Source organism: Rhizobium sp. S152 (assembly GCF_030380735.1).
Classification (GTDB): Bacteria; Pseudomonadota; Alphaproteobacteria; order Rhizobiales; family Rhizobiaceae; genus Rhizobium.
On sequence record NZ_JAUDRZ010000002.1, the window covers coordinates 517,477 to 573,542 of the forward strand.

The 56,066-nt window shown below is 59.7% G+C and carries 59 protein-coding genes (1 of these 59 running past the window's edge); 45 read left to right on the plus strand and 14 right to left on the minus strand.

The genetic code is table 11. From position 1 onward, the window contains the following. Positions 1-554: 554 nt before the first annotated feature. The 3 genes from QTL95_RS03630 to QTL95_RS03640 all read left to right on the plus strand — a co-directional run bounded on the left by QTL95_RS03630 (position 555) and on the right by QTL95_RS03640 (position 3,219). Positions 555-857, plus strand: coding sequence for a DUF6634 family protein (locus QTL95_RS03630; RefSeq protein ID WP_289718594.1), 303 nt, complete (start codon positions 555-557; stop codon positions 855-857). Position 858: 1 nt separating this feature from the next. Next, a complete protein-coding gene (locus QTL95_RS03635) occupies positions 859-2,730 on the plus strand; it encodes an AAA family ATPase (protein ID WP_289718595.1) in 1,872 nt (623 codons plus the stop codon). Between the two features lie 102 nt (positions 2,731-2,832). Beyond that, positions 2,833-3,219 carry a hypothetical protein gene (locus tag QTL95_RS03640; protein ID WP_289718596.1) on the plus strand — a complete coding sequence of 129 codons (387 nt, stop codon included), beginning with the start codon at positions 2,833-2,835 and terminating at the stop codon, positions 3,217-3,219. A gap of 978 nt (positions 3,220-4,197) precedes the next feature. Here the strand turns inward: QTL95_RS03640 and chrA are convergent. Further along, positions 4,198-5,607 carry a chromate efflux transporter gene (gene chrA / locus QTL95_RS03645; RefSeq protein ID WP_289718597.1) on the minus strand — a complete coding sequence of 470 codons (1,410 nt, stop codon included), beginning with the start codon at positions 5,605-5,607 and terminating at the stop codon, positions 4,198-4,200. 1 nt (position 5,608) lies between these two features. After that, a complete protein-coding gene (locus QTL95_RS03650) occupies positions 5,609-6,424 on the minus strand; it encodes a sulfurtransferase/chromate resistance protein (RefSeq protein WP_289718598.1) in 816 nt (271 codons plus the stop codon). A gap of 232 nt (positions 6,425-6,656) precedes the next feature. On the opposite strand from QTL95_RS03650, the gene QTL95_RS03655 reads away from it, so the two are divergent. From QTL95_RS03655 to QTL95_RS03665, 3 genes are read left to right on the plus strand one after another with little or no spacing between them, the layout of a single operon-like run. After that, positions 6,657-7,427, plus strand: coding sequence for a 2-keto-4-pentenoate hydratase (locus tag QTL95_RS03655; RefSeq protein ID WP_289718599.1), 771 nt, complete (start codon positions 6,657-6,659; stop codon positions 7,425-7,427). 21 nt (positions 7,428-7,448) lie between these two features. After that, the gene (locus QTL95_RS03660) at positions 7,449-7,580 is read left to right on the plus strand and encodes a hypothetical protein (RefSeq protein WP_289718600.1); all 132 of its coding nucleotides are present in this window, start codon (positions 7,449-7,451) and stop codon (positions 7,578-7,580) included. Further along, positions 7,580-7,816: a hypothetical protein gene (locus tag QTL95_RS03665; protein ID WP_289718601.1), complete on the plus strand. Its 237-nt coding sequence runs from the start codon at positions 7,580-7,582 to the stop codon at positions 7,814-7,816. Before QTL95_RS03660 ends, QTL95_RS03665 begins: the two co-directional genes overlap by 1 nt. Before the next feature lie 10 nt (positions 7,817-7,826). On the opposite strand, the gene QTL95_RS03670 is transcribed toward QTL95_RS03665, so the two are convergent. The 4 genes from QTL95_RS03670 to QTL95_RS03685 form a co-directional block, all read right to left on the minus strand. Next, positions 7,827-8,267, minus strand: a complete 441-nt coding sequence (locus QTL95_RS03670) for a hypothetical protein (protein ID WP_289718602.1) — start codon at positions 8,265-8,267, stop codon at positions 7,827-7,829. Between the two features lie 119 nt (positions 8,268-8,386). Then, positions 8,387-9,118 (minus strand): HoxN/HupN/NixA family nickel/cobalt transporter, encoded by a 732-nt coding sequence (locus QTL95_RS03675; protein WP_289718603.1) that lies wholly within the window; start codon positions 9,116-9,118, stop codon positions 8,387-8,389. A gap of 60 nt (positions 9,119-9,178) precedes the next feature. Next, complete coding sequence (locus QTL95_RS03680; RefSeq protein ID WP_289718801.1) at positions 9,179-9,457, minus strand: metal-sensing transcriptional repressor; 279 nt, start codon at positions 9,455-9,457, stop codon at positions 9,179-9,181. 72 nt (positions 9,458-9,529) lie between these two features. Next, a complete protein-coding gene (locus QTL95_RS03685) occupies positions 9,530-10,879 on the minus strand; it encodes a cation diffusion facilitator family transporter (protein ID WP_289718604.1) in 1,350 nt (449 codons plus the stop codon). A 99-nt stretch (positions 10,880-10,978) separates the two neighbouring features. Here QTL95_RS03685 and QTL95_RS03690 point away from each other — a divergent pair, with 99 nt between their 5' ends. The 5 genes from QTL95_RS03690 to QTL95_RS03710 all read left to right on the plus strand — a co-directional run bounded on the left by QTL95_RS03690 (position 10,979) and on the right by QTL95_RS03710 (position 14,094). Next, positions 10,979-11,353 carry a hypothetical protein gene (locus QTL95_RS03690; protein WP_289718605.1) on the plus strand — a complete coding sequence of 125 codons (375 nt, stop codon included), beginning with the start codon at positions 10,979-10,981 and terminating at the stop codon, positions 11,351-11,353. Between the two features lie 49 nt (positions 11,354-11,402). After that, positions 11,403-12,134 carry a HupE/UreJ family protein gene (locus tag QTL95_RS03695; RefSeq protein ID WP_289718606.1) on the plus strand — a complete coding sequence of 244 codons (732 nt, stop codon included), beginning with the start codon at positions 11,403-11,405 and terminating at the stop codon, positions 12,132-12,134. Between the two features lie 19 nt (positions 12,135-12,153). Next, the gene (locus QTL95_RS03700; protein WP_289718607.1) at positions 12,154-12,795 is read left to right on the plus strand and encodes a transmembrane anchor protein; all 642 of its coding nucleotides are present in this window, start codon (positions 12,154-12,156) and stop codon (positions 12,793-12,795) included. Positions 12,796-12,860: 65 nt separating this feature from the next. Beyond that, entirely contained in the window at positions 12,861-13,355 is a 495-nt protein-coding gene (locus tag QTL95_RS03705) for a YchJ family protein (RefSeq protein ID WP_289718608.1), read from the plus strand. Continuing rightward, on the plus strand, positions 13,336-14,094 hold the full coding sequence (locus tag QTL95_RS03710; RefSeq protein WP_289718609.1) for a YkgJ family cysteine cluster protein: 759 nt from the start codon (positions 13,336-13,338) through the stop codon (positions 14,092-14,094). Before QTL95_RS03705 ends, QTL95_RS03710 begins: the two co-directional genes overlap by 20 nt. A gap of 64 nt (positions 14,095-14,158) precedes the next feature. Here QTL95_RS03710 and QTL95_RS03715 read toward each other — a convergent pair whose 3' ends face one another. Both QTL95_RS03715 and QTL95_RS03720 read right to left on the minus strand, forming a co-directional pair. Next, complete coding sequence (locus QTL95_RS03715) at positions 14,159-14,734, minus strand: peroxidase-related enzyme (protein ID WP_289718610.1); 576 nt, start codon at positions 14,732-14,734, stop codon at positions 14,159-14,161. After that, on the minus strand, positions 14,731-15,213 hold the full coding sequence (locus QTL95_RS03720) for a CMD domain-containing protein (RefSeq protein WP_289718611.1): 483 nt from the start codon (positions 15,211-15,213) through the stop codon (positions 14,731-14,733). Before QTL95_RS03720 ends, QTL95_RS03715 begins: the two co-directional genes overlap by 4 nt. A 166-nt stretch (positions 15,214-15,379) precedes the next feature. Here QTL95_RS03720 and QTL95_RS03725 point away from each other — a divergent pair, with 166 nt between their 5' ends. The 13 genes from QTL95_RS03725 (at position 15,380) to QTL95_RS03785 (ending at position 30,411) form a co-directional block, all read left to right on the plus strand. Next, the gene (locus tag QTL95_RS03725) at positions 15,380-16,369 is read left to right on the plus strand and encodes a LysR family transcriptional regulator (protein ID WP_289718612.1); all 990 of its coding nucleotides are present in this window, start codon (positions 15,380-15,382) and stop codon (positions 16,367-16,369) included. After that, entirely contained in the window at positions 16,366-17,841 is a 1,476-nt protein-coding gene (locus tag QTL95_RS03730; RefSeq protein WP_289718613.1) for an NAD(P)-binding domain-containing protein, read from the plus strand. The genes QTL95_RS03725 and QTL95_RS03730 overlap by 4 nt, the downstream gene beginning before the upstream one ends. A gap of 8 nt (positions 17,842-17,849) precedes the next feature. Then, the gene (locus QTL95_RS03735; RefSeq protein WP_289718614.1) at positions 17,850-18,590 is read left to right on the plus strand and encodes an amino acid ABC transporter ATP-binding protein; all 741 of its coding nucleotides are present in this window, start codon (positions 17,850-17,852) and stop codon (positions 18,588-18,590) included. 15 nt (positions 18,591-18,605) lie between these two features. Then, entirely contained in the window at positions 18,606-19,424 is an 819-nt protein-coding gene (locus QTL95_RS03740) for an amino acid ABC transporter substrate-binding protein (RefSeq protein ID WP_289718615.1), read from the plus strand. A 56-nt stretch (positions 19,425-19,480) separates the two neighbouring features. Beyond that, positions 19,481-20,188, plus strand: coding sequence for an amino acid ABC transporter permease (locus QTL95_RS03745; protein ID WP_289718616.1), 708 nt, complete (start codon positions 19,481-19,483; stop codon positions 20,186-20,188). Positions 20,189-20,206: 18 nt separating this feature from the next. Further along, complete coding sequence (locus tag QTL95_RS03750) at positions 20,207-20,899, plus strand: amino acid ABC transporter permease (RefSeq protein ID WP_289718617.1); 693 nt, start codon at positions 20,207-20,209, stop codon at positions 20,897-20,899. Between the two features lie 225 nt (positions 20,900-21,124). Continuing rightward, positions 21,125-22,564, plus strand: coding sequence for an ethanolamine ammonia-lyase subunit EutB (locus tag QTL95_RS03755; protein WP_289718802.1), 1,440 nt, complete (start codon positions 21,125-21,127; stop codon positions 22,562-22,564). Beyond that, positions 22,564-23,322, plus strand: coding sequence for an ethanolamine ammonia-lyase subunit EutC (gene eutC, locus QTL95_RS03760; RefSeq protein WP_289718618.1), 759 nt, complete (start codon positions 22,564-22,566; stop codon positions 23,320-23,322). Before QTL95_RS03755 ends, eutC begins: the two co-directional genes overlap by 1 nt. Before the next feature lie 122 nt (positions 23,323-23,444). After that, positions 23,445-24,497 (plus strand): sugar ABC transporter substrate-binding protein, encoded by a 1,053-nt coding sequence (locus tag QTL95_RS03765; protein WP_289718619.1) that lies wholly within the window; start codon positions 23,445-23,447, stop codon positions 24,495-24,497. Positions 24,498-24,530: 33 nt separating this feature from the next. Next, positions 24,531-26,090 carry a sugar ABC transporter ATP-binding protein gene (locus QTL95_RS03770; RefSeq protein ID WP_289718620.1) on the plus strand — a complete coding sequence of 520 codons (1,560 nt, stop codon included), beginning with the start codon at positions 24,531-24,533 and terminating at the stop codon, positions 26,088-26,090. Position 26,091: 1 nt separating this feature from the next. Further along, the gene (locus QTL95_RS03775; RefSeq protein ID WP_289718621.1) at positions 26,092-27,078 is read left to right on the plus strand and encodes an ABC transporter permease; all 987 of its coding nucleotides are present in this window, start codon (positions 26,092-26,094) and stop codon (positions 27,076-27,078) included. 28 nt (positions 27,079-27,106) lie between these two features. Beyond that, positions 27,107-27,976 carry a polysaccharide deacetylase family protein gene (locus QTL95_RS03780; RefSeq protein WP_289718622.1) on the plus strand — a complete coding sequence of 290 codons (870 nt, stop codon included), beginning with the start codon at positions 27,107-27,109 and terminating at the stop codon, positions 27,974-27,976. 83 nt (positions 27,977-28,059) lie between these two features. Beyond that, positions 28,060-30,411: a penicillin acylase family protein gene (locus QTL95_RS03785; RefSeq protein WP_289718623.1), complete on the plus strand. Its 2,352-nt coding sequence runs from the start codon at positions 28,060-28,062 to the stop codon at positions 30,409-30,411. 161 nt (positions 30,412-30,572) lie between these two features. Here QTL95_RS03785 and QTL95_RS03790 read toward each other — a convergent pair whose 3' ends face one another. From QTL95_RS03790 to qhpR, 3 genes are all read right to left on the minus strand, one after another. Beyond that, entirely contained in the window at positions 30,573-31,319 is a 747-nt protein-coding gene (locus tag QTL95_RS03790) for an SDR family NAD(P)-dependent oxidoreductase (RefSeq protein ID WP_289718624.1), read from the minus strand. 8 nt (positions 31,320-31,327) lie between these two features. Then, a complete protein-coding gene (locus QTL95_RS03795) occupies positions 31,328-32,050 on the minus strand; it encodes an SDR family NAD(P)-dependent oxidoreductase (protein ID WP_336622272.1) in 723 nt (240 codons plus the stop codon). 78 nt (positions 32,051-32,128) lie between these two features. Next, entirely contained in the window at positions 32,129-33,154 is a 1,026-nt protein-coding gene (gene qhpR / locus QTL95_RS03800) for an AraC-like transcriptional regulator QhpR (RefSeq protein ID WP_289718626.1), read from the minus strand. A gap of 264 nt (positions 33,155-33,418) precedes the next feature. Between qhpR and QTL95_RS03805 the strand changes: the two genes are divergently transcribed. Further along, positions 33,419-35,227 (plus strand): ABC transporter substrate-binding protein, encoded by a 1,809-nt coding sequence (locus tag QTL95_RS03805; RefSeq protein WP_289718627.1) that lies wholly within the window; start codon positions 33,419-33,421, stop codon positions 35,225-35,227. Between the two features lie 31 nt (positions 35,228-35,258). Here the strand turns inward: QTL95_RS03805 and QTL95_RS03810 are convergent, their stop codons facing one another. Then, positions 35,259-36,242 (minus strand): sugar ABC transporter substrate-binding protein, encoded by a 984-nt coding sequence (locus QTL95_RS03810; RefSeq protein ID WP_289718628.1) that lies wholly within the window; start codon positions 36,240-36,242, stop codon positions 35,259-35,261. 504 nt (positions 36,243-36,746) lie between these two features. Next, on the minus strand, positions 36,747-37,646 hold the full coding sequence (locus QTL95_RS03815) for a LysR family transcriptional regulator (protein ID WP_289718629.1): 900 nt from the start codon (positions 37,644-37,646) through the stop codon (positions 36,747-36,749). A 108-nt stretch (positions 37,647-37,754) separates the two neighbouring features. On the opposite strand from QTL95_RS03815, the gene QTL95_RS03820 reads away from it, so the two are divergent. The 20 genes from QTL95_RS03820 (at position 37,755) to QTL95_RS03915 (ending at position 55,206) form a co-directional block, all read left to right on the plus strand. Further along, positions 37,755-38,387, plus strand: a complete 633-nt coding sequence (locus QTL95_RS03820) for an HD domain-containing protein (RefSeq protein ID WP_289718630.1) — start codon at positions 37,755-37,757, stop codon at positions 38,385-38,387. A gap of 36 nt (positions 38,388-38,423) precedes the next feature. After that, positions 38,424-39,110 (plus strand): amino acid ABC transporter permease, encoded by a 687-nt coding sequence (locus QTL95_RS03825; RefSeq protein WP_289718631.1) that lies wholly within the window; start codon positions 38,424-38,426, stop codon positions 39,108-39,110. Between the two features lies 1 nt (position 39,111). Further along, the gene (locus QTL95_RS03830; protein WP_018901714.1) at positions 39,112-39,768 is read left to right on the plus strand and encodes an amino acid ABC transporter permease; all 657 of its coding nucleotides are present in this window, start codon (positions 39,112-39,114) and stop codon (positions 39,766-39,768) included. A gap of 71 nt (positions 39,769-39,839) precedes the next feature. Further along, positions 39,840-40,625: a transporter substrate-binding domain-containing protein gene (locus QTL95_RS03835; protein WP_289718632.1), complete on the plus strand. Its 786-nt coding sequence runs from the start codon at positions 39,840-39,842 to the stop codon at positions 40,623-40,625. 61 nt (positions 40,626-40,686) lie between these two features. Next, positions 40,687-41,418, plus strand: coding sequence for an amino acid ABC transporter ATP-binding protein (locus tag QTL95_RS03840; protein WP_182590969.1), 732 nt, complete (start codon positions 40,687-40,689; stop codon positions 41,416-41,418). A gap of 61 nt (positions 41,419-41,479) precedes the next feature. Then, entirely contained in the window at positions 41,480-42,361 is an 882-nt protein-coding gene (locus QTL95_RS03845) for an NAD(P)-dependent oxidoreductase (RefSeq protein ID WP_289718633.1), read from the plus strand. Between the two features lie 12 nt (positions 42,362-42,373). Next, positions 42,374-42,715, plus strand: a complete 342-nt coding sequence (locus tag QTL95_RS03850) for a hypothetical protein (protein WP_220331162.1) — start codon at positions 42,374-42,376, stop codon at positions 42,713-42,715. Positions 42,716-42,720: 5 nt separating this feature from the next. Further along, positions 42,721-43,488, plus strand: a complete 768-nt coding sequence (locus QTL95_RS03855; RefSeq protein WP_289718634.1) for an SDR family oxidoreductase — start codon at positions 42,721-42,723, stop codon at positions 43,486-43,488. After that, entirely contained in the window at positions 43,457-44,002 is a 546-nt protein-coding gene (locus QTL95_RS03860) for a gluconokinase (RefSeq protein WP_289718635.1), read from the plus strand. The genes QTL95_RS03855 and QTL95_RS03860 overlap by 32 nt, the downstream gene beginning before the upstream one ends. Before the next feature lie 29 nt (positions 44,003-44,031). Further along, positions 44,032-44,979 carry a 2-hydroxyacid dehydrogenase gene (locus QTL95_RS03865; RefSeq protein ID WP_289718636.1) on the plus strand — a complete coding sequence of 316 codons (948 nt, stop codon included), beginning with the start codon at positions 44,032-44,034 and terminating at the stop codon, positions 44,977-44,979. A gap of 10 nt (positions 44,980-44,989) precedes the next feature. Further along, the gene (locus QTL95_RS03870) at positions 44,990-46,033 is read left to right on the plus strand and encodes an L-idonate 5-dehydrogenase (RefSeq protein WP_289718637.1); all 1,044 of its coding nucleotides are present in this window, start codon (positions 44,990-44,992) and stop codon (positions 46,031-46,033) included. Between the two features lie 385 nt (positions 46,034-46,418). After that, positions 46,419-47,444: a LacI family DNA-binding transcriptional regulator gene (locus tag QTL95_RS03875; protein ID WP_289718638.1), complete on the plus strand. Its 1,026-nt coding sequence runs from the start codon at positions 46,419-46,421 to the stop codon at positions 47,442-47,444. A 144-nt stretch (positions 47,445-47,588) separates the two neighbouring features. Continuing rightward, complete coding sequence (locus QTL95_RS03880) at positions 47,589-48,926, plus strand: extracellular solute-binding protein (RefSeq protein ID WP_289718639.1); 1,338 nt, start codon at positions 47,589-47,591, stop codon at positions 48,924-48,926. Positions 48,927-48,988: 62 nt separating this feature from the next. Further along, positions 48,989-49,921: a carbohydrate ABC transporter permease gene (locus tag QTL95_RS03885; protein WP_289718640.1), complete on the plus strand. Its 933-nt coding sequence runs from the start codon at positions 48,989-48,991 to the stop codon at positions 49,919-49,921. After that, positions 49,914-50,738, plus strand: a complete 825-nt coding sequence (locus QTL95_RS03890; protein ID WP_112533373.1) for a carbohydrate ABC transporter permease — start codon at positions 49,914-49,916, stop codon at positions 50,736-50,738. Before QTL95_RS03885 ends, QTL95_RS03890 begins: the two co-directional genes overlap by 8 nt. 28 nt (positions 50,739-50,766) lie before the next feature. Next, complete coding sequence (locus tag QTL95_RS03895; protein WP_289718641.1) at positions 50,767-51,531, plus strand: SDR family NAD(P)-dependent oxidoreductase; 765 nt, start codon at positions 50,767-50,769, stop codon at positions 51,529-51,531. 56 nt (positions 51,532-51,587) lie between these two features. Beyond that, entirely contained in the window at positions 51,588-52,676 is a 1,089-nt protein-coding gene (locus QTL95_RS03900) for an ABC transporter ATP-binding protein (protein WP_289718642.1), read from the plus strand. Between the two features lie 51 nt (positions 52,677-52,727). Continuing rightward, the gene (locus QTL95_RS03905; RefSeq protein WP_289718643.1) at positions 52,728-53,498 is read left to right on the plus strand and encodes an SDR family NAD(P)-dependent oxidoreductase; all 771 of its coding nucleotides are present in this window, start codon (positions 52,728-52,730) and stop codon (positions 53,496-53,498) included. 67 nt (positions 53,499-53,565) lie between these two features. Next, a complete protein-coding gene (locus tag QTL95_RS03910; RefSeq protein WP_289718803.1) occupies positions 53,566-54,210 on the plus strand; it encodes a nucleoside/nucleotide kinase family protein in 645 nt (214 codons plus the stop codon). A gap of 126 nt (positions 54,211-54,336) precedes the next feature. Then, positions 54,337-55,206, plus strand: coding sequence for a D-psicose 3-epimerase (locus QTL95_RS03915; protein ID WP_289718644.1), 870 nt, complete (start codon positions 54,337-54,339; stop codon positions 55,204-55,206). A 295-nt stretch (positions 55,207-55,501) separates the two neighbouring features. On the opposite strand, the gene QTL95_RS03920 is transcribed toward QTL95_RS03915, so the two are convergent. Continuing rightward, positions 55,502-56,066, minus strand: partial view of a PfkB family carbohydrate kinase gene (locus QTL95_RS03920; RefSeq protein ID WP_289718645.1) — the 3' portion only. Its footprint extends 356 nt past the window's final position; 565 of the gene's 921 nt are visible here — the last part of the coding sequence; its start codon lies beyond the right edge, outside the window; its stop codon occupies positions 55,502-55,504.

The window sequence follows — 56,066 nt, forward strand, 5'->3', positions numbered from 1 at the left end:
TTGACATGCTTCCCAAAAACGGAAACAGTTTGCCGCAAATAGGAAATGTGTTTCTCAATTACGGAATCGAGCGTTGCCGCTGTGTCTGGGCTGCTCGCGAGACGCACGAATCAAATGAGGAAGGAGGCATGCATGCTGAGGATCCACGACGGTCTCGAGAGTAGCCCAAGGCGACTTCTCACAGCCTACGGTGAAACTTACGCCGCCCTTGGTCGCGACCTTCTGAGTGAAGCGGTTAAGGGTACGGGGGGTGAGATGCTCTCTGCACTGGACGTAGTAGACCAATGGGAAATCGGGACGCGAGAGATCCCGATCTTGCTCGGGCGTCTCTCAGTTGGCGGAAGCCCCTCTGCAAGTTTGATCTCGATGCCGATTTCCGAAGTTCAAATGCTTTCCAAGAGCCTCGGGTTGGTCAGGTGCACTACCGGTTGGTATCGGTTGGGTATCCGCGCCCCGGCCTCATTGGAGGTCGCGCGTTTCGAGCACTGCCGGAAGAGGAATACAGCTTTGACTTCTCAATTTGACCCGCGAACCGTTGAAAACGGGGGAAGCGCTTGAACAGGTTTCAATGGATAGACAGCCAGACGACCGAGCTCCTGCTTGAGGACATACATCGGGCGAATGCGGGTGACTTCGAAATGGTCGATATGGCGAGTGCGCCGCTGCTCGACAGCTACAAGGCTGTCGTTGGACACGCGTACGCGCTTTCGGGGATCGTGAGCGGGCATCCGAGTCTGCGAGAAGGCAGGGAGATTTTCACCAGCCAGCTCTTCTTCTTGGATTCAGAACGCGGTCTCGCGAGGACGATGAACCGTTGGTATCGGCTGGGAAATCGAGAGCAGGGCGGGAGGAACTAGAATGGAGTTCGCTGATCCGAAAACGAGAGCGGAGAAGCTCTCTAAAGAGGCGGCCGTTTTGCTTGCTGGATGTGGTCTGGTTCGCGCCGCCGGAAATATCGGCAGGTTGCGGTATGGCGTGAGGGGATTCCTGGTTTTTGTGGTTCCTCCAGGATATCGGGTAGACGAATATGAGGCGGCCGCATTGGCGCTGCTTGGCGTAAAGCGCGATCGTTGGACCGGTGACTGGGTGCATAAGGATGTCAGGGTCCGTCTTGCCAACCCGCCTCGCATAAAGGGTGTAGCTCATACTCCAGCATCGATCTTCAACTTGAAAGGTGTCGATGTCCTCATCGCGGGGAACATCGACGATGTGCCGAAAGACGTGCGCTTTGCGGCCACTGCGGTGATGTTTGTCGATCCGCCAACTGCCCAACACGTCAATGCCGCAAGGCGACTGTTCGGCAAGAAGCCGTTTTCCGTCGAAGTGGCTTCCGAGTTGGCCAAGCGTCCTCAGAATGCGATGCTCGCAGCGATCCTGAAGCCAAATTTCACCGAGGATTGCATTCAGGTTATCGACGGCTTCAACAGCGTGGATGCCATTGGACCCAGTCTTTTTGAACTGCCCGGCTACGATGGAGTGAAGCCGTGGGCGAGAGATCTTGTCGATAACGTATCCCGGTGGCGTGAAAAGAAGCTCGATTGGAAATTGACCAGGGCAGGGGTTTTGATTTCGGGTCCGCCGGGCACCGGGAAAACACTTTTCGCGTCTGGGCTTGCGAGCGCGCTGGGGATGAGACTGGAAACGACCACGATCGGCGCATGGCAGTCGGCGGGTGCGCTCGACGACATGCTCGCAGCGATGCGGAAGACGTTCGATAACGTGAACGATGGAAGGGGAGCCGTACTTTTCGTCGACGAGTTAGACGCCATTGGCAAGCGGTTAGCGAAACCGTCGGAACATCATAACGATCAATACTGGCAGGTGGTGGTCACGTACTTCCTGACCCTCTTGTCAACTCTTGGAGAGGGTGTCGTCTTTGTAGGCGCCACAAACTATCCGGATTGGATTGACTCCGCGATCCTGCGGGCGGGAAGGATTGATGAACACTTCGTGCTTTCGCTGCCAGACAGCCAAACGAGGGCGGAAATCCTGAGCCATCACGCGGGGGGCGCACTGCCGCTCGAATCCTTGACGGACATTGCCCTAGAGCTTGAGGGAAAACCGGGTGCGGATCTTGCGCGGCTGGTTCAAAGAGCCCAACGAGCGGCAAGGAATGACAACAGAGAACTGGAGTTGCGTGATCTGGAGGCACAGCTTCCTGAAAAGGTGCCCTATACCGCGCAGCAGATGCTGAGGCTGGCAGCGCACGAAGCTGGGCATGCATTGGTCTCGCTTGCACTGGGCCACGCGACGGCCGCGACTATAGAGATCAGGGATAGCTTCGACCCGAACGGCGAAGGATCCGTTGGCGGAAGCACGGTCTACAATTTGGCGCCAGATCACTTCCCAACGGAGACGACGCTATTGAACCGAATTGCCGTATCCTTGGCGGGCATGGCTGCGGAGTTCGTCGTTTTCGGAGATCGATCTATCGGGGCAGGAGGGAGCATCGGCAGCGACGTCGAACGTGCGACTGCTGTCGCAAGGCGGATGGTCGGAAGCTATGGGCTCGGCAAATCCCCAGTGTTCATGGGCACCGTCAGGGATTTAGGCGACAAACCGCTTCCGGATAAAATGGAAGCCGAGGTGGCGCAGATCCTTGAGGGCCAATGGAAGCGAGTGCGGGACATGCTGATGGAAGATCGCGAGCGAATCCTTGGGCTCGCAGGCGACATTGTCACCCACGGCTCCGTGAAGCTGGAGCGTAGCGGAACGGCGAAGGCGGCCTGACGCCACGCGACGAGAGGTGGGAATCCGCAGTCCTTATGAACGGCGTTGGAGCTATCACGCGCTATCAATGAAGGCGCTTCCAGGGTTCAAACCGGAGATCAGATGACCAAGCTCGACAAACCACTCGCCGGAATGACCGTGATGATCATCGACATGAGCGATACGGCATCGAGTGTCCAACAAGGATTCGTTGACGCTGGTGCCGAAGTCACCTCGGTCTACGACGAGGAGTCATTGAGGCAGGGCGAGTTACTTTCCCTGCCAAACGTTGCGGTGATTTATCCGGGATCCCTCGAGTTTCGAAGGATACGATACTTCTCCAACCGATTGCTGGATCAGAGGAATTGTGTCTCGCTTCTCTATGACGATCAGTTTCCAGAGGATGATCACACCTCCAAGCATCCTCTGATAATCTACAGATCTAGGCCTGTTGAAGATGTCATCGCCGCTGCGATAAGTGGCCTGCAGAAGATATCGTCAAAGCATTAAGTCAGGCCACCACAGATGTCGCGTGGGATTTTCGAATGCTTTAAGCGCTACTGGGGACCGGCCACCGACGGGGAGTTGCAAGGTTGTCTATTGCGTCCATGTGTGGACGGCCCCGGTTTGGCAAGAGTTTTGTCGACTGGCGACCGGTAAGCCGAGGCTTCTTGTCGTAGTAGCCGCTTTCAAGCCGTTCCTGATCGCGAAGATGTCGTTGAACGATCTCGCCCGAGGCCCAATCGCCGAGGGCCTGGAGACGCTCAAGCGTCTGACGCGCTCGCTCAGACTGTTCGGCGGCAAGACCATTCAAGCTTACAAAGTAGGACGGAACCGCGTTAGTTATTGCCCGTTCATCGGTATCTCCGTCATGAAGGAACACCGCCGGCGGGTAATTCGTAGAAACGACATTCCGCGCTGGAGAGGCGCACAATCTCCTCGAAATCCCAAGGTTGAACGGTCTTTCCTATCATCTCGGTGCCCGCTGCATCTGACTTGAACTTATAGTTTGCGAGGATACAGCACTTCCCACGAATGACCTATTGCCTTGCGTTCTCCAGACTCTCGGGTCGTTACAAAGAACCCTTAGGACAAGAACTCTAGCCCGTCGGGCATATCGGGCGCTCAACAGCAAGCACGAGGCCGCTCTACGTCTATTCATCTCTATCGGTATTTAGTCGGCGCGGAGCTCGATCCAAATTGTGCGTCATCGATCCCGAGCGATGCGAGGATTCATTGCTGCATAGCCTGACCTGCAGTCGCCGTGAAAGCTAGTGCAGGTGCCTCGGCAAGGCGACCATACTCTGGGCGAAAGTCCTTTTCCCATGCATCAACGCAACGGGCTTCGTCCACGACCAGGAATTCGGGTTCGCTCTTGGCCAATGCATCTCGCTCGTCGCGGCTTTTCACGAAGAAGCGTTCCGGTGCCAAGAAGCGTGGAACATCGGTTTTGTTCCCATCAAGAGCTAGTCGGGGCTTGCTCTGGGTTCACGGGCGAACGCCAAAAGTCAGGCCATAGGCTAGTCCAACGAGCGCGCTTGCCGCCAGCACGGTCAGCAGGCCAATCTTGAAGCGAAACACAGCAACGATCGCAGCGAGCGTCAAGAGGAGCGACGGCACGTTCACAGAACTTAAGACCGGCACGTCGAGTGCAATGCCGAAACCGCTCACTTTACGAACCTCCGAAAACAGAACATGCAGCGCGAACCACACGGCTAGGTTCAAGATGATGCCTACGACTGCCGCTGTGATGGCCGCCAGTGCCGCAGAGAGGGCTTGGTTGCGACGCAAAGTCTCCATGAACGGAGCGCCGAGCAGAATCCACAGGAAGCACGGGACGAAGGTGACCCACGTCGTCAGCAAGCCCCCGAGCGTTCCGGCAAGCAATGGCGATAGCCCGCCAGGCGCACGGTAGGCGCCCATGAAGCCGACAAACTGCGTGACCATGATTAGCGGGCCGGGCGTCGTCTCCGCCAGACCGAGACCGTCCAGCATCTCGCCGGGCTTCAGCCAGCCGTAGTGGTTCACCGCCTCCTGTGCCACGTAGGACAGCACCGCATAGGCGCCGCCGAATGTCACCATCGCCATCTTCGAGAAGAACATGGCAATGTCGGAGAAGACGTTATGCTGTCCGAGGAACCAAAACAGCAGGAGGATCGGCCCGAACCAAGCGATCGCACCGACCACCGCGACCCTGAGCAGCCACGCCGCGTTCGGGCGGGTATGCGCGGGCACGCCCTCGCCGAGCAGGCTGTCAGCGTCGGCGACCTGCTTGCCTCCGATCTTGCCATGGCCTCCATTTGTCGAGAAGGCCGCCCAGCCTGCCTTGCCGCCAATGAAACCAATCACCCCGGCGACGACCACCACCAGTGGGAACGGTGCCTGGAAGAGCCAGAGAGCAACGAAGGCTGCCGCCGCCAACCCGATCATGACCTTGTTCTTCAGCGATCGGCTGCCGATCCGGAGAACGGCGCCAAGAACGATGGCGAGAACCGCCGATTTCAGTCCGAAGAACAGGGCCTGAACCGCACCGACATTGCCAAAGATCGCATAGATCCAGCTCAGTCCCATGATGGCGACCGCGCCAGGCAGCACGAACAGCGTTCCAGCGACGAGACCGCCCTTGGTCTTGTGCAGCAGCCAGCCGATGTAAATTGCCAGTTGTTGGGCCTCGGGGCCGGGCAAAAGCGTGCAGTAGTTCAGGGCGTGCAGGAACCGTTCCTCGCCGATCCAGCGCTTCTCCTCGACGATGATCCTATGCATCACCGCGATCTGGCCGGCGGGGCCGCCGAAGCTCAGTGCGGCCACCCTTGCCCAGACCTTCACGGCTTCCGAAAACGGCAGCGAATGCTCGTCCGCACCGGGCGAACCGGTGCCTTCACTGATGGTCGTCGCCATGTCACTGCCCCGCCTTGGCGTTGGGCCAGTTGTGCGTTTCGCTGGTTGCGTCCCGGCACCATCGGTAAAAGGCGTCGTACAGCGTCAGGCCTGCCTCCAATTGTTCGAGATCGTCGTTGAACATGCGCGACAGACCTAGCGATGCCGCGAGCAGCCCGGCCACTTCAGGCGCAAGCTCCGGCCGTCCGGTGTCTGCGCCGCGCACGATCGTCGCCAGATGGAGCAGAGGGCGGGATTTCAGGCCGAACTCCTCAAGCATCGCGTCGAAGGTGCAGAGTTCGCCGCGGTGGGACCAGAAGACGTCCTCGATGTCAAAGGGCGTCGCACCGAAGCGATCGCCGACTAGGGCAACTTCCGATGCCGGAACGAAGAGGAAAACGGCGCTTGGGTCGACAAACCGTCGGATCAGCCACGGGCAGGCGATCCGGTCGATCTTTGGCCGAGAGCGCGTCACCCAGACGGTGCGACCAAGGCCATCGCGGGACGGCAGCTTGTCGTCGGGAACGAGTAGCCCGTCGGCCTGTCGCCAGGCCTCGAAGCCGCCCTCAAGGACTTCGGCGGCAATCCCGGCGTGCCGAAGATGCGCTGCGACCCCATGGCTGAGTTTGCGCCCCTGCTGGCAGATAATGACGGCCGATCCCGTAAGTGACGGTCCCCATTCCACGATAGTCCGGTAGTCGCGCCGGATGGAACCCGGCAGATGGCGAGGGTCGGCGGCGAAATCCTCGTCGACGCGCACGTCGATAAGCGTCGGGGCACTCGGTGTGCCGACGATGCGGCTGAGCTTATCTGATGTGATCTCAAGAAATGACGGCATGATGGCGCGTCCTCCGTTGAAGCGGGTTTACAGGACGCGATTCTTCGGCCGTGGCCTCGTGGGGCGATCGCTGCCCCATGACGTGAAAATCTCAAAGGGTACTCGCTCTGTCAAGCACCAGCTTCCGACGAATCCTATGAGATTTTGATGCCAACGCGGATCGCTCCGAATGGATCGCTTATGCGCTGCGGGCCATCTTCTCTGGAAGCGAAACGTCGAACTGGAGACGGAGATGTATTTCGAGCTCAAAGACGCCACCGCCGACATTCTTGCGAGAAGTCGCCGCCATGAGGAGCTCTGCGACCTGCCGTTGGATTTGATCACCTCCGAAACCGAGGCGTACGACATCCAATCCGCAGCACAGGACGCACTCGGCTTCGAGCGAAGGGGCTACGCGATCGTTGGTTCGAGCGAGGGATCACGGCGGACGCTTGGTCTGGCAAAACCCATCTTCTCGGAAATTCCGGCGTCGTGCCTGTTTTCCAAGGCCAGGGAGTTTCGCCTTCCGCCCGGAACGATCGGCGCGCAGTGCGAGTTCGCGTTCACGATGCTCCGGCCATATCCAGAGGACGGCGAGCGCATCGATCTCGAGAGCGCACGCGATGCCATCCTCACCTGCCGCCCGGCAATCGGGCTGCTGGGAAGGAGAACACGCCAATCCTTTGTCGGCGGCAATGCCGCAATTGCCGATCTCGGACTTCATATCGCCACGCTTTGCGGCGAGTACGCCCCGAATATGTCGTTCACCGAACTCGCATCCATCGACGTGACGACCTTTCTGTTCAAGGAAACCGTCCTCTCGGGCAAGGCTTCATCAATCATGGACGACCCGATCAATGCCATCGTGTGGCTGGCAACAGAGCTTGCCATGCGAGGGCGTCAGTTGGAACCGAACGATATCGTCGCCACCGGGTCGTGCACGACCATCCTGCAGGTCCATTCGGGCCAGCATCTGGCCGCTGACTTCGGACCGCTCGGCCAAGTCGAGTGTGTTTTCTCGTAACCCATTCTCATTGGACAAATCATGCATCAGCAACGCAAGCCTTTCATCGTCGAAATCAGGAAGAAGAGGCCCGCCGTCAAGAAGCGAGCGCAGTGCGCCGCACCCGCTACGGTCAATACCGAAGCGCGAACCGGCGCCGAGGCGCAGGTCTGATGGTGAGCCGTAGCATACCGCATGAGTACTTCGTCCTCGACGTTGCAGATCACGGTGGACCGGTGGTGGCTCGCCTTGGCGAGCGCTCGGTGCATGAATCCGTCGTAGACAGGCACGGACGACGCTACCGCTTCGCCGGCGTTGCCAAGCGTGATCGGCGAGGGCGCCTAGACGTGACCGCGCTCCGGAAGGGCGAGTGGATCGTCTCGCCCGATCTCGTCTATCGACGGGCCTGACCGTTTCCTGTCAATTTTCGATCTGCTCTTCGGCGACGACGCTCGCCACCACTTCGTCTGCACCATTCGGGTATCTCGGGAGATCGAGCGTCACCGCCTCCTTGAAGCCGCCGTCGCGTTCGACGGTGAAGAACTTGCGCACGCGCAGTTCACCGTTTTGTTGACCGGATGCCGTGGCTTTCCTGGTCGAGATCAGCGCCCGTTCGAATTGCGCCGCGTCGATGCCCGCAAAGGCCATGGTGCAGCTTTCAACGGGTTTCTCGCCGACGATGGCCTTGGCGACGACGAGCGCTTCGAAGGGCTTATCACCATCGACCCTCATCACCCACCCCTGGAAGGCGGTCGGCTCGTTCAGCGGCAGTATGCCAAGGGTCATGTCCTCGGACAACGCGCCCCATTCACGGTCTCTCGCAAGGGTGACGGTGCGGTCGTAGTGCGGACCTTGATCCAAGCATCTCGCCGCGAACTCGTCGTAGGGCGACGCTTCGTCTGCCCATGCCGCGCCCGCGGAAAATGACAGCAAGGCTATCGTTAGAAAAGGAAGACACCTCGGCTTGGTATTCTGAAATCTCATCGCGTCGCCCACCAGTTCGACAATTCTTGTGCGGCAACCAAGATCAGAACCGTCCCCGCCAGCGCACTTGTGACCCGCGAAACGGTGGCGAAAAGCGCCGGTCGCGTCCGCATCAGATAGGTGATGCGATCTCGAAAAACCACGGCGAGCAATGCAACGGCCGATAACGTCAACGCGACGCCCAACATCATCGTGACAGCAAACAGCAGTCCGGTGACGACGACCTGGTGGATCATCGCGAAGGTCATGACGAAGAGCGTGAGCGGACAGGGGATGAGGCCCGCGGCGACCCCCATCAGAATACCTTCGCCTTCGGAATGGATGTGGCCGTGGCGGAAGACGGCGGAGATCAGCATCCAGAGGCCAATAACGCCGAGAAGACCACGGCTCACCACTTCAAGGATTGGCGACGATCCGGCATCGACGAAGGAATGCGACACGAGAGGAAGGGCGAGCAGCGCGATGACGACCGCCATCGATACATGGGTGAAGGACAGCGCGAGTGAGACGAGAAGAGCTCTGTGTGCCTTTGTCGAGGAGCCAGCGAGGTAGGTAGCAAGCACCGACTTGCTGTGGCCGGGTGTCATCGCATGGACTGAACCGAAGACGATCCCCATGGGCAGAAAGGCGAGAAAGGACGTCCAGCCGCCGCCGGCGGCATAGTCTTTTATGTGAGCCGCGAAGGTCAGATAAATCTCGCGCTGGATGTCGATGATTTGCTGAAACATCGTGCAAGTCCGCTCGTGGCCGCCGCAGGCAAGACGCCGTCCGGCGGAGCGGCCATGGTGTCAGAGGTACTTCGTGATCGTCTTGAATTCGTCGATGGACTGCCGCTTGTCCCTTGGGATCGCGCCGATCGTTTCCTCAAGGCAGTGGTCGAGATGATCCTGGATCAGCGTCCGTTTGGCGTTCACGATCGCCTTCTCGACGGCCGAGAGCTGCTGGGCGATGTCGAGGCACGGCTTCCCGCCCTCGATCATGGCGATGACGCTCTTCAGGTGGCCCTCGGCGCGCTTCAGCCGCTTGACGATCTCGGGATGGGTTTCGTGCGTGTGCGGTTCGGTCATCGTATCCATGTTCTCTATCCCTCCGGTGGGGAGGCGGTCCGACCTTACGCCGTGGACCGCCTCAAGGACAAGTCAGTGATGATGGCCTTCCGGCTCTTCCATCCGGAAGGGGAGATCGTCGATCTCGACGCCTGCCATCAGCTTCAGGACGGCGTCGAATTCATGCGGCTCCGCCGGGGCGGTCGCACTCATCAGTGCATGGTGATCCGACGGCGAAGGAAGAAGCGGTAGTCGTTCTACGGTGCCACCTCTGGCGGTCTCCACCACGGCTTCGAGTCCTTTGGCATGCCGCGAGATCGAGAGGCGCATGCGTTCGCCGTCCGGGGTGTCGACAATCTCCAGCAATCCGGTCGCCAATCGGGAATCTACCGTGAACGGAGCGGGAGCATGATGGTGTCCGTGGCCGCCGCGATCGGCCGGAAGTGCCGCGCCCTTGTCGGCGATCTGAATGGTCGCGCTTCCGAGAGCCGGGAGATGTGCGGTCAGTTCGCTCCGTAGCGCCGACGTGATGGCATTCGCTTCCGCCACGGATTTCTCCGCGTTGAGCGAGATCGTCACGTCGGCGTGCAGCTTGTGGCCGATCCAGCGTGCTTTGACATCGTTGAGCTGGTCGATGCCCGCAACGTGTTCCGCGGCATGGCGAATCTCGTCCGTAATGCCCGGCTCGACTCCATCGAGACTGCGCGTGATGACGGCGCGGGCGGATTGCCAGACGATCCCGAAGATGGCGATGGTGATGAGAAGGCCGATGATCGGATCGGCGAGCGGGAAGCCCAGCCAAACGCCGAGTGCTCCGAGGACCACGGCAAGGCTCGTGAGCCCGTCGGTTCGCGCGTGGTAGCCGTCGGCGATCAGCGCGGCGCTGTTCATCTGCCTGCCGACGCGGATCCGGAAGACCGCGACCGCCTCGTTGCCGATGAAGCCGACGATGCCGGCAATGGCGACAGCCGCGAGCTGCGTGATCGGCTGCGGGTTCATGAGCCTGTCGATGGCCTCATAGCCGGCGACGATGGCGCTGAAGAGGATGATCAACACGATCAGCATGCCCGCCAGATCTTCGACGCGGCCAAGGCCGTAGTTGAATGTCTTCGTGGCCGGACGGCGGACGAGAGTGAAGGCGATCCACAAAGGAATGGCTGTGGCGGCATCACCGACGTTGTGGATGGTGTCCGCGAGGAGCGCCACGCTTCCGGAGTAGAACACCACGATGAGCTGAAGGATTGCCGTGATCGCGAGGATCACGAAGGACCACTTGATCGCCCAGATCCCGCGCTCGGAGGACGCGATGCTCGGGTCGACGACACCGTGGGTGTGGCCGTGGCCGCCTGCATCGCCATGCGAATGACCATGAGATCCATGGCTGTGAGAGTGGGAACCTGCGCTCGAACCGAAGCCGAGCCAATCCTTGATACTGGCAAACATGAGGAACCTCTTATTCAATGCGAAAATACCTATCCCCCTGGAGGGGATGCGTCAAGTTGGAATCTTGCGCTTCAACTTCAAGCCAGATATCGATAGGGCATGATTCATCGACGGAACAACAGATCTGGCTTTATCGCCGCCTTGATGGGCGTCGTTGCCATTCTGCTGTATTCCTTCCTGTCGGTGGCTTCACATCCCCCCGGAGAGCATTCGGCGCCTACTGTCGTGTCCTCTGAAGTGCACGCGCATGACAGCGGTCACTCGCATGAAGACGTCGAGCTCGCCGATGATGTCGGCAGCCCGGCCGACCACCATCATGCAGACCACAGCCATGAAAAGGCGGGCCTCGTCTCGAGCTCCGGTCTTGCGATGCGCGTCGTTGCGACTGCGTCCTATTCGGTCCGGACGTCCAGTCTGGTGAGCGGTCCTCAATACGGGATCGATCGCCCCCCGCGTGCTGTTTCGTTGATCTGACACCTGCCGTCGGCTGACGGCCGTCTCAATGAAATCACGGACTATTTCTATGAAAAAACCACCTCTCGGAGGCGGCAACCGCGCGTTTATGCCCGGTTCGCTTGCCCTCCAGATCTTGCTTGTCGTTCTCAGCATTCTCGTGCTGGCCGGAACGGCGGCCGCCCATGCCGTCGCCGAGGGCGATAAGGGCTACATTCAGGAAATCTCGGGCGTCAACCTGATCCCGTTCGTCTATCTCGGCGCCAAGCACATGGTGACCGGATACGACCACCTGCTGTTCCTGTTCGGCCTGATCTTCTTCCTCTACAGGCTGAAGCACATCGGTATCTATGTCAGCCTCTTCGCCATCGGTCACTCCACCACGATGCTGCTGGGCGTCTACTACGGTTGGAACGTCAGCTCCTATCTCATCGACGCAATCATCGGCCTGTCGGTCGTCTACAAGGCGCTAGACAATCTCGGAGCATTCCAGCGATGGCTGGGCTTCCAGCCGAACACCAAAGTCGCGACCCTTGTGTTCGGCTTCTTCCACGGCTTGGGCCTCGCGACCAAGATCCTGGAATACGACATCGCCCAGGATGGTCTCGTGCCGAACCTTCTCGCCTTCAACGTAGGCGTCGAGATCGGACAGCTCATCGCTCTCACGATCATCCTCATCGGCATGAGCTACTGGCGCAAGACGGGAAGCTTCCTGCGCCACGCCTACACCGCCAACGTCCTAATGATGACCGCCGGGTTCGTGCTGATCGGATATCAGCTCACCGGCTATTTCGTCGCTTGATCAAAAAAGGAAATCTCACATGTTCAACTCCCAGGCACCCAAGGCCGACGACCTTCCGTCTTCCGCGCAGCTCGTGAAATCCACCGTCATTGCAGCCGCCGCTGCGGCCGTCATTCTCGTCACCATCGTTCTCCCTTCCGAGTATGCCATCGATCCGACGGGCGTCGGTTCGGCCCTCGGACTGACGGCGATGGGCGAGATCAAGACCCAGCTTGCCGAGGAAGCGGAAATGGACCGCGTGAAGGCGACGCAGCCCGCGACCGCCACTCCGGTTCCGCAGCAGGGGTCGAGCCTGCTGAACACGATCATCCGCGAGTTCGGCATCTCCTCGGCCCATGCCCAGGAAATGCGGCAGGACGAGATGTCCGTTACGCTGCAGCCTGGCGAGGGTGCGGAGATCAAGCTCATGATGCTGAAGGGTGCGACCGCCAACTACGCTTGGACGGCGAACGGCGGCAACGTCAACTTCGACACCCACGGTGATGGCGGTGGCCAGAATATCAGCTATGAGAAGGGTCGCGGTGTCGCCGAGGATAGTGGCGTTCTTACCGCTGCCTTCGATGGAAATCACGGCTGGTTCTGGCGCAACCGCACAACTGCCCCAGTGACCCTGACCCTGAAGACCGACGGCGCCTACAGCGACATCAAGCAAATGATGTGATCGGCAAGCCGGGCGGCCTGCGCCGCCCGGCATTCGAATTCGTGACAACTCCAGGATTGAATCACATGGCATCATGCCCTTGCTGTTCCACTAGGGACTTCGACGACTGCTGCGGTCCATTCGTTGCCGGCAAGCCAGTACCGAGCGCCGAAGCCTTGATGCGGTCGCGATACACGGCGACGACACTTGCTGACCTCGACTATCTGGAAAAGACCTGCACCGAGAACGCGCTGATGTCGTTCAATCGTATCGACATGGAGCGATCGCTGCCCGACGCTGAATGGGTCGGGATGGAAGTCCGGCGCACGGATCGCGGCACAGAGGCCGACGAAGACGGAACCGTGGAGTTCGCATTCCGCTACAGATATCGCGGCCGCGACTTCACCCAGGTCGAGCGAGCGAACTGCGTCCGCCAAGACGGCACCTGGCTCTTCGACGACAGCGAAGTCAATCCGACCCCGCCACCAGTTCGCGTCCTGCAGATCGGCAGGAACGATCCATGCCCGTGCGGCTCCGGACAGAAATACAAGAAGTGCTGCCATGGCCAAGACCGAGCATAGGTTCGCTTGCACGGGGTGCGGTCAATGTTGCCACGGCTGGCTGCCGCTGACGGTCAAGGAGGCGATAGCCAACGCGGACAGGTTTCCGCTCGCCATCAGCATCACACCGACCAGAACAGGCGCGCCCGGTCAGAAGGCCCTCGACCGGATCGGTGTGCCCACCATCCTTCCGCCGAAGAGGAAGATCTCGCTCGTCATCACGCCGATCTCATTTATTCCGCCGGCGATGCGCTGCCCGGAACTGGCGGACGATAACCGCTGCTCCATTCATGCCGAAAAGCCACTGCGGTGCAGGACGATGCCGTTCTATCCGTACAAGGACGAGGACCGTCAGGCCGAGATGCTTGTGCCTCGCAAGGGATGGCTATGCGACACCAGTGACGCTGCGCCCGTTGTCTATCGCGATCGGAAGATCCTCGACCGGACGGACTTCGACAAGGAGGAGGAGGCGATCATAGATGAGGTCACAAAGCTCCGTCGTTATGCCGACCTGGTGCTGAAGCACAACCCGCCGCTTCTGGGCCGGGTATCTCGCGCGGCCCAAACGCCGGGCGGCCGCGTCATCGTCGGTTTCGTATCTCTTTTGCGATACGACAGGTTTATCGATCTGCTCGCGTTCGCGGCACGCCAGCGTCCCGTGCTCGAAGACTGGATGACGAAGACGGCGGATGATGCCAAGCTTGCGGAGCACCACGACTACTATCGTGACGCCCTTGCCGATCTCGATCGGTATAGGTAGTCCCTCGCTCCAGGATTCGAGTGAATCCCGAATCCTTTGGGACGCGCGCCGCTACCCCGCTGACCTAATCTTTGACGGGTTCGCCCAGCGTATGCATCAGGCGGTTTGCCCAGCCAAAAATCGCGGCCGACAGGACGAGATCGAGGGATTCTAGCTCGGAAAGGCCGACGTCGGCGAGATCCTGTGCATCTGCCTGCGTCGCCTCTGGTGGTGTCGTCGACAGATGTGCGGAGAAATCGAAGATCGCCTGCAGATGCTCGTCGAGTTCCGCATTGAGTTCATCGGCGAAGACGGCGTCGATCACATCGGTTCGTTTCGTGTAGTTGATGAAGCGGGACGCATGGACGGCAGCGCAGTAGACGCAGCGGTTTACGACCGACGCTGCGGTGGCGCCCAGTTCGCGTTCGCCGAGCGAGAGGCCGTCCTTTCCGTACATGATCAGGTTGAACAGCGGAGAGCGAACCGCAAGCGATTCCGGATCGTGCGCCAGCGTGAGCACATATGTCGAGATGCCCTTGTTGGAAGGCGTGACCTGCATCGCCTCGCGCTGCTCCTCGGTCGCCGTTTCTAGGTCGACCGGAACGACGTAGGGTTGCCAGCGTGGTACCTGCGTGGTGAAGCTATGGACGACTTCGCTCATTGTCTTGCTCCGATCAGCTTTAATCCTGCAATCACGCGCACCTGATAGTTCACGAAGGCGGCGAGTTCTGACAGCCGCACGATGTCAGCATCTGTGACACCGACGCCTCGCAGTGCTTCGATGTGACCACGCGTTGCCTCGCGCGGCGCGACCGTCAATCGGTCGGCATGATGGACGATCTCGGCGGTGCGTGGCTCGTCGACGTTCGTGCCCGGCTGCGCGAGCGATGCCGTCGCAATCTCTTCTGCGCGTTCCACGAGACCGTCATAGTGCACAGCGAGCACCTCATTCCCGTTGTGCCGCGCCATGCGGGCGGCCAGCGCGGCGCGCAGACCATGCGACAGGCCGCCCGGATCACGGGGAAGGAGTACCGCATCATGCGCGGCCTCGGTCAGTCGCAGAATTTCCGCGCGCTTCTCCATGGCCTCGGCAAGCGCCGAGCCCGGTTTTACGGCGGCTAGAGTTTCAATGAGTGTCACGACAGCTCCTTTGCATCTCGATGGAGAGCACGAGGTAGGTTCGAAGATCCATTATGTCAAATTAGCATAGACATGCAAAAATGATGTGAAATAATTATCTATTGTCTACTCGAATTATAGAAAACCCATGCTTTCAATGCATGCTTGGCAATGGTTGATGTGTGGTATGAATAGTAGCTTGATTGACATTCGGCAGCTTGAAGCCTTCGCGGCGGTGATGTCGGCCGGCAGCGTCACCGGGGCGGCTCGGTTGCTAGGCCGCTCGCAACCTGCTGTGACACGGCAGATACAGGATCTGGAAGCAGATCTAGGCTATGCGCTTCTCCACAGGAGCGGACCACGCATTCAGCCGACGGCGCGGGGCCTGCGGTTTCATGCGGAAGTCGAACGCCATCTTTCAAGCCTGACCCATATCCGCGAACGCGCCGAGGCCATCGGCCGCGAGGAGCCGACGACACTGACTGTCTCCGCGACACCGTCGCTTGCCGCGGGAATCCTTCCGCAAGCATTGGCGGCTATTACCCCGGATATGATACCGCGCCATCTCCATGTGCAGGCGCTGGCTGCCGAAAACGTCGTGCAGGCAGTTCTCTCACGGTCCGCCGATCTGGGAATATCGAGCTTGCCCCTCGAGCATCCCGGTCTCGAAATCCACTGGATCGCGGAAGCTCCTTGCGTCGTCGCCATCAGCGCTGACGATCCGCTCGCTGAGAATGAGATCGTCCTTCTAGTTGACCTTGCGGAGCGCCGCATCATCACACTCGCAAATCCATATCGCCTGCGGCATCGCATCGACGAGGCGTTGGAGCGGGTCGGCGTTGCTCCCGAACGGATCATTGACGTGAACGCGTCCATGACCGCTCTCTCCCTCGTGCGCGCCGGGCTTGGTGTTGCCATCGTCGAGCCCGCGACTGTCTGCGGCGTGCCGCTCGATGGCATCGTCATGCGCCCGGTCGACCAGGTCATCCCGTTCCTGTTCGGTGCTATCTCCGCCGCTGCGCTGCCGCTTACGCCGACCGTATCCGCAGTGATCGATGCCGCCAAGGAAGAAGCACTGAAGATGCCGGGCAGCCGCCTGCTTGAGGCGAACGGTGCGGATGCAATCGCCGATACCGTCTACGGGCAGGGTGCCGTTACCGAAGGAGCGCCCGAATGAGCGAGCTCGCAATATCCCCAGTGGATCTGGAGGCGCTCGAAGCTCGTCTCCAACAGGATCTCTCTTGGCTCGAACTTCCCGCCAAGTCCTGGGTTCCTTCACGAGAGGCTGATGGCCAGTCGGTGGTCGACGTCGTTGTCATCGGTGGCGGTATGGCGGGTCTTGTCGCTTCCGGAATGCTGAAGCGTCTCGGTGTCGCCAACCACTTGGTGCTCGACAAAGCGCCCGTTGGTCAGGAAGGGCCGTGGGTCACATTCGCCCGCATGCGAACCCTGCGTTCGCCGAAGCAGCTCACCGGCCCCGCCATGGGCCTGCCGGCCCTGACCTTCCGCGCCTATTACGAGGCGCGCTTCGGCCGCGACGCGTGGATCGTGCTTGATCGTGCGCCGCGCGAGACGTGGATGGACTACCTCATCTGGTATCGGAAGGTGCTCGAGTTGCCCGTACGCAACGGCATCTCCGTTGACGTGATCCGGCCGCGTGAAGATGGCATGCTCGACCTGATCTGCAGCCAGGACGGTCGCAGCGAGAAGATCGTCGCCCGCCATGTGGTGTTGGCCACCGGACGCGATGGCCTCGGTGGTCCGTTCGTGCCTGAGTTCGCCAGGAGCATCGACCGCAAATACTGGGCACACACTGCCGACGCGATCGATTTTGCGGGGCTCCGCGGCAAGCGGGTCGGGGTGATCGGCGCCGGCGCATCGGCCATGGACAATGCGGCGAGCGCACTGGAAGCAGGGGCCGCACGCCTCGACATGTTCGTACGCCGGAACAAGCTTCCAGCGATCAACAAGTTCACGGGCATTGGCAGCCAGGGTGTCGTTCATGGATTCGCCGGACTACCGGATGAATGGAAGTGGCGCTTCCTCAACTATGCGATGGGCCAGCAGACCCCGCCGCCTCGCCCGAGTGTGCTGCGTGTCAGCTCCTTCGAGCAGGCTCACCTTCATCTTGAGAGCCCGATCACCGGCCTAAAGCAGGATGGCGAACAGGTCATCGCGATAACGCCCCGTGACAGCTACCCCGTCGATTTCTTGATCTTTGGCACGGGCTTCAAGATCGATCTCGCCAATCGGCCGGAACTCGCGGCCTTCGAGCCGCACATCCGCCTCTGGCGCGACCGCTTCCCGACGCCCGCTGGTATGGCGAACGGCGAGCTCGAGGGATCGCCGGATCTCGGAGATGCTTTCGAGTTCCTTGAGAGGGAAGAGGGAGTATGCCCGACGCTCTCGAAAATCCATTGCTTCAATTTCCCGGCGACGCTGAGCCACGGCAAGCTTACGGGCGACATCCCGGCGATCAGCGAAGGCGCTGACCGCCTCGCGCGCGGCATCGTCAGATCGCTCTTTGTCGAGGATCGCGAGAAGCACTTCGCAAACCTCCAGGCCTTCGACACACCGGAACTGCTCGGCGACGAGTGGGCCGACGACGATACCGAAGCGCTTTCCGAACCAGCCTCCAAAAGGACCTGAGACCCGCAATGCTCGAGATCAAGAACCTGAAGCTGTCATACGGCAGCACCCAGATCCTCAACGGCGTCGATCTCTCCGTAAAACGGGGCGACGTGGTGTCCATCATTGGACCGAGCGGTACGGGAAAGACGACGCTTCTGAAGTGCATCAACCATCTGGCAAAGCCAGCGTCGGGAACGATCGCCTTCGACGATATCAAGATGGACTTTGCCCGTCCTGATAAGGTTGCCGTCCAGGCAATCCGGCTGCGCACCGCAATGGTGTTCCAGCAGTTCAACGTCTTCAAGAACATGACCGTTCTTCAGAACGTTATGGATCCGCTCGTTGTCGTGCAGGGTAAGTCCAAGGACGAGGCACGCGCCATCGCGCTTCAGGAGCTTGAGCGGGTAGGGCTGTCCGACAAGCTCAACAACTATCCATCGCAGCTTTCCGGTGGCCAGCTCCAGAGAACGGGCATCGCCCGCGCGCTGGCGGTCAAGCCTGACGTCATGCTCTTCGACGAGCCGACGTCGTCGCTCGACCCTGAACTCGTGAACGAGGTGCTCAAGGTGATCAAGGACGTAACGTCCTCGGGCATCACCTCGCTTCTCGTCACCCACGAAATGCAGTTCGCCAAGAACATCTCGAACCGCATCGTCTTCATGGATGGGGGCGTCGTCGCAGCCGACGGCAGCCCGTCCGAAATCTTCGATACGCCTTCCAACCCCCGCCTCGCACAGTTCCTCAATTCCGAACGCGCGATCCAGTAAGAAAGGATGCCTGAAATGACCTCCCTGAGCTCAATCTCTCGCCGTAGTCTCGGTCTCGCCGTCGCAGGCGTCGCGATCGCATTCGCAACGGCCTCGTTCGCCGAAGACGTCCGCACCATCAAGATCGCCACATCGGCCGAATCCAAGCCGCTGTCCTGGGGCGCGATCGGCGTCGAGCCGCAGGGCTACGAACCCGACGTGCTCAAGGCCATCAACGCCAAGCTGCCGCAGTACAAGTTCGTGATGGAGGGCGCCGCAGATATTGCCCAGGAAACGGGTCTTGCGACGGGCAAGTACGACATCGCGACGGGCGGATACTACCGCGCTCCGGCTCGCGAAAAGCAGTTCCTCATTCCTGAAGCACCGATCGGCGCCAGCCTGATCAAGATCTACAGCCGCAAAGACAGCGGCATCAAGGAAATGAAGGATCTCGTTGGCAAGAAGATCGTGCCCGTGACGGCCGGCGGCGGCATCTACAAGTTTGCCACGGCCTGGCAGGAAAAGAACCCCGACTACAAGATCGAGGTCACCGCTTCGAGCGCAGGTATTCCTTATCCGGACCGTCTGAAGGAAGTCGAGAATGGCAAGTACGATGCTCTCGTTCTGCCCTCCAACCTCGGCGAGCAGACGGTTATCGACGAGCAGAAGCTCAACGTCCAGGCCAGCGAACCCGTTGCGATCAACGAGACCTTCGTCCTGATCCACCGCTCCGAGGAGAACAAGGCGCTGTCGGATGGCATCGACAAGGCCTTGAAGGAACTCAAGGCCGACGGCACGCTCGCCAAGCTTTCGCAGAAGTGGTTTGGCGAAGACATCACCACGTACATGAAGTAACGCCCGGCTTTGAAGCCGGCGACCAGGCCCAAGACTGAAAGAAGGAGTGTTCCAAGGTGGACCTTTCCGTAATGATCCCGGAGCTGCTCTCGGCATTGCCGCTGACGCTTGCGATCACCTTCGTGGCCATGGCCGCCGGCTTCGTGCTGGCGTTGATTGCGACGACGTTCCGAGTGCGAAGGATTCCAGTAATTAGCCAGTTGGCGGATCTCTACGTATCCTACGCCCGAAGCGTGCCTGTGGTCTTGCAATTGTTCGTCGCCTTCTATGGGCTTCCTGTCCTCGTCGGCGTGCTAGGCGTCGAGGATTTCGTATCACCGACAATCGCCGCCATGTTGGGCCTGAGCCTTTATCATGGCGGCTACCTCTCCGAGGTCATGCGTCCGGCATATCTTGCAGTCGAGCGAGGGCAGCACGATGCAGCCGACAGCCTCGGCTACACATTCCGCCAGAAGCTGTTGCGTGTCGTCGCGCCGCAGGCCGTCCATATCGCGCTTCCGGGATACGGCAACGCGATCATCTACCTGATCCATAACGTGGCGCTCGTCATGTACATCGGCGCTGCCGACGTAATGGCAACGGCCCATCTGGTCATGGAACGGGATTACAACCAGTACCAGTTCGAGACCTACCTCGTGCTCGCGGTGCTGTATTCGGTCCTCTGCCTCGTTGCGTGGGCGGTCGTACGCTTCTTCGAGCGCCGTTCCGGGAAGTACGCTTCGAACGACAAGACTGTCGGCACACCGCTGATGGCAAGCATCTGATCAGGGAAGGGGACCATCATGTTCGACAGCGAAGTTCTTCTTCCCGACCTCTACGAAATCCTGGGCGCGGTGCCGCTCACGCTTGCAATGGCACTTACCATTTTCGTGCTGTCGACGATCGTCGGCAGCCTGTTCGCCATGGTCGAATACCGGAAGATCCCAGTGCTTCGCCAGTTCGTCGTCGCCTACAAGGTCGCCTTCAAGGGCGTGCCGATGGTGATCGTGATCTTTCTCGCATACTATGGCTTGCCGTCTACGCTGCACTTTCTCGCCTCGGTCGTTGGCATTGACTACAATGGCCATTCAACGCCGAACTGGGTCACGCTGATCGTCGCCTTGACGGCTTGCGTCGCTGCCTTCCAGGCCGAAGTGGTGAAGGGTGCGTTGAACTCGTTCGATACCGGGCAGGCGGACGCCGCTTATTCGCTTGGCTACAAAAAAAGCCAACTCTTTCGACGTGTGATGCTGCCGCAGGTCATCGTCGCGGCGATCCCGGATCTCGCGAACTCGTTCATGGTGATCATGAAGGCGCTTTCCCTTGGCTTCGCGATCGAGGTCGTCGACATCTTTGCACAATCACAATTGACCGCGGCCTTGAACTTCTACTACCTCGAAGCATTCCTCGTTGCGGTTGTTGTCTACATGGTGATCGCCTACACGGTCACTCAGATAGCCGACTGGTCCGAGCGGGCATTGCGAATCCGCACCTGAAGCACGCGATAAGGGGCGGATAAGAAAATCAGACACATAGCGCAATCGCAGCTGGGGTCGAAGCTTCGATTCCGTTCACGGCGGAATGTGGATTGCCAAGGTATTCGCGGCGCAGCTTCGTCGATATAGCATCGATAGCCCATAACGCCGATAACCTTCGGCAATTTTGTCAGCGAAGTCCTCCCCATCAAGTCTTTGTGCTACATTGTCAACAAACTCTGCTCCATGCCTCGCTATGTTGTGCAACGCAGCAATAGAGGTGGATATGTGACTACTTACCGAGCATCGGCAGGAGGCGAGACCTTCAGTTTTCCCAGTCTAGCGTCGCTGCTGGGTGCAGCTTCCTCACTCCGATCGGGAGACGAACTTGCCGGACTGGCAGCGCGAAGCGACTCGCAAAGGGTTGCAGCCCGCTATGTTCTCGCGGACCTACCGCTGGCAAGTTTTCTGAAGGAAGACGTCGTTCCCTACGATATGGACGAGGTCAGCAGACTGATCGCGGACACCCATGATGGAGAGGCTTTCGCGCCGCTATCGTCGATGACCGTCGGCGAATTCCGTGACTGGCTGTTGTCGTCGGACGCAGAGGGTGCCGTGATCAAGGCCGTTGCACCGGGGGTAACCCCCGAGATGGCAGCTGCCGTCTCCAAACTCATGCGCAACCAAGATCTCATAGCGGTTGCCAGGAAATGCATCGTAACCTCCCGCTTTCGCAACACGCTCGGCCTTCAGGGTAGGCTTGCGACGCGTCTTCAGCCCAACCATCCGACGGACGATCTGAAGGGGATAGCAGTCGCTATCCTCGACGGTCTTCTCAATGGGGCGGGCGATGCGGTGATTGGGATCAATCCGGCAACGGACAACTTGCAGAACGGTGCCCGGCTGATCGGAATGCTCGATGAGTTGCGCCGAACCTACGAGATGCCGACCCAGTCCTGTGTGCTAACCCATGTCACGAATACCATTCGGCTGATCGAGATGGGTGCGCCGGTTGATCTCGTTTTTCAGTCGATTGCGGGCAGCCAGGCGGCCAACGAGGGCTTCGGCATCAATCTCTCGATCCTGCAGGAGGCGCAGGACGCAGCGCTTTCGCTGGCGCGTGGCACTGTCGGCAACGATGTAATGTATTTTGAAACCGGGCAGGGGGCAGCCCTATCGGCAAATGCGCATCATGGTGTGGATCAGCAGACCATGGAGACGCGCGCTTATGCCGTTGCACGGCACTTCCGCCCGCTTCTCGTCAACACGGTCGTTGGGTTCATCGGGCCCGAATACCTCTACGATGGAAAGCAGATCATCCGTGCAGGGCTTGAGGATCTGTTTTGCGGCAAGCTTATGGGGCTGCCGATGGGCTGTGACGCCTGCTACACTAATCATTCCGAGGCCGATCAGGACGACATGGATACGCTGATTACGCTTTTGACGGTCGCGGGTGTTAACTTCATCATCACCGTTCCGGGCTCGGATGACGTCATGTTGAGCTATCAAAGCGCCTCGTTCGAGGACTTGACGTTCCTTCGGAACAATCTTGGCGTTCGTCCGGCGCCGGAATTTGAGGCATGGTTGGAGCAGATGGATCTAATCCGGCTCTCCGGTGGGCGAGCACTGCCGAACTATCCCCACGCCCGAATGCTTGGAATGGTCGATGCGATGGGGCTTGCATAATGAGCAGCCCGTCCAATCTTCCTGGAAAGCTGTGCGCCTTGACGCCGTCGCGTATTGGCATCGCGACCAAAGATGGCACCACGCCAACCGAAAGTGTCCTCGACTTCCAGCGTTCCTATGCTCTGGCAAGAGATACAATCCATATCCCTCTCGATGCGGCTGCGATCGCCCGCTCGGTTGCGCCGTTGCCGAGCGTGCTCGTGCGCAGTCAAGCACCAGAACGCGGCATCTATCTGAGGCGCCCGGATCTGGGCCGTCGGTTGCATAGCGATTGCTTGACTGACCTGTTTAAAGCGCGGTGTGATGTAGTGTTCGTCATTGCTGACGGTCTTTCCTCGCGCGCGGCCGAGCGGCATGCCTCCGCGGTTCTGAAGGCCACTATCGAGATACTTCCTCACTGGTCGATCGGCCCGGTCGTAATTGCCAGCCAGGCCCGTGTGGCGATTGGTGACGAGATTGGGGTCAATCTCGATGCGGAGTTCTCCGTTGTCCTCATCGGCGAGCGACCCGGCCTGAGCGTGTCCGACAGTCTCGGGGTTTACATCACGCGCAAGCCGGCGCTCGGCAGGATGGATTCCGAGCGCAACTGCATATCAAACATCCATGCCAATGGCGGTTTGAGCTATGCCGCGGCGGCGGCCAAGATCGCGTGGCTTCTTGAACAGGCCCGCAAGATCGGACAGACAGGCATCGGGCTAAAGGATGAAATGGTCGAGAGCGCCCTGACGCTGGGCTCTGTGCCGCAGATCAAAAGCTGAGTCCCGGTCTGGCTTACTGCGACGCGAGAATGTGTTGAAGTGTTAAGTCGAAACCGCTCAGCCTGTGAATAATGACCCCATCAAAAAGTCTGGCATCCGCCGATCAAAAAGGGGTTCGCACTATGATCAGATTGTTCTCGTTTGGCAGCATGCTGTCGGCTACCGCAGGACTTGTCCTCGCTTCCACGGTTTCGTTTGGGGCCTGGCAGGCACAGGCGCAGGATGCTTGCACTCCGCATGCCGTCGATCTTGGCGACGGTAAGTCGGTCGCCGCCGGCTGCAAGCCGCTGAAGATCGCCTTTCTGATCGCTGCGACCAACAACACCCATCTGCAGGCGCAGATCAGGGGCGCGCAGGAGGCAGCCAAGGAAATCGGCGCGACTCTGGATGTGTTCGATCCGAACTGGAGCCCGACCACCCAGTTCAATCAGGCGCAGAACATCATCTCCGGCGGCCAGTACAATGCGATTCTCGCCGAGATGAACGACGGAAATCAGGCTTGCACCATCATGACCGACAAGGCGCGCGAAGCCGGCGTCCTTGTTGCTGTTACCAACCAGCCGCTGTGCAATCGCGGGACCAAGGAAGGTGATGAGCTCTGGGCTCCGGGCACGCTGAACTTTGTTGGTGGTTCGCAGGGGCGCACCGCGTTTCGCGACTGGATCATGTCCATCGCGCAGGAAAACCCTGGCCCACAGAAGGTTGCGATCGTGACCGGGCCCGATTTGAACTCCAACACGATAAATACGGATCTGGCACTCAAGGACGTTCAGGCAAAATACCCGGAATTCAAGGTCGTCGCCGTGGTGCGCACCGACTATTCCGTCGTCCAGGGCAACCAGAAGACCCTGCCGCTTTTCCAGGCAAACCCTGATCTGTCGATCTTCATCTCGAATTACTCCGACATGACACGCGGCGCGGTTCAGGCGGCCCGGCAAGTCGGGTCGCTCAGCAAGCTGAAGGTTTATGACAGCGGTGGCAACGACTGGGCCTTCAAGGCTGTCGCTGCCGGCCAGATCACCAGCACCCGGACGATCGAGCCTTATACGGAAACTTATCTGGCGGTGAAGCAGCTCGGCGATGCCTGGGAAGGAAAGCCTGTCGCGCGGTTCACGCCGACCAAGTCGATCAAGATCGACGCAGAAACCGTCAAGAGCAATGAACCGCAATACTGACCGTTCCGGTTCGATGGCCAAGGGATATTACCAATGCTCGATTTGAATTCCGCAGCCGGCGCAATTGCGCCGGCCGGTAGAGATGCGGCGCCCGTTTTCGCGCTGCAGGCTAGCAGCGTACAAAAACGCTACGGCGGCACCATGGCGCTGAAGGGCGTCAGTCTCGAAGCCGAAGCCGGCAAGATCCATGCGTTGGTTGGCGAAAATGGTGCTGGGAAATCGACCTTTCTCGGCGTCATTGCCGGTCGCGTCGTTCCGAGCGCCGGTGATGTCAGCATCTTCGGCCAGCCGCATGTTTTCGGCCAACCACGGCAGGCGCGACGCCTGGGGATAACGGCGATCTATCAGGAATTGACGATTGTTCCTCGCCTCTCTGCTGTCGCCAACATGTTCCTCGGGCAACCGGTCGCGCGCTCGGGCATGCTTGACGAAAAGACGATGCGGCGGAAATTTGAAGCGATGTGCGAGCGGCTGGATGTTCGCATCCACCCCGATGCGCTGGCTGGGACCCTCTCCGTCGCCGACCAGCAAATGCTGGAAATCATGCGTGGCGTTGAATCGCAGGCGCGACTCCTGTTGTTCGACGAGCCCACGACATCCCTTGCGCCGCCGGAGCGCGAGGCACTGTTCAAGCTTATGCGGCAGCTGAAGGATCAGGGCACGACGATGATGTTCGTCAGCCATAATCTTGAAGAGGTGCTCGATATCGCGGACACCGTAACGGTCTTCCGCGACGGTTCGCTTTCGGCGAGCAAGAATCGGTCGGAGTGGGACAAGCCCTCGTTGATCCGCGCTATGGTCGGCCATGACGTCGTTGAAAACCGGCGTGTCGAGCGTGCGCCGCTTGCCGCTGGCACGCCCAATCTCCTGCAGGCCGAGAATGTCACCGTACCAGGTGCGATCGACAATGTGAGTATCACGCTGAAGCGCGGAGAAATTCTGGGTATTGGAGGTCTTGTCGGCTCCGGACGCACGAGCCTGCTGCGTGCTCTCGCCGGCTTGGAGCCGCGCAGCTCCGGGACGCTCTTCGTCGACGGCGAGGCGTGTCCCTGGCCGAACGATCCGCGTCAGGCCCTTGGCGCCGGCATCGCGCTCGTGCCGGAAGACCGAAAGGCACAGGGTCTCGTTCTCGGTATGAGTGCCATGGACAATGTCGTCATGGCCGACATGAAACAGGTGGCACGCCTGGGCTTTCTGTCGGACAGCATGATCCGGGAAAAGTCTCGCAAGATCGCCCGGGAATTCGGCTATGCCGAAACCCGCCTCGAAACCATTGTCCGAAACCTGTCGGGTGGCAACCAGCAGAAGATCCTGCTCGGCAAGGCGCGTTTCTGCTCGCCATCCATTCTCCTGGTCGACGAGCCGACACGCGGCATCGACATCGGCGCCAAGGACGAAATCATGAACACGTTGCGCGCCCTTGCCGAAGAAGGTGTCGGCATCGTCGTTGTGTCGTCCGATCTCGAAGAGGTCATCGCCATAAGCGACCGGATCGTCGTCATGTCCGAGGGGCAGGCAGTCGCCGAGCTCGACCAGTCCCAGTCCACCGTTGCTGTCGGCGATATCCTCCACGCCGCTTTCAGGGTCCACTAAGATGAACGCACAGAACTCCGCCATCAATACCACCGCACCCATCAAGGGAGCACGGCTCTTCAGCCGGGATGTCATGCTCCAGTACGGTGTCCTATGGGCATTCCTGGTGCTCCTCATTGTCAGTGCCGTGCTGTATCCGAGGGTGTTCGAACTTCAGAACATCCAGAACATTCTCAGCCAGTCTTCCCCGGTCGGCATCGTTGCCGTGGGCATGACATTCGTTATCATCGGCGGCGGGTTCGACCTGTCGGTGGCGGCCATTTTCGCCCTCGGCGCAGTCGTCTTCGCAAACCGTGCGGATGCCTTCGGACTCTGGGGTGCTGCCGCATCGGTGATCGCGGTCAGCGCCGTCTGCGGCATCATTAATGGTCTCGTGGTCACGCGCCTCAAGGTCAATGCATTCGTTGCCACGCTCGGCTCCGGCTCGGTCTTCGGAGGGCTTGCATACATCTACTCCAGTTCGGCTCCGCAGGTTCCCAATGATTTCAACTTCGGGGATCTGGGAACAGGGGCATGGTTTGGATGGCCGATCTCGATCTGGATCCTTTTCCTTACCTTCGCGGTGGGTGCCGCCATTCTGTCCAAGAGCGTTTATGGTCGGTCGATCTATGCCCTTGGCGGCAACGAAGAAGCTGCCCGTCTGTCGGGTATTCCCGTCGATCTGTACCGCGCCAGCACCTATGTGCTGACGGCGATCTGCTCCGGTGTGGGTGGCATGATCCTGTCGTCGCGCCTCGGGGTCGGACAGGCAGACATGGGTGGCAGCCTGGCGCTCGATGCCATCGCCATCGTCGTTATCGGCGGTACCTCGCTTCTCGGTGGGGAAGGTGCCCTGTGGCGCACGGCCGTCGGCCTGCTGATCATCGCGACCCTGACGAATGTTTTCGATTCACTGGCCATCAACACGAATTACCAGCTTGTGGCCAAGGGACTGATCGTGATTGCAGCGGTCGCCCTCGACATCTATGCCCGCAAGATGCGGACGTAACTGTGCAATGCAAGAAAGAGTGAGCAATATGAAAAAAGACGTCAAAATCGCCCTTACCTTTGACTTCGATGCCTATTCGCTCTGGATCGGCACCTTCGATTCCAATTCGCCGAGCATGTTGTCGCGCGGCGAGTTCTGCCCGGTCGGTGCTCGCCGAATCCTGGCGTCGCTCGAAGCTGAAAAAATCCCGGCGACCTTCTACATCCCCGGCCACACGGCCTACGCCTTCCCTAAGACGGTCGAAGCTATTGCCGCTGCCGGACACGAGATCGGCCACCATGGCTGGGTGCACGAAAACCCAGCCTCCGTCTCGGTCGACAAGGAGCGCTGGATCCTCGAAAAGGGTTTTGAAGCGCTCGAAAAGGTCGCCGGCATCCGCCCGACCGGTTACCGTTCGCCTGCTTGGGACAACAGCCCACAGACAGTTCCGTTGCTGCTCGAATATGGCTTCGAATACGAAAGCAGCATGATGGGCAGCGATTTCCAGCCCTATTGGTGCCGCATCGGGGACAGCTGGACCAAGGACGGCCCGTATGTATTCGGCAAGCCGGTTGATCTCGTCGAAATGCCGGTGGCATGGCACCTCGACGATTTCCCGCAGTTCGAATATGTGGTCGGCAAGTCCAGCACCAATCAGGGCGTGATCACGCCGCGCGATTTTCTGCAGATGTGGAAGGACGAGTTCGATTTCCTGTACGACAGGATCGGCGAAGGCGTCTTCATCGCGACGATGCATCCGCAAACGATCGGCCGCGGTCACCGCATGCTCATCCTCGAACAGTTCATCGATTACGTTAAGGACAAGCCGGGCGTGAGCTTCACCAGAATGAACGACTACGTCAGGGATTGGAAGCAGGGCAAGACACCGTCTCTGCCCGCAGACACCGCAGAATCCTAATCGAGATCAGACGGGAGACGCCGGACACGGCGCCTCCCGTTTCCAATTCAGAATTTGGCCGCGACGGCCGGGACGACAAGACCATGCCAGATACCATCCTTCTCTCCGGCCTCGCGGATGAGGTTTCCATATCCATCGACCAGTGGGGAATCTCCCACATCCGTGCAAACAGCAAACGCGACTTGTTTTTTGCGCAGGGATACAATGCCGCTCGCGATCGCCTTTGGCAGATCGATCTCTGGCGCAAGCGTGGGCTCGGCCTCTTGGCCGCCGATTTCGGGCCGGGTTATCTCGAACAGGACCGGGCTGCCCGTCTTTTCCTATACCGTGGTGACATGCAGGCGGAATGGGACGCCTATTGCAATGATGCCGAGGAGATCGCAACCGCCTTTGTCGCAGGCATTAACGCCTATGTCGATCTGGTCAATCGGGGCGAGGCCGAACTGCCGCCGGAATTTTCTCTGTTCGGCACTAAACCTGCCCGCTGGCAGGCGCAGGATGTCGTGCGCATCCGCAGTCATTCCCTGATGCGCAATGCGTTGTCGGAAGTCATTCGCGCCAATGTCATGAGCCGCGCGGATGCCGGCGTCGATGAATTGCGCCAAGCTCTGGTCCCCGCCAAGGATCCCATCGTCGCCGAAGGTCTTGCGCTTGACGAAATCCCGCTTGCGGTCACCGACGTCTTCAAGCTCGCGCTCGCTGCCGTAACCTTCGAGGAGGCGCGGCTTTCGGCACGGTTGGATGAGGCCGGTCTCTGGCGCAAGGTTGCCGCCACAGGTGATGTCGTTCGCGATGCCGCCGCACAGGGCTCAAATAATTGGGTCGTTCATGGAAGTCGTACCGAAAGCGGCCGGCCGATCCTCGCCAACGATCCGCATCGCACCCATGCCGTGCCTTCATTGCGCTATTTGGTTCATCTGACCTGCCCGGAATTCGATGTCATCGGTGCCGGTGAACCCTGCCTGCCCGGCATCTGTATCGGGCATAACGGCACCAGCGCCTTTGGCCTGACGCTGTTTTTTGGGCACGATCAGGAAGATGTCTACGTCTATGACGTTTCGCCCGACGATCCGGACCTCTATCGCCATGGCGATGGCTGGGAACGCATGGTGGTCGTCGCAGAGGAGGTGCCTCTCAAGGACGGCACATCGACCACGCTGACACTGCGCTTCACGCGTCACGGCCCGGTCGTCTTCGATGACGCAGCGCGTAATCGCGCTTACGCGATCCGCTCGGTGTGGTTCGATCCGGGCACTGCTCCCTATTTCGCTTCGATCGCGTCGATGCGCACGAAGCGGTTCTCGGATTTTCGTGAAACGATGGGCCGGTGGGGCGTACCGGCTACGAACCAGGTCTATGCCGACAAGGAAGGGACGATCGGTTGGGTAGTCGCCGGTTTCAGCCCGGTGCGCCCCAATTGGGACGGCCTTCTGCCGGTTCCAGGTGACGGGCGATATGAATGGGACGGCTATTTCCCTGCCTCGGAACTACCCGCCGTCTGTAATCCGCAGGCCGGGTTCCTGTCCACGGCCAACGAACCCAACCTTCCTGATGATTGGGATCATCAGGCAAGGCAGATCGGCTACGAATGGCTTGAGCGTTCCCGAGCCGACCGCATCGTGGAAGTCTTGTCCGCCGATAGGAACCACAGCGTCGATGGCTCGGCTGCGTTGCAGGCCGACAGTACGTCGCTCGCGGCCCGAAGACTGGTGGCGGTTCTGCAAAAGATGGATGCGCCCGCCGGGCCTGCCATTGAAGAGGCTCAAGCAATCTTTGCCGAGTGGGACCACCGGATCGCAGCCGACAGCGCCAGCGCGGCGCTGTTTGAGATCTGGTGGAGCAAGCACCTCCGCCCCGGCCTGGCGCAGCTGGTGACGGACGACCCGGCGATCCGCGCGCTGCTTCTGCCGGGTGATCCAGCAAGCGTCCTTGCTCTGCTCGAAAAGCCGGATCACCGGCTGGGCAAGTCCCCGGTATCGGCTCGCGACCAACTTCTTGCCTCCACGCTGGAAACGGCTCTGGCGGAATGCCGCGCGCTGCTCGGCACCGATCCCGCCGCGTGGCGGTGGGGCACGGTGCATCGGGCGCACTTCATTCATGCCACGAGCAATGTATTCGCGGGAGTATCGCGTCCGTCTGGTGATGTCGGCCCCCTGGAGAAGGGCGGGAGTGATTCCAGTCCGATGAATGCATCCTATCGCACATCGGATTACCGGGTGACGCTCGGGGCCTCTGTCCGTGTGGTTGTCGATGTCGGAGAATGGGACAACAGCGTGTGCATCAACGCGCCCGGGCAGTCTGGCAATCCGATGTCGACACACTACGGCGACCTGGCCGAGAAGTGGTCGCGCGGCGAGTTCGTTCCCCTCCTTTATTCGAAGGCGCGGGTTGATCTGGCGACCGAGCAGCGGATCCGGCTTGCGCCAGCCGGATAAAGCAGCCGCCAAGCGCTATGAGGGAGCGGTCCGTTGCGGCCGCTCTTTTTTGTTCCAACGCATTCTCTAAATCTGCATATCCACGCATACAAAAAAGCCCCTTGAACAGGGGTTCAAGGGGCAAGCGACAGGTCCTGGTGCCTGTCGATCCTCGGGGGAGATCAGGCGAGCATACCGCCATCGACGAGGATATCGGACCCGGTGACGTAGCGTGATTCATCCGAGGCTAGATAGGCGATGGCCGATGCGATGTCCTTGGGCATGCCAAGAGAACCCAGCGGCACCGACTCTAGGAAATGATCCAGCTGGGCGGGGTCGTTTTCGTAAAACATCGGTGTATCGATGACGCCCGGGCAAACGGTGTTGACGCGAATCTTCAGCGGAGCGAGCTCGCGCGCCGCCGACCGGGTCATGCCGCGAACCGCCCACTTGGCGCCGGCATAGGCAAATGTCCCCTTGTAACCCACCATGCCTCCGATCGACGAGAGGTTGATGATCGAGCCGCCCAGCGACATCAGCGGCACCGCGCATTTCATGCCCCAGAAGATCGAGAACTGGTTGATTTCGAACATGCGGCGGAAGCCATCCGCCGTCTCGTCCTGCAAGGAGGCGGGGCCGTAGATACCGGCATTGTTGACGAGGATATCCAGGCGGCCGACATCGCGCGCGATGCGCTCCATCATGGCGGCCCATTGCGCTTCGGAGGTTACATCAAGCGATTGAAACGCGCCGGAGCCTTCGAGGTTTGCCGCCGTTTCCTCACCTTCGCCCTCAAGGATGTCGCCGAGATAGACGAAGGCGCCGTCGCTGGCGAGCCGCTGGGCTATCGCCGCGCCGATGCCTCGGGCGGCGCCTGTGACCAGCGCGGTGCGGCCGGCAAGCGGTTGATGATCGGTATTTCTGGTCATGGAATTTCCTATTGTGCGGTGAACCCGCCATCGATCGGCAGGACGGCGCCAGTCACGAAAGAGGAGGTGTCGCCGGCAAGGTAAACAACGCCTTCGGCGATTTCGTTGGGGTGTCCGATGCGGCCCATCGGCGTCAGCGCGAGCGTTACCGCGTTCATTTCGGGTTTCTGGGCGCGCACCATTTCCGTGTCGATGAGGCCGGGCAGGATCACGTTGGCGCGAATGCCCTGCCTGGCGTAGGTGACCGCTACGTTGCGGGTCATGTTGATGACAGCGCCCTTGCTGGCGTGATAGGCGATCTGTCCCGTGCCGGCGACCTGTCCCCAGATGGACGAGATGTTGACGATGGAAAGCGGCCCCTTGCCAAGCATTCGCGCCGTCGCCATGCGCATGCCAAGCATGACGCCTGTCTGGTTCACCCTCAGGATGAAATCCCAGTCTTCCATCGTCACGTCGTGTACGCCGCTCTTCGTCGGTGCGACGCCGGCTGCATTGACCAGGATGTCGATCTTGCCGCCTTCGGCGTCGATTGCTTCACCGATCCGCTCCCAGTCGGCCTGCGAGCCGACATCGCACTGGTGATAAAGAACGTCGCCCTCATAGCCTGGGCCTTGTGCGGATACATCGGTGGCAATGACACGCGCGCCCTCCCTGGCAAGCGCTTCCGCGCAAGCCTTGCCGATGCCGCGATAGGCGCCTGTGACAAGCGCCAATTTACCTTGCAGTTTCATTTCCACTCCCGTCGCGACGGATTCTCGTTGATAGCGATTGTAACCATGGATTGCGTTCGGCGGTTGACATTTGAACACTCAGTTCAGCTGCGGTGCTAAACGTCCTGCCGCGACCACAGCCAGGCTTGCAGCCCGCATCTTGGAGGGCGCGGCGTCGAACCATCGGACGCAGGCCCGGCTGAAGGCGCTGAGCTCCGAGTAGCCGAGTATGCTGGCAATATCGTTGATCGTGAGGTGCGTCTGCCCGAGATAGAGGAGCGCCAGGCGTCGGCGTGTCTCCTCAACGAGCGTGGAAAAGACCTGTCCTTCGGCTGCCAGCCGTCGCTGCAATGTCCAGCGAGTCATCTTCAATGCTTCCGCCACGTCCTCGATATGCGGGTAGCCGGAGGGGAGCTGGGCGCGGATTTCTCCGACCACGCGCCTGTTCAGCCCGAGCGTTCCGGTGCCGCCGGTCAATTGCATCAGCGCATCGCACAATGCCTGCATCCGACCATTTTCCCAGCCGCACGCAGGTCGGTTGATCGACTTCTCGCGAAACACAAGGGCATTGGTCTTCATGTTGAAATAGACCGGAGCGTTGAACACGGTCTCATGCTCGCGCCATTTTTCCGGTCGCGGATGCTCGAAATGGACCTCGTCCGGCGACCAATTGGCGTTGACCACGCGGCGAACGATGTTGAGATACATTCCCATCGTCAACTCGGCATCCTGGCGGCGTTGCAGGATCAATCCGTCGAGAATGCGATATTCGAGATGCCAGAACTCACCGCGTCGCTGCAACGCGACCAGCGTATTCTGCTGGTGATAGGGAAAGTATTTGACCAGATTGCCGAGCGCATCGGCAAGGGTTGGCGAGGAGACGGCGATTTCGCCGATGAGGCCGAGCCGGTCTGGGGTGAAGTCGCGGCCGTAGTGGAGGCCGAAATTGTCGTTGCGAGTCTTGCATGACGCGGCTTCAAGCAACTGGCAATAGGCACCAAGGTCTAGAATTTCGTGTTCCTTGCGCGTGTCGGCCTCGTGCATGCCGACCGACCAAAGGAGTTCATGGGCACTCGTTCCGTGGCTGGAAATGAATTGCGAAATGCCATTGGTCGCGCTGGACAAGATCTTGGCGGGCGACCTGAATTGGGAACCCGAGGAATCTCGCCTGGATACAATTGTGCTTGAAGCTTCCATCATGTTAACTTTCCGCTCTGGAGAATAATGCATCTTTGGCGTGCATTTTTGTCTTGGTACCGATTAACCGAATACTCGGCCGGTCTGCGGAAGGTGGAGAAAACGGTGATGAGGCGAAATACGTAAACCTACCGACGCGGTGGGTGAGCCTGCTGTCGGACAGGCGAAATGATGCGGTGATCGGAGCGTGGCATGAGTGTGAGACTGACCGTTCAAAAAAGCGGCGCTGCAGCCCGTCCCACCGTCGAGACAAGCGATTACTTTCGTGCATCGATCAGCGGTGACGGTCTGATCGACACGACAGAAAGCGAAAGCGCCAATCGCTTCTTTGCCGCACATCCGGAATTCAAGGACTTCGCCGCCGGATTGGTGGGGAGTGGTCGCGATCTCGTGCGCTTCGTTTGGATAGACAATGACAAGCGCTGGTTCGCGGTGCGTATAGAGCTCGACGTAACCGCCTCCGGCGAGCGGCGCAGCAACCTTATCGTCAAGTCGATCGATTCACCCTTCGGCCTGACGCTGCGCGAACTCGATGTTCTGACCCTAATTGCCGGGGGACTGTCCAATCAGGATATCGCGGCCTGCCTCGAAACCAGCCAGCGGACCGTAACCACCCACAATGAGCGCATTCTCGTCAAACTCGGTCAGGTCAGCCGCACCGGGGCGGCGACGCTTGCGACGGACCTTGGGCTGCTGCGATTGCCAACACCGGGTGGAGGTCGCAACCTGATGCCGTTGACGGCGGGTTTGGTGGACAGCCGAATGGCTCTGCCGCGCGACACGGTCCGGTCCTTCGTGGCGACGTCGCTCGACCGGCGGCCGATCCTGATCGGCACGCCGCTGTCGACGCAGGGACTTGCTTCCGCAGATGCCTATGAGATGCTGAACGGCGCGCGACTGGCCGTGGACGAAATCAACCGTCGCGGCGGTGTCGGCGGCCGCCGCATCGAGCTCAAGATCGCGGAGTGCGATGTCGGTGATGAGGTCGATGTCGTCAGAGCAGTGAAGTCGCTGATCGATGCGGAAGTCGATGCGATCACCTCCGGCTACAGCTGCGCCGAGGAGAGCGTGCAGGACGTGCTGGCGGATTACGGCGCGCCCTACCTCCACTGTGCGACGATGGAGGCAATGGTCGATCGCGTACGGCAGGATCGCCACCGGCTTCGCAACGTGTTCCAGCTTTGCCCGAGCGACGTCAACTACGGCCCACGCTTCATTCAGTTTCTGTCGGAACTGGAAAAGAGCCGCAAATGGATCCCGCATTCACGCCGTGTCGTGGTCATCCAGCCACGCTGGTCGCGCATGGATATCGGCTTCATGACACTGGAGCGGATGGCCCGCAAGGCCGGCTTCAAGATCGATCTGCTGGAGGATCTGCCATTTCGCAACATTGACTGGAACGGCGTCATGGACAAGCTGCATCTGAGCGATCCGGCCGCGATCTTCCTTGCCTATTACTTTCCGGAGGAGAACATCTCGTTCCTGCAGCATTTCCTAAGTCGTCCCGCCAACGCGCTTGTCTATACGCTCTACGGGCCCTCGATTCCTGCCTATCGCCAGCAGCTGGGACATAGCGCCGAGGGCGTGATCTGGGCAACCACGACCGGGCTTTATTCCGATCAGCTGGCGATGGGGTTTGCCGAGCGCTATGAGCGCATGCATGGCCAGAAGCCCGGTCACTCTCATGCCGGGCTTGCCTATGACAGGGTGAATATCCTCGCGACCGCCTGGACCCGCGCCAATAACCCTCGCGCCTTCGATCGGGTGATACCCGAAATCCGTTCTGTCATTCACCGCGGCGTCAACGGTGCTTACTTCTTCGACAATGTCGGCCAGTGCGCGCAGTCCTACCCCGACACGTCGGGCGATCCTTCGATCAGCCAGGCGCATCTGATCTATCAGATCCAGAACGGCGAGCAGCGCATTCTGTCGCCGGCACCCTACGGACAATCCGCCTTCGTGCTGCCGCCCTGGCTGCGTCGCAAGTCGTTGGGACGATGACAGGCCGACCGTTTGGCCGGCCTGTCGGGCATCAGTATTGGGGCTCGTATTTCGACACGCTGTCCTTGTCGATATTATAGGCGGCAAGCGGAACGAAGCGCGGCGTCTTTTCGCCGTTCCAGGCCTGTCCGAGCGCTTTGACCGCCTCATACATTTCCGTGTAGGGCAGCAGGGTGCGCGTGCTGTGGATCAGGCCGTCGCGAACCGCCTGGAATGACCAGATGTTGCCGCCATTGTCGTAGATCTTCATCTTGCCAGCGAGACCTACCTGACGCGCGGCCTGAACGGCGCCGCGTGTCATATCGGAATAGTTGGAGATGAAGATCGTCAGATCCGGATTGGCCTGAAACAGCGGCAAGGTCTTCTGGTTGCCCTGCAAAACCGAGTAATCAGTCTTGACCACGGCGGCGATCTTGAAGTCCGGATATTTCTCCTGGACGTCCTTCAGTGCAAGCTCGGTGTTGATCGTGTTGGCATTCAGGTCTGGCCCTGTCAGCACGGCAACCTTCTGGGGGCCGGGATTGGCCGCCGCGATCGACATGATCCAGTCGCGGAATGCTTCTCGACCCTGCGAGCCGCCAACGAAATTCAGCGTGCCGGGCGACCAGAGTTCGTCGCCCTCTTTGCTTGCGCGATTGCACAAAGGGAGGTTGGCGACGGCGACGAGAACACCAGCCTTTGGAGCGTCTTCGGTCAGGATCTTGCACGCCTGATTGCCGTCGTTCATTTCCGCAACGATTGCGTTGTACTTTCCGCTTGAGATGACATTCTGGGCCTGATTGTACTGAACGGTCGGGCTCCAGTTCGGATCGAAGACGTCGATTGTTGCGCCGATCTCCTTGGCGGCGTCCTGCGCGCCCTTGATACCGGCTTGGAGATGGGTGTTGTTGGTCGCTGCTGTTAAAAACGCGATCTTGAGCTTTTCGCAATTCCCATTGATGACCTTTCCATCCCCAAGATCGATCTGTGACCGTTTGCAAGCGCCATCCTGCGATTGTGCAGAGCCGGTTGTCACAGCAAATCCGATAAGAAAACTTGCTAATAGGGAGCCATGAAAGATTGCTCCAATGAAATCTCTCGTCGTCCGTTTCTTCATCTCGTTGTTCCCTCTCATTCGTGCGCAAGAAATGCGCTATGAAGGGGCAGTATCTGCGGTGAACGAGCTTAGAGTCTTACCATCTCGATACAGCGGAAGATATGAAGCTCGCCTACAACGCCCTATAATGGATAAAGGCGCCGGGTCCGAAGTAACTGCGTTTCAAGCTTGTAGCGTTTTCAAGGCACGGAGCTCCGGTTCGATTCCCATCAAGACCTTTGAGCTCTTACGCCAGCATCAGCTCAAAGCAGACGGTTCACACCAAGTGGACGGGTCTGCCGGAAAACGAAGTAGAAACGACTTTTTGATAAGTTTTTTCGATATCCGATCGCTTCGATTTAACTCTCTACGTAATCGAGCGTGTCTACGGTACTCGGCCTACGGGAAGTAACGGCCGCGCCTATGGCGCCAAAGCGCCGTGGCTCAGCCGCAAAAAGCGACATCCACGCTAACCTTACGGATCATTTGCGCCACTTGCGGCAAGGCTCGCACGACCGCGCCCTTGTTGGTCCCGATGAACACATCCTGCATGGGTAGGCGGGAGTGGGTCCGTAACAAATGCACCGTGCCTGCTTTTAGCTGGGTAAGTAGCAGTCTGCTTGGCAGGATGCTGATGCCCGTGCCCGCCTCGACGAGATTGAGGATGGCGCCAAGGCTGTTGCAGACGTTGAGGCGAAGGCCAAGCTCGCGGTTCCCGCTCAGGGCATTGGTCGTCAAAGTGTGGAGATTGGATGGAGCGGGGGTTGAGAATATTCTCTGTCGGAGAAGCATCGCATCTGAGACGAATTCGCGCGGCATCTCGAGCTTGGGGCTTGCAAACCACTCTACCGTCTGACGGCCAAGCAGTTCCAACGCGACATTGTCATGCTCCGGTGGTGTCGAAAGGACGGCGATGTCTAGGAGCCCTTCGGAAAGCTGCCGGGCAAGATTGTGGCTCGTGTCGACGGTGGCTGCAACGCGGGTCTCGGCAAAGCGGCCGTCGAGTTCGTCCAGCAGTGCCGGCAGGCACACGACGGCGAAACTGTCCATCACACCCACTCTGAGCGTCGGCAAGCGGGTATTTCGTGTCTTGATGTTGGATTCGATGTCCCGGGCAATGCCGATCATGGCCTCGGCGTAGTGTTTGAGAGCCTCGCCTTCGCTGGTCAACTGCAGCTGACGCTTCTGCCTGATGAACAGCGGTACGCCGAGTTGTTCTTCCAATTCCTTGATGCGGTAGGACACGGTCGGCTGGGTGATGCTCAGCTTCTCCGCCGCAGCATTGAAGCTGCGCAATTGGGAGGCCCAGTAGAATGCCTCGACCGCCGAAAAGCTGAGAGCCATGTCAACCTATAGAAAAATTCGATCGATACCCGGCAATATCCTAATTGGATTTTGAATTCAATCACTCATAAGCTCACTCAATAAGCAGTTCAGCTAGGTGGTCAAAAAATGTACAAAACCATTTCCCGCGCGCATATCCTCGAAGATCTGCCAGAGATTGCGGATATCGCGTCAGCCGAATTGCGCGAAAAGGTTATCGACGCCTGGGTGTTCGCTCTCGAACGCTCGTCCTTCGATCGCGTCACCGACATTCAGGGCGAGGGCAGCCCGAACATCTTTTCGCTGAAGCGCGGCACTCAGGATGCGCATCTGCGCGGCGTCACCCGTCTGGCTCTGTCGATCTATGAAGAATTCAAGGCTACCTATCCCGAGGCCAAGGTCGATCGCGACATCATTCTGGCCGGCGGTCTTTGCCACGACATCGGCAAGACTTGGGAATTCGATCCGGTCAAGCTGAAGCGCTCGGCCGAGCGCGGCGATCGCTACGGCGACCCGACCTACCGTCATTCCGCCTATGGCGCACATGTCTGCCTTTCCGTCGGACTTCCCGACGAAATCGGCCATATCTGCATGGGCCACGCAATGGAGTTCGGTCAGATCGGCCATAGCACCGAGTGCTTCATCATCCGGCAGGCCGACCACACCTGGTGGCTGGTCGCGGCAGCGCTCGATCTTTGCCATCCCGATACGATCGCGCAAGCGGGCAAGAATATCCGCGTGCGACCGCTCGGGATCGAGTGACGACTGTAACTGTAAGGCGCGAAAGCCGAGGTTAGCATGGATTACACCTTCCAATTCGGCCCACTGGTAAACTACCTACCGCAGTTCATCAGCGGCTTTTGGCTAACGATGCTGCTGGCGTTCGTGGGAATTTTCGGGGGCATTGCCCTGGGCGTCGGCTGTGCCGTCGCCTCCACCTTACCGGGCTTTTTGCCGCGTTTTCTCGTCCGGTGCTACGTGGAGGCGATGCGCAACACGCCGCTTCTGGTGCAGATCTTTGTGATCTTCTTCGGACTTCCGAATCTCGGCGTGCGGATGTCGCCATTGACGTCGGTCTTCATCGCGCTGGTTCTCAACAATGGCGGCTATATCGCGGAGATCGTCCGCGGCGGCATCCAGTCGACGCATCGCAGCCAGGTTGAGGCGGCCGAGAGCCTCGGGATGACCTATTTCCAGACGCTTCGCTTCGTCATCCTGCCGCCGGCGCTCGAGAAGGTGTTCACGCCCGTCGTGTCGCAATGCGTGCTGCTCATGCTGTCTACCAGTCTCGTGTCGGCGATCGGCGTCGAAGATCTGACAGGGGCTGCGATGATCGCCAGTTCGGAAACCTTCCGCACGATGGAGGTCTATCTCGTGATTGCCGCGGTTTACGTCCTGATGAATTTCGTCTTCCGCGCCATCCTGAACCTTGCCGGGTTGCTGATCTTCCGCCGCTCGCGCCGCAATCTTTTCCGGGGGATCTGACATGCGTACTTTTGGCTCGCCGGAATTCCTCTTCATCTTTTACGCGCTGCGCTGGACATTGACGCTGACTGTCATCGCTTTCGTGGGCGGGGGCCTGGTCGGCATCGCGCTCGCCGTGATGCGCATCTCGTCTTCAAAGGCTCTGCGCGTCGCGACCTCCGCCTATATGCAGTTCGTCCAGGGTCTGCCGCTGCTTATCTTGATGTTCATCTGCTACTACGCCCCATCACTCTTCGGCTTCGAAGTCAGCGCGATTGCAGCTGCCGCCGTGGCACTGACCATCAATTCCAGCGCGTTTCTCGGCGCCATATGGGAAAGCGCGCTTCGGGCAATTCCGAAAGCGCAGTGGGAAAGTGCGGACGCCTTGGCACTGCACCCCTACAAGGTCCTTCGCTATGTGATTGCACCGCAGGCCATCCGGCTGGCAATGCCCTCGACCGTCGGCTTTCTCGTGCAGATTATCAAACAAACCTCGATCGCCTCCATCATCGGCTTCGTCGAGATTACCCGTGCCGGCCAGCTCGTCAGCAATGCGACATTCGAGCCACTGAAATCCTTCCTGGCCGTAGCCGCCTTTTATTTCGCTGTGTGTTTCCCGCTCACCCAGCTCAGCCTCTGGCTCGAGAGCCGCGCCGCAAAGCGGGGAGCCCGCGCCTGAACCACCTCATCATCAACGACACGAAGAAGGTCGCTGATCATAACCGGAACCCAAAACTGAGAGGATACAACATGCGCCTGAAATCCCTATTCATGCCCCTGATCGGTCTCGCCATCGCTCTGGGCGCCACTGCGGCCTCCGCCGCCTCTCTCGACGAAATCATCGCCCGCAAGAAGGTCATGATCGGCGTTGATCTCTCGGTCCCGCCCTTCGGCATCACGAACGCCGAAATGCAGCCTGATGGTCTCGACGTCGATGTCGCCAAGCTGCTCGCCAAGGATCTAGGCGTCCAGCTGGAACTCGTGCCGGTCACCGGCCAGAGCCGCATTCCGTCGCTGCAGACAGGCAAGGTCGACTTCGTCGTCGCAAGCTTCGGCATCTACACCGAGCGCGCGCTGTCGGTCGCCTTTTCCAACCCCTATGGTGGCCATAAGTCGGTGATCATCGCGCCGAAGGGCACCGAGATTAAGAGCCTCGCAGACCTGAAGGGGAAGAAGGTCGGTGTGCCGCGTGGAACTGCGCATGAGAAAGTGCTGTCGGCAGCCAATATTCCTGGAATGGAGCTGATCCGCTTCGACGATGACAGCACGACGCTGAACGCGCTCGTCGCCGGTCAGGTGGATGCGATCGGGACCGTAAACTATATCGGCGCGCAGCTGCAGGAGCGCTATCCCGACAAGTTCGAGGAAAAGACGACCTATCTGCAGAGCTTTTATGGCGTGGGCCTGCGTCGGGGCGATCCGGACCTCCTGCACTGGCTGAACACGGTTCTCTTCGTCCACAAGCAGAGCGGCGAGTTCGGCCAGATCTACGAAAAGTGGATGAAGACGCCGATGCCTGAACTGCCGTCCTTCTGACCCCAATGGCCGCAGAGGGCAGCCTATGCCGCTGCCCTCGCATTTCCATCGAGAGGTAAACATGTCTGTCGTAGTCGCAAATAATATCCGCAAGAGCTTTGGGCCGCTCGAAGTGCTCAAGGGCGTTTCCCTGAATGTCGAGGCCGGCGAGGTTATCGCGTTGATCGGGCGGAGCGGCTCCGGCAAGAGCACGTTCCTGCGTTGTCTCAACGGGCTGGAGACGGTTGACAGCGGCCTCATCCAGATCGCAGGTCATGCCATGTCACGCAAGCCGGCGGCCCTGCGGGAACTCCGGCGCGACGTCGGCATCGTTTTCCAAAGCTACAATCTCTTCCCGCATCTGACGGCAGGCGAAAACATCATGCTTGCCCCCGTTCAGGTGAAAGGTGAGACCAAGGTCGCCGCGCGGGACGAAGCGCAGCGCTGCCTGTCCATGGTTGGGCTCGGCGATCGCTTCGATGCCTATCCGGACATGCTTTCGGGCGGCCAGCAGCAGCGCGTGGCAATCGCTCGCTCGCTTGCCATGCGCCCCAAGGTCTTGTTGTTCGACGAGGTGACCTCGGCTCTTGATCCGGAACTCACCGGCGAAGTGCTCGCCGTCATAGAGGATCTAGCGCGCCAGGGCATGACCATGCTGCTCGTGACCCATGAAATGGGATTCGCGCGCCGCGTCGCCAACCGCACGATTTTCATGAAGGACGGCATCATCCACGAGGAAGGGCCCTCCGCCGAATTTTTCACAAATCCCAGAACGCCCGAGCTGCAAGCCTTCCTCAGATCAGAGATCGGCTGACCGCCACAAAACGCATTTTGCCTATCACATGGAGCCCCCGGTCGGGAGGAGAGGAACAGCGGTGTCAAAAAAAGAGAGAATCGCACTGATCGGTTGTGGCGTCATGGGTCACGCGATTGGCTCACGTCTTCTGAAAACCGGTCATACCGTCATCGCCTTTGACGTCGATCCGTCCAAGGTAGCGCAGATGACGGCCCAAGGCGCGGAGGCAGCCGCGTCCGCATCGGAGGCGGCGTCGCGTTCAAACGCCGTGGTTCTCAGCCTCAATTCCGCAGCGATCGTTCGCGACGCTGTGTTCGGGGCTACCGGCGTCGTCAAAGGTGCTGCAGCCGGAACGGTGATGATCGACATGTCATCGATCGACCCGATCCTGACCAGGCAATTCAGCGCGGATGCCGCAGCGGCGGGCCTGAAGTGGTTGGATTGCCCGCTCTCCGGCGGGGCGCCAAAGGCTTACGAAGGCAAGTTGACGGTTATGGCCGGTGGCAATCCCTCCGATTTCGCCGAGGCAAAGCCGATCCTCGACGACCTTTGCCAGAACCTGACCCTGATGGGCCCAAGCGGCGCTGGCCAGACGACGAAGCTGATCAATCAGGTCCTGTGTGCGCTCAATTTCGTTGCCGTGGCCGAAGCCACCAAACTGGCGATCGACTCCGGTGTCGATGCGCAGCGGATCCCCGCGGCGCTGAGCGGCGGGCGCGCCGACAGCGCGATCCTGCAGGAGTTCATGGGCAAGATGGCGCGCAACGATTACTCGCCGACCGGCCGCATCGACAACATGGTCAAGGACCTTTCCGCCGTGCAGTCGCTGGCCGTCCACACAGGCACCGCGATGCCCATGACGTCGCTTTGCATGGAGATCCATCGGCTGATGGTGTCCGCAGGGCTTGGCGCGGCCGACAATGCCGCGCTGATGAAGTTTTACGACGGCCCGAAGGCCTAAAGGAGGAATGACATGCTGATCCGCTACGCCGAATTCGTCGGAACGATTAAAGCCGGCAAACAGGAAGAGTTCTACGATTTCGTAGAGACCACGCTGACGCCACTATGGACAAAATTTGACGGTGCAGTGAGCGTTTCCGTCTGCCGCGAGCTCGAACGCGACGAGGGCGCGCCCTCCATGCCCCTGCTTCTTGCCATCACCTATCCGGACCAGGCAGCGCTTGAGCGCGCCATGGCATGCGATGCACGCTTCCAGTCGCGCGAACAGACGCAGCATCTCCTGACCATGTTCGAGGGCAAGGTTTATCACCGCGTCACCAGCGCCGCGATCCACGATCTCGTGGCACAGGCGTGAGTGCAATGACGTTCCCGCTTTTCGACCTTACAGGTCTGCGAGCGCTCGTCACGGGTTCGTCGCAGGGGATCGGGCTCGCGCTTGCGCGCGGGCTCGCCGAGCACGGTGCCGAGGTGGTGCTGAATGGCCGCGATCGCGGCAAGCTTGACGCCGCGATGCGCGAGCTGGCGGGCGCCGGCGCCCGGGTTTCGGCCAGTGACTTCGATGTGACGGATGCCGACGCGGTCAAGCGCGGCGTCGATGCGATCGAAAGCGATCTTGGTCCAATCGATATCCTAGTCAACAATGCCGGGATGCAGTTTCGCAGTCCACTGGAAGAGTTCCCGGCGGATCGTTGGGAGCAGTTGCTGAAGACCAATATCTCCAGCGCCTTCTATGTCGGGCAGGCGGTCGCCAAACACATGATAGGCCGCGGCCGCGGAAAAGTCGTGAACATCGCATCGGTGCAGAGCGAACTCGCCCGTCCCGGGATCGCGCCTTACACCGCGACCAAGGGCGCGGTGAAAAATCTGACCCGTGGCATGGCGACCGATTGGGCGAAATACGGTCTGCAAATCAACGCATTGGCGCCCGGCTACTTCAGGACGCCGCTCAATCAGGCGCTGGTCGACAATCCGGAATTTACCGCGTGGCTGGAAAAACGCACGCCCGCCGGTCGCTGGGGCAATGTCGAGGAACTGGTCGGCGCAGCCGTCTTCCTGTCGTCCCGAGCCTCATCTTTTGTGAATGGACACACGCTTTATGTCGACGGCGGTATCACAATCAGCCTTTGATCCGGTGGCATTGGTCGGGCCTGTTGTAGTCATGGGCGTCTCGGGCTGCGGTAAAACCTCGGTGGGGGACGGCCTTGCCCGCCGCATCGGCGCCGATTTCATCGAAGGTGACAGCCTTCATCCCGCGGCGAATGTCGAAAAGATGCGGGCAGGCTCACCACTGGACGATGCCGATCGCTGGCCCTGGCTCGATGCGCTCGGTCGGGCGCTGGGTGCCGATGGCAATGTCGTCGTGTCCTGTTCGGCGCTGAAGCGGTCATATCGCGATCGGCTTCGGGCGCTGGCCGGCAGGCCTGTGGTCTTCATCTTTCTGCATGGCGACCGCGACGTCCTGGCCGCACGGATGGCCGCGCGCAGTCACGACTACATGCCGTTGTCGCTCCTCGACAGCCAACTCGCGACGCTTGAACCTCCTCACGCAGAGGACCGGGTCGTTGCGATCGAGATCAATCAACCGCTGGAGGCGATCGTCTGCTCGGCGCTCGAATATCTGGCGTCGCCAAACGGTCCTTGAGACCGGATACAAAACAAATGGAGGAAACCATGAGCAAGCCGAACATCCTGATGATCGGACCCTATCCGGAATGGGATATGGTCGAATTGGAAGCGCAGTTTGAAGTACACAAGCTTTATGAAGCCCCCGATCGCGAGGCGTTTCTCGCGCAGCGTGGCGCCGATATCCGCGGCATTGCCACGCGCGGCGAGCTGGGCGCCTCGGCCGATCTCATCGGCCAGTTGCCGAAGCTGGAAATAATCTCGGTCTATGGTGTCGGTTACGATGCGGTCGATCTGGATGCGGCTCGCGCCCGGCGCATCCGCGTCACCAACACGCCAGATGTCCTGACCAACGATGTCGCCGATCTCGGCATTGGCATGATGCTGGTGCAGTCGCGTGGCATGATCGGCGCGGAAACCTGGGTCAAGGACGGCAGCTGGGCGGCCAAGGGTCTCTATCCGCTGAAGCGTCGCGTCTGGGGCCGCAAGGCCGGTGTTCTCGGCCTCGGCCGCATTGGCTTCGAAGTCGCCAAGCGTCTCAAGGGCTTCGACATGGACATCGGCTATAGCGACGTGTCGGCCAAGGATTTCGCCAAGGACATGACCTTCATCGCTGATCCGGTCGAACTGGCAGACCGCTCCGACTTCCTGTTTGTAACGCTCGCCGCCTCCGCTGTGACACGCCATATCGTGTCGAAGCCGGTGATCGAGGCACTTGGTCCGGAAGGCATGTTGATCAATATCTCGAGGGCGTCGAATATCGATGAGGATGCGCTTCTCGACGCGCTCGAAAGCGGCAAGCTTGGCTCGGCCGCACTCGACGTGTTCGAAGGCGAGCCGAAGCTCAACCCGCGTTTTCTGACGCTCGATAATGTTCTGGTGCAGCCGCACCATGCATCGGGCACGATCGAAACCCGCAAGGCAATGGGCAAGCTGGTGCGCGACAATCTCGCCTGCCACTTTGCCGGCCAGCCCCTGCCGACCCCGGTGTTGTAAGGAGATCCCGATGAAAGCCGTCGTCATCCACGCCGCCAAGGATCTTCGGATCGAGGAACGCGAAGTCGAAGCGCTTCAGCCAGGACAGGTCGAGGTCGCCATCGAGGCCGGCGGCATCTGCGGTTCCGACCTGCATTATTACAACCATGGTGGCTTTGGCACGGTGCGCGTGCGCGAGCCTATGATCCTTGGCCATGAAGTGGCCGGGACGATCGTCTCGCTTGGCACGGCGCCGGGCGAAGGCGTTTCCGATCTTGCTGTTGGCGACCGTGTCGCCGTGTCGCCGTCGCGGCCCTGCAATGCCTGCGACTATTGCCTCAAGGGCCAGCAGAACCATTGCCTGAACATGCGCTTCTACGGTTCGGCCATGCCAATGCCGCACATCCAGGGCGCGTTCCGCCAGCGTCTGGTGGCCAAAGCCTATCAGTGCCACAAGGTCGCCGAGGGCGTCTCGATCAACGAGGCGGCGATGGCCGAGCCCTTCGCAGTCACTCTGCACGGCGTCAACCGCGCCGGCCCCCTGACCGACAAGCGGGTTCTGGTGACAGGCTGCGGGCCGATCGGTGCGCTCGCGATCATCGCAGCCCGCGCCCATGGTGCCCGCGAAATCGTCGCCACCGACGTGATGGATACGGTTCTCAACAAGGCGCTGGAGATCGGCGCCGACCGCGTGATCAATGTCGCCGACAATCCGGACGAGCTGTCGGCCTATTCGGCCAACAAGGGCTATTTCGACGTGCAGTTCGAAGCGTCGGGCAATGAGCGTGCGGTGCGCTCGGGCCTTGAAGCCCTACGGCCGCGGTCTACTCTGGTCCAACTCGGCCTTGGCGGCGATGTCTCCATTCCGCAGAACATGGTCGTCTCAAAGGAAATTGAGATGAAAGGGACGTTCCGCTTTCATGAGGAATTCGGCCTGGCCGTCGCGCTGATCAACAAGCGCCGTGTCAACCTCAAGCCGCTTCTGACCGGAACCTTCCCGCTAGAGGATGCAGTCGCCGCATTCGAAACCGCCGGCGACCGAAACAAGTCGATGAAAGTTCAGTTGTTGTTCTGACATGTGCACCATAGACGTTGCCACGTGAGCCGTTGGTATACCCTTAAAAGGCCAGCGCCTCGTGGGTATGCGACCAGTGACTTCATCAATTCTGTTTGGGATATCTAACGCATTGATGTATCGTACTTTTTAACTTCTATCGATTGGGAAAAATTGCCGGCCTCAAGTTCGAATCCCTTCAAGAACACATCGCGGCGAACCCTTGACCCTCTCGTGACCGACCATCTGATGCCAGGGATCAGCGAGACCACGTTGCTTGAGAAGCGCGAAGGGCAAAGCGCCGTATCGAATATGAAAAGAATCCACTTGCTAACCCATGAAACTCTGTTAAAACGATTTACGTAAATCGATTTTCATGCGTAGTCTGCAGGAGGAGGCAGGCAGTATGGTTGTCTCAATTAAAGATGTCGCACAGCGGGCCGGGGTCTCTCCAGGAACGGTATCGAATGTCTTCAGCGGCAATCGAGCGGTCAAGCCTGATCTGGTCGAACGTGTTCGGTCCGCCGCGACAGAGCTTGGTTATCAGCCGGACCGCGCCGCCTCCCAACTTCGTGCGGGCAAAGCGAAAATCGTTGCTGCGCTCGTCCCCGACTTGAACAACCCGTTCTTCACGACCTTGATTGCCGCCATCGAGGCGAGCGTTCGGGGGGAGGGCTACGATATTATCGTCTCGAGCTCTCACGGCAATGCAGACGAAGAGGCCAGCCGTCTGTCCGCTCTCCTTGGATGGAAGCCCACGGGAGTAGTCATAATTCCATGTACTGACGAGTTCGCCAGCCGAGAGCTTCTTTCGAGCAGCGGCGTTCCGTTCGTAGTTGCGGACCGGGTTCCGTCGCAGTTCGACGGAGACGCGGTCACCGTCGACAATGTCGATGCTGGCGTGAAGGCGACCGAACACCTTGTAGCACTTGGGCATCGGCAGTTTGTCGTCGCTGCCTCTTCGATGATGCTGCAGAACATCCGAGAACGTTGCGAGGGCATTCAATCTGTGCTGACCAGAGAGGGATTGCCAGCGCCGACGCTGATCGAGGTCGGCCTCGATTTCGATACTGCTGCGGATCGACTTGGTACCTTCATGGAAGGCGAGCGCCAAGCGACCGCATTCATCGCGCTGACGAACTTCGCAACATTGGGGATTCTTGCTTCTGTAAACAAGAATGGATTGTCGGTCCCACGGGATATCTCGGTGTTGGGGTTCGACGATTATTCGTGGATGCACGCCTTCAATCCGCCACTGACCGCTATTCGGCAGCCAGTGGAAGATATGGGGCGGGCTATCTGGAACAGGCTGCGTGGCCATCTCGACGATGAGAATGAGCCGGCCGCGCGCGAGAAATTACTGTGTAACTTGGTTGTCCGAGCGTCGACAGGCGCGCCGGCAACCGGTGTGGGTACGCTCCGCCTAGCGTGAGGAGTCACGCGCGGAGATAAACGTCGCCAACAATCGAGGACCAATGTGGTGGAGCGATTCACCGCACCAGGAAGGCTTTGTCGACGCGCGGGCGCGCCGTCGCAAGCCATGGGAGAGCGCGCCTTAAATCTGGAGGAGTACCACATGCTACATGCGAAATTGATCGGCTCAATCTCCGCCGTGGCGATGCTCGCAGCATCCGCCGCCGTGGCCCAGGAAATCGACTGGAAGAGCCAGCTCGGCGATCACTCAGGAAAGACGCTTCGTGTGATGACCATCACCGATCCGTTCATCGACTCGATGAAGACGGTCAAGGACGGGTTCACGAAGCTGACCGGCGCGAACGTTGAAATCGACGGCTATGGCTACGACGCGCTGCATGAAAAGGAGCTTCTTTCGTGCTCCCAGAACGACAGCAGCTATGACGTGATGCTCATCGACGGCATCTGGCTCGGAGAATTCGCCGAGGCGGGTTGCCTCGATCCGGTGGAAGACAAGATCGCCGAGAACCCCGACGTATATTCGTGGGACGACTTCACGCCGGCTGCAGCAGGGCAGGCAAGCTGGGAAGGCCAGCGTGTTTGCCTTCCCGTCGGCATCTACTATGAACTGATGTACTACCGTACTGACCTGTTCGAGAAGGCCGGGCTGAAGGTTCCGGAAACATTCGAGGAACTGAAGAAGGCAGCCGCCACCTTCACCAACAACAAGGATTTCCCTGGCGTTTACGGATACGCCATGAACAACAAGCGCGGCGCGGCAGCAGGCCAGCAGTGGTTCGAATGGATTTACAGCGCTGGCGGGAAGCCTTGGGCATCGAACGACATCGGCTCGAAGGAGCCCTACAAGGACCAGACGCCACTCTTTAACTCGAAGGAATCCGTCGATCTCGTCCAGTTCTTCCGCGACATGGTCGCCTACGGCCCTCCGGGCGTGGAATCCTTCGCATGGGATGAGCGAGCCAATGCGTTCGCCGCGGGCAAGCTGGCGATGATCAACGACTGGTCAGTCCGCGCGCAAATCGCAAACGATCCCAAGCAGAGCCAGATCGCCGGCAAGTTCAAGGCCGCGTTGATGCCGCACAAGGACGGCGGCAAGACGATCACACCGGTCGGCGGATGGATTGCCTGCGTCAACACGCACGGTGCCCAGAAGGATGCTGCGTGGGACTACCTCAAGTGGTTCGCGAGCAAGCCGGTGCACCGCGACTTCGTCATGGCCGGCGGACCGCCGAGCCGTCTGTCCGCAATGGAAGACAAGGAAGTTCAGGCCAAGTTCCCATGGACGTCCGTGCTTCTTGAAGGCCAGAAGGACTCCTGGGCTGAAGTTCGCCCTCGTCACTCGGTTGCCTTCCAGCTCATCGACACCGTCGGTGCGCAGGTGAACAAGGCGATCATCGGCGAGAAGAGCCCCAAGGACGCCATGGACGGCGCGAACGCTGACGTGACCAAGCTCCTCAAGGAAAACGGCCAGCTTAACTAACTCGTTTCCGAGGGCGGGCCACCCGCTCGCCCTCGGCATCTAATTTACCGGAGGATTTCACGATGGCTAACGCCGTTATGCAGGCTGGCGCGCCCGCGGCAGCGCCACGACGCTCTTTCATTCACGGCGATCGGTTCCAGATGACGGCGTTCATCGCACCGACTTGCATTTTTCTGGCGATGCTAACCATCTGGCCGTTCCTCTACTCGGTTTACCTAAGTGTGCATTCCGTCAAGCTGACGGCCATGAAGCGCGCGGTCTTCGTCGGTGCTGGCAATTACATCAACCTGTTGAGCGACACCCTTTTTCTCCGTGCAATGCTGAACACCGGCCTGCTCGCCGTGGTGTCGATCGCATTCGAGATCGTCATAGCCTTCATCATCGCGAAAGCCTTCGTGAGTCTCAGCCACCTCAAGTGGGTCAACGGATTGCGCTCGCTCTTCATGCTGCCGATGATGGTGACACCACTTATCGTTGGGATGATCTTCTCATACGTCTTCAACCCGGTGCTGGGTATCGCGAACTACCTGCTCGGTGGTGTCGGCCTTGGCCCGGTTCCCTGGTTCGGCGAGTCCACTGCAGCGATGTTGTCGATCCTCTTGATCAACATCTGGCAATGGACCCCGTTCATGATGTTGCTCATCATGGCCGGCCTGCTGTCGATCCGATCGGACCTTTACGAAGCGGCTCGCGTTGATGGAGCCAAATGGCATCACGTCCTCACGCTGCTTGAGATACCTTCTATCAAGGGCATCGTTCTTCTCGGCGTCATTCTTCGCATCATCGACACTTTGCGGTTTTTCGACGTGGTCTACGTGACGACGCGCGGTGGTCCAGGGGATTCCACGATGGTCCTTACGCTCTACGCCTATCAGCAGAACTTCCAGTTTTTCCAGGCAGGCGTTGGCTCGGCCGCAGCCGTCATCATCCTCGTCGTCTCGACGATCGTCACAACCTTCGCCGTGAGGCTCCTCAGGAGGATTGAAGATGAATAGTACCTTCCGCCCCCGCGATCTCGGTCCGCTCGCCCTGGTTCTCCTGTTTGTGTTTATGTCGGTGGCACCCCTTCTGTGGTTGACGCTCGGTGCTTTCAAATCCACTGCCGAGCTTATCGCCATACCGCCCGTCTGGATTCCGAATTTTGCGAACTTCCAGAACTTCTACGATGTGATCACGCAGTTCTGGCCATTCATCGCCAATTCGCTCATCGCTACCATTGGCGCTACTATATTGGCCCTGGTTCTTGCGGTTCCGACGGCGTTCGCCTTGGTCAACCACCGCTTCCGCGGCCGCGAGGCACTGGCGGACTGGATTTTGTCGACCCGCATGATGCCACCGATCGCGGCTGCCGTCCCGCTGTTCGTGATCTTCAGAGGGGTCGGGCTGCTCGACTCTCTTTTGGGCCTAATAATCGCTTACGCCGGCTTCAACCTGCCGTTCGCCGTGTGGATGACCATGTCGTTTATCCGGCGCGTTCCCAAGGAACTCATCGAGGCCGCGCGCCTGGAAGGCTGCACCTGGTGGCAAGTGCTCAAGGACGTGGTTCTCCCGCTCAGCAAGAGCGGACTGGCGGCGGTGGCCACGTTTGTCTTCATCTTCGCATGGAATGAATTCATGCTGGCGCTATTCCTGACGACACGCGAGGCCAAGACCTTCCCCGTGGTGATTTCGTCCTTCGTTGGAACCGGGCGTGTTTACTGGGAATACATCGCGGCCGCCTCGGTCATCCAGTGCCTGCCGCCGGTGCTGTTCACCTTCTTCATGCAGAAACACATCGTCTCCGGCGTCACAATGGGCGCTGTAAAAGACTGACACCAAAAACTCGATAGGGAGAATACTGATGATACCCCAACGCGGAAACAAAAAGGCTGCACTAGTAACGGGCGCTTCCCGTGGCATCGGCCGGGCGATCGCTGAGCGACTGGCGGCCGAAGGCTACCGGGTGTTCGCTGTCGACCTCAATGCTCGCGAAGCCGAATTGGCGGACCTGGTCGCCACTGCCGAAGCGAATGGCGGACGGTGCGAGATTTCCTACTGCGACGTCAGCGACCCGTCGTCGGTCGACGCGATGGCGCGCGATGTTCTGGAAAGAGCCGGCCGCCTCGACGTACTTGTCAATAATGCTGGCGTGCGGTCGGTGCACACGGCCGAGAACATCGAGCCCGATGAATGGGACCGGATGTTCGCCGTCAACACTAAGGGCACCTTCCTCGTTACCAAGGCATTCCTCGCGCAGTTCATTTCGAACGGCAACGGCCGCGTGATCAACATCGCCTCGATCGGCGGCAAGCTCGGCGGCCCCACAGAGACGCACTACTGCGCCTCGAAGGGAGCCGTGGTGAACTTTACTCAGGGTCTGGCGAGAGAAGTCGCCAAGAGCGGCGTCACCGTCAATGCGGTCTGCCCGGGCGTCATCGCGACGGACATGGGCCGTACACATCTCGAAGACCCGGAGACCCTCCGGAAGGTACTTGAGAAGACGGCAATGGGCCGTGTCGGTAATCCGGATGACATTGTCGGCGCGGTCGCCTTCTTTGCATCCGACGACGCCTCTTTCATCACCGGACAATCTTTGAATGTCGACGGCGGCATCATCTTCCACTGAAGTAATGCACCATTTGACCGCGGTGCTTGCGTGCCGACACTAACGGAGGAATTATCATGGGCCAGATAACGCTGGAGAATGTCGTCAAGAGTTTTGGCGAGTTCGAAGTTATCCGCGACGTCAGCCTGACGATCAACGAAGGCGAGTATGTGGTCTTCGTCGGACCGTCGGGTTGCGGGAAGTCATCGCTTCTCAGGCTAATCACAGGTCTGGAAGACGTCTCCAGCGGCCGCGTCGTGATCGACGGCCGGGATGTGACCCATGTCGCTCCTTCCGAGCGGCATCTGGCTATGGTTTTCCAATCGTACGCCTTGTTCCCGCATCTGACGGTCGAGGAGAACATCGGCTTCGGACTCCGGGTATCTGGGCGACCGAAAGCCGAGATCAAGGAACGGGTGCTTACCGCTGCGCGGGCGCTTGCTTTGGAGCCGTATCTCGAACGTCTTCCACGGCAGTTGTCCGGCGGTCAGCGTCAGCGAGTGGCTATCGGTCGCGCCATCGTGCGTGCGCCGACCGCCTTTTTGTTCGATGAGCCGCTTTCCAACCTAGACGCAGCGTTGCGCGTCCAGATGCGGCTCGAACTGATCCGCCTCCACGACGAGCTCAAGACAACCATGATCTACGTGACCCACGATCAGGTAGAAGCCATGACCATGGCCGACCGCATCGTGGTCCTGAACGCCGGCAAGGTGGAGCAGTTCGACACGCCGATCGCGCTTTACGACGATCCCGCCAACAAGTTCGTCGCGGGGTTCATCGGTTCACCCAAGATGAACTTCATCGAGGGGACCACGGCCGGCGGAAACCGGATCGAGACCTCAGCGGGTGGTATCGATATCGCCAACCTCAAGGCACCGCTCAAGTCAGGCAAGGTGACGTTCGGCATCCGTCCGGAACATCTTCGTTACGACCGTCACGTGGGCCTCTGGACTGGGACCATCCTCGTTGAGGAGCAACTCGGCAGTGACGCTTACTTCACCGTGGATGTGAAGGCACTGGGAACGCTGACCGTTCGAGCGGTTGGTGAACGCGGCTACCGTCGCGGCGACACCATTTTCCTGACACCGGACCCCGCGCGCTCGCATGTGTTCGGTGAGGATGGGCACGCGCTCACCGCACCAGGTGTAGCCTCCGTCGCTGCGTAACATTCGCCCGCGCGGCTTGAGCACGTAATTTATTCTGAAAGGAAGCATGCCATGTACATGGAAAAATTGAGGCTTGACGGCAAGCTTGCAGTGGTGACTGGCGGTAGCCGCAGTATCGGTCTCGCAATCGCCGAGGCGCTCGCTGAAGCTGGAGCCAAGGTAATCCTGCTCGACCGTGACGCTGGCTCGCTGGAAGAGGGTAAGGCCTCTTTGGCCGCCAAGGGATTCAACGCACTATCGCATGTGGTCGACGTCACAGACTCCGCAGCCGTGCAGACGGCAGCCGACACCATCGCGAAGGAACACGGCGCTGCCGATATCCTCGTTGCAAACGCAGGGATCGGACGTCCGCCGGTTGCCGCTGAGGACGTTGAAGACGCTGATTGGCTCGCGGTCCATGATGTGAATCTTAACGGCGTCTTTTGGTGCGATCGCGCATTCGGTCGTCACATGCTCGCCAAGGGCTCTGGATCGATCGTTAACATCGGCTCAATGTCGGGTCTGATCGTCAACCGGCCACAGGGGCAGTCTCATTACAACGCCTCCAAGGCCGCTGTGCATCATCTCACCCATTCGCTAGCCGCTGAGTGGGCAGGGCGCGGCGTACGCGTGAACTCCGTAGCACCCACTTACATCGAGACGCCCCTGATCAGCCATGCAGAAGCCAGCGGTCTTGCGGCCGAGTGGCGGCGCGACACGCCGATGGGTCGTTTTGGGCAGGCCCATGAAGTCGCCAGCGTCGTGCATTTTCTGGTCTCGGATGCAGCCAGCCTCATGACAGGCGCGGTGGTGCCGGTCGATGGCGGGTTTACCTGCTGGTGACAATGTTTCTGGCCCTATCGTTCAAGCGGGGCGGTGCCGAATGACTGGAACTCTGAATGGAAATTTCATGAGCAGCATAGAAGGTAATGCGCATCAGATCGCGGATATCGCAAGGAAGCGGTTCGCCGACGAGAAAAGGCGCGTCTTGGTTGCCGTTGCCGGCGCACCGGGTTCAGGGAAGTCGACATTGGCAGAACGCGCGGTCGAACTCCTAAATGAGGGCAAAGTTGGATGCGCGGCGCTGTTTCCAATGGACGGCTACCATTACGATGACGTCGTGCTTGAAGCCGCAGGACGCAGGCCGTTCAAGGGCGCGATCGACACTTTCGATGCACATGGTCTCCGGCACATGCTTCTTCGCCTCAAGGAAAACGCTGACGACGTCGTTGCTGTCCCGGTTTTCGACCGCACAATCGAAATCGCCCGCGCGGGTGGCAGGCTTATCCCGCAATCCGTGGATATCCTCGTCTGCGAAGGCAACTACCTTCTTGCGGAACAAGCGCCGTGGGACAGGCTCAAATCGATCTTCGACTTCACAGTCTTCGTAGACGTTAGCGAGGACAATCTGCGGAAAAGACTCCAGGATCGCTGGTCGTCCTACGGACTCGATCCAAAGGAAATCAATCGCAAGGTCGAGGAGAATGACGTCCCGAACGGCCTTGCCATCATATCTGGCAGTTCGGAACCCGATCGCCGCATCGACAACAACTAGCCGCCCATCCGAACCGATGACCCCATCGGTTCACTGCCTTCGGCCCCAGGTGGTTCCACCGTCTTCGACGGTGGGTTCTCCCTGCGCGCCATCAACTGACTATAGCTCAAAATCAAGGAGGCTCTTATGAAGCACGGAATTTACTACTCCTACTGGGAAAAAGAATGGAGCGCCAAATTCGGACCCTACGTTGAGAAGGTTGCCAAGCTCGGCTTCGACGTCATCGAAGTCGCCGCACATCACATCAATTCCTACAGCGATGCTGAACTCGTGGCGATCCGCCAGGCTTCCAAGGACAACGGCATCATTCTTACGGCCGGCATCGGTCCGACGAAACAGAAGAATCTGTCATCGCCGGACGCTGACGTGCGCAAGGCGGGCAAAGCTTTCTTCGAGCAGACGCTGACGAACGTTGCCAAGCTGGATATTAAGTCGATCGGCGGCGCGCTCCATTCTTACTGGCCTGTCGACTATACGCAGCCGGTCGATAAGATCGGCGATCGGGCGCGCGGCGTCGAAGGCATCCATGGTATCGCGGACTTCGCGAACAACCTGGGTATCAACCTATGCATCGAGGTGTTAAACCGGTTTGAAAATCACGTCCTCAACACCGCCGCCGAAGGCGTGGCCTTTGTCCAGGACGTCGGCAAGTCGAACGTCAAGGTGATGCTGGATACTTTCCACATGAACATCGAGGAAGACAGTTTCGGCGATGCTATCCGCACTGCCGGACCCTTCCTCGGGCACTTCCATACGGGGGAAAACAACCGCCGCGTTCCGGGGACAGGACGTATTCCGTGGCACGAGATTGGTCTCGCGCTTCGCGAAATCAACTACACGGGCGCCGTTGTGATGGAACCCTTCGTCAAAACAGGTGGCGGCATTGGATCAGACATTCGCGTATGGCGTGATCTGAGTAATGGGGCGACCGAGGCCAAGTTGGACGAGGACGCGCGGAACTCTCTCGCATTCTCGCGGTTTGTACTCGGAGCTTGATCCAGCGCAGGTATGGGGATTGGTTGTGTTGCAGGGTTTGAGATTGAGATTTTGATTTCCCGGACGCAAAAATGAACTGCACTCGGCCTGCTTCAGCGGGCCGAGTGCAGCGTAATGCAGTCCTATGCTCGAGCCTTTTGGAGGCGGCCACAGAGAGAAGACAGAACCCGTTAAGTCCAGGCTTATCAATTGCTTGACGGGTCGGAATGACGTGCCGCGGGTTCATATTGCGTCAAGACCACACTCTCACTGGTTTGCTTCATTCAAAAAAACAACGGTAGAACCAAGCCAAACTTCAATCAACCTCTACTGGAGGCGATGTCGGCAATTGGACGTCGTTGTGATCGGCAGCCGGTCTCGTGGTGGCGTAGACCTGCTCAAGCGTCATCATATTACGAAGATCAACCGACATCGTTGCTGAATAGCCGAAAGCGCCAGGCGTCAGACAGGTTTCGGCGGCGGCTGCCGCTGCAGCGGCAAGTAGCGTATCGGGGTCGTCGCCTCTTAGCAGACCAACCAGCACGCTGGCGATGAAGGTGTCGCCGGCGCCGAGCGTATCTACCGCATCGACGGGCTGAACGGGGACGTCGAAAAGTCCGGCCTCACCGATGAGCAGCGCGCCTTCGCCTCCTCGTGTTACCAGGCTCCACTGCGCCCCGTGATCTCGAGCAGTCCCAGCAAGCGCAACGGCCTCTTGTCTTGACAGGCCACCACCCGAAAACGCTAACAGGAAGCAATGCGGTGCCACGGTCGCCACCCGGTCCGGGTTGTGGACTGTAGCAAGGTCATAGGACACTTTTGCTTTTGCGGCAAAACGAGGAAGCCAAGCATCTACATGGCTCGAGCGACCGGTGTGAACG

What these genes read in the sequence shown, in the direction of transcription:
- QTL95_RS03635 (WP_289718595.1), top strand. Translation starts at nt 859, where the DNA reads ATGGAGTTCGCTGATCCGAAAACGAGAGCGGAGAAGCTCTCTAAAGAG.
- QTL95_RS03640 (WP_289718596.1), top strand. Translation starts at nt 2,833, where the DNA reads ATGACCAAGCTCGACAAACCACTCGCCGGAATGACCGTGATGATCATC.
- chrA (WP_289718597.1), bottom strand. Translation starts at nt 5,607, where the DNA reads ATGGCGACGACCATCAGTGAAGGCACCGGTTCGCCCGGTGCGGACGAG.
- QTL95_RS03650 (WP_289718598.1), bottom strand. Translation starts at nt 6,424, where the DNA reads ATGCCGTCATTTCTTGAGATCACATCAGATAAGCTCAGCCGCATCGTC.
- QTL95_RS03655 (WP_289718599.1), top strand. Translation starts at nt 6,657, where the DNA reads ATGTATTTCGAGCTCAAAGACGCCACCGCCGACATTCTTGCGAGAAGT.
- QTL95_RS03660 (WP_289718600.1), top strand. Translation starts at nt 7,449, where the DNA reads ATGCATCAGCAACGCAAGCCTTTCATCGTCGAAATCAGGAAGAAGAGG.
- QTL95_RS03665 (WP_289718601.1), top strand. Translation starts at nt 7,580, where the DNA reads ATGGTGAGCCGTAGCATACCGCATGAGTACTTCGTCCTCGACGTTGCA.
- QTL95_RS03675 (WP_289718603.1), bottom strand. Translation starts at nt 9,118, where the DNA reads ATGTTTCAGCAAATCATCGACATCCAGCGCGAGATTTATCTGACCTTC.
- QTL95_RS03680 (WP_289718801.1), bottom strand. Translation starts at nt 9,457, where the DNA reads ATGACCGAACCGCACACGCACGAAACCCATCCCGAGATCGTCAAGCGG.
- QTL95_RS03685 (WP_289718604.1), bottom strand. Translation starts at nt 10,879, where the DNA reads ATGTTTGCCAGTATCAAGGATTGGCTCGGCTTCGGTTCGAGCGCAGGT.
- QTL95_RS03690 (WP_289718605.1), top strand. Translation starts at nt 10,979, where the DNA reads ATGATTCATCGACGGAACAACAGATCTGGCTTTATCGCCGCCTTGATG.
- QTL95_RS03695 (WP_289718606.1), top strand. Translation starts at nt 11,403, where the DNA reads ATGAAAAAACCACCTCTCGGAGGCGGCAACCGCGCGTTTATGCCCGGT.
- QTL95_RS03700 (WP_289718607.1), top strand. Translation starts at nt 12,154, where the DNA reads ATGTTCAACTCCCAGGCACCCAAGGCCGACGACCTTCCGTCTTCCGCG.
- QTL95_RS03705 (WP_289718608.1), top strand. Translation starts at nt 12,861, where the DNA reads ATGGCATCATGCCCTTGCTGTTCCACTAGGGACTTCGACGACTGCTGC.
- QTL95_RS03710 (WP_289718609.1), top strand. Translation starts at nt 13,336, where the DNA reads ATGGCCAAGACCGAGCATAGGTTCGCTTGCACGGGGTGCGGTCAATGT.
- QTL95_RS03715 (WP_289718610.1), bottom strand. Translation starts at nt 14,734, where the DNA reads ATGAGCGAAGTCGTCCATAGCTTCACCACGCAGGTACCACGCTGGCAA.
- QTL95_RS03725 (WP_289718612.1), top strand. Translation starts at nt 15,380, where the DNA reads ATGAATAGTAGCTTGATTGACATTCGGCAGCTTGAAGCCTTCGCGGCG.
- QTL95_RS03730 (WP_289718613.1), top strand. Translation starts at nt 16,366, where the DNA reads ATGAGCGAGCTCGCAATATCCCCAGTGGATCTGGAGGCGCTCGAAGCT.
- QTL95_RS03735 (WP_289718614.1), top strand. Translation starts at nt 17,850, where the DNA reads ATGCTCGAGATCAAGAACCTGAAGCTGTCATACGGCAGCACCCAGATC.
- QTL95_RS03740 (WP_289718615.1), top strand. Translation starts at nt 18,606, where the DNA reads ATGACCTCCCTGAGCTCAATCTCTCGCCGTAGTCTCGGTCTCGCCGTC.
- QTL95_RS03750 (WP_289718617.1), top strand. Translation starts at nt 20,207, where the DNA reads ATGTTCGACAGCGAAGTTCTTCTTCCCGACCTCTACGAAATCCTGGGC.
- QTL95_RS03755 (WP_289718802.1), top strand. Translation starts at nt 21,125, where the DNA reads ATGCCTCGCTATGTTGTGCAACGCAGCAATAGAGGTGGATATGTGACT.
- eutC (WP_289718618.1), top strand. Translation starts at nt 22,564, where the DNA reads ATGAGCAGCCCGTCCAATCTTCCTGGAAAGCTGTGCGCCTTGACGCCG.
- QTL95_RS03765 (WP_289718619.1), top strand. Translation starts at nt 23,445, where the DNA reads ATGATCAGATTGTTCTCGTTTGGCAGCATGCTGTCGGCTACCGCAGGA.
- QTL95_RS03770 (WP_289718620.1), top strand. Translation starts at nt 24,531, where the DNA reads ATGCTCGATTTGAATTCCGCAGCCGGCGCAATTGCGCCGGCCGGTAGA.
- QTL95_RS03775 (WP_289718621.1), top strand. Translation starts at nt 26,092, where the DNA reads ATGAACGCACAGAACTCCGCCATCAATACCACCGCACCCATCAAGGGA.
- QTL95_RS03780 (WP_289718622.1), top strand. Translation starts at nt 27,107, where the DNA reads ATGAAAAAAGACGTCAAAATCGCCCTTACCTTTGACTTCGATGCCTAT.
- QTL95_RS03785 (WP_289718623.1), top strand. Translation starts at nt 28,060, where the DNA reads ATGCCAGATACCATCCTTCTCTCCGGCCTCGCGGATGAGGTTTCCATA.
- QTL95_RS03790 (WP_289718624.1), bottom strand. Translation starts at nt 31,319, where the DNA reads ATGACCAGAAATACCGATCATCAACCGCTTGCCGGCCGCACCGCGCTG.
- QTL95_RS03795 (WP_336622272.1), bottom strand. Translation starts at nt 32,050, where the DNA reads ATGAAACTGCAAGGTAAATTGGCGCTTGTCACAGGCGCCTATCGCGGC.
- QTL95_RS03805 (WP_289718627.1), top strand. Translation starts at nt 33,419, where the DNA reads ATGAGTGTGAGACTGACCGTTCAAAAAAGCGGCGCTGCAGCCCGTCCC.
- QTL95_RS03815 (WP_289718629.1), bottom strand. Translation starts at nt 37,646, where the DNA reads ATGGCTCTCAGCTTTTCGGCGGTCGAGGCATTCTACTGGGCCTCCCAA.
- QTL95_RS03820 (WP_289718630.1), top strand. Translation starts at nt 37,755, where the DNA reads ATGTACAAAACCATTTCCCGCGCGCATATCCTCGAAGATCTGCCAGAG.
- QTL95_RS03825 (WP_289718631.1), top strand. Translation starts at nt 38,424, where the DNA reads ATGGATTACACCTTCCAATTCGGCCCACTGGTAAACTACCTACCGCAG.
- QTL95_RS03830 (WP_018901714.1), top strand. Translation starts at nt 39,112, where the DNA reads ATGCGTACTTTTGGCTCGCCGGAATTCCTCTTCATCTTTTACGCGCTG.
- QTL95_RS03835 (WP_289718632.1), top strand. Translation starts at nt 39,840, where the DNA reads ATGCGCCTGAAATCCCTATTCATGCCCCTGATCGGTCTCGCCATCGCT.
- QTL95_RS03840 (WP_182590969.1), top strand. Translation starts at nt 40,687, where the DNA reads ATGTCTGTCGTAGTCGCAAATAATATCCGCAAGAGCTTTGGGCCGCTC.
- QTL95_RS03850 (WP_220331162.1), top strand. Translation starts at nt 42,374, where the DNA reads ATGCTGATCCGCTACGCCGAATTCGTCGGAACGATTAAAGCCGGCAAA.
- QTL95_RS03855 (WP_289718634.1), top strand. Translation starts at nt 42,721, where the DNA reads ATGACGTTCCCGCTTTTCGACCTTACAGGTCTGCGAGCGCTCGTCACG.
- QTL95_RS03860 (WP_289718635.1), top strand. Translation starts at nt 43,457, where the DNA reads ATGTCGACGGCGGTATCACAATCAGCCTTTGATCCGGTGGCATTGGTC.
- QTL95_RS03865 (WP_289718636.1), top strand. Translation starts at nt 44,032, where the DNA reads ATGAGCAAGCCGAACATCCTGATGATCGGACCCTATCCGGAATGGGAT.
- QTL95_RS03870 (WP_289718637.1), top strand. Translation starts at nt 44,990, where the DNA reads ATGAAAGCCGTCGTCATCCACGCCGCCAAGGATCTTCGGATCGAGGAA.
- QTL95_RS03875 (WP_289718638.1), top strand. Translation starts at nt 46,419, where the DNA reads ATGGTTGTCTCAATTAAAGATGTCGCACAGCGGGCCGGGGTCTCTCCA.
- QTL95_RS03880 (WP_289718639.1), top strand. Translation starts at nt 47,589, where the DNA reads ATGCTACATGCGAAATTGATCGGCTCAATCTCCGCCGTGGCGATGCTC.
- QTL95_RS03885 (WP_289718640.1), top strand. Translation starts at nt 48,989, where the DNA reads ATGGCTAACGCCGTTATGCAGGCTGGCGCGCCCGCGGCAGCGCCACGA.
- QTL95_RS03890 (WP_112533373.1), top strand. Translation starts at nt 49,914, where the DNA reads ATGAATAGTACCTTCCGCCCCCGCGATCTCGGTCCGCTCGCCCTGGTT.
- QTL95_RS03895 (WP_289718641.1), top strand. Translation starts at nt 50,767, where the DNA reads ATGATACCCCAACGCGGAAACAAAAAGGCTGCACTAGTAACGGGCGCT.
- QTL95_RS03900 (WP_289718642.1), top strand. Translation starts at nt 51,588, where the DNA reads ATGGGCCAGATAACGCTGGAGAATGTCGTCAAGAGTTTTGGCGAGTTC.
- QTL95_RS03905 (WP_289718643.1), top strand. Translation starts at nt 52,728, where the DNA reads ATGTACATGGAAAAATTGAGGCTTGACGGCAAGCTTGCAGTGGTGACT.
- QTL95_RS03910 (WP_289718803.1), top strand. Translation starts at nt 53,566, where the DNA reads ATGAGCAGCATAGAAGGTAATGCGCATCAGATCGCGGATATCGCAAGG.
- QTL95_RS03915 (WP_289718644.1), top strand. Translation starts at nt 54,337, where the DNA reads ATGAAGCACGGAATTTACTACTCCTACTGGGAAAAAGAATGGAGCGCC.